We start from the raw sequence: 42,526 nt of genomic DNA on the forward strand, positions 1-42,526 counted from the left end.
GATATCCTGGGGATAGYGGCTGAAAAAGCGGAAGGCGTTGGGGTTGCCCGAAATCGGCGCGGCGGCGCGGAACTTGTGGGTGGTCATCGCCGTCAGCATGGTCAATGTGCCGCCGATGCTGTGGCCGGCGATGAACAGCCGTTCGGGGTCGACGCCCGGCAGATGCGCCAGGCGCTCGGTGGCGGCCAGCACGTCGTCGACCTCGTCGTAGAAGCCGGAGAAATTGCCCATCTGGCCGTTTTCGCCGCGCAGCGACGGCATCATCACGACATAACCGGCATCCATATAGGGCTTCATCAGCTGCCAGTGGCCGATGCCCATGGCATTGCCGCCGTGCAGGAAGAGCACGGCCGGTTTGGCGGCGCGCTCGCGCTTGTATTTGGAAACCCAGGCCGCCAGTTCCAGCTCGCCGTAGCCGGAGCGGTAGAAGATCTTGTCGGCATCGGCAGGCGCATTCAGCGGTTCGTATTTGTCGGGCGCCGGGCCCTTCTGCAACAGCTTGGTGCGGAAATGGTGGCGGACCTTGGCATAGTCGTGCTTGGCGAGACGCGGCTCGTCCGGGACATCAAACGCGGCTGCCATGCGCGGCAGGATGAGTGCACCGGCAAGACCCGCCAGAACGGCACGGCGTTGACGGAAAAAGGAATTTTGTTCAAGCGAGCTCATAACGCACCCATCATTTCCCCGGCACGCAGAATCTGCACCGGAAGATCGTTGCCGCCAATACACATGATGTTGAAAATATTGCCCTGCGTCATTGTTGCGCAGGGCATGCAACCTCATTCCGGCTTGGCGTCGATCATGGCGATCAGCGTGCGCAGCCGGTCGGCCTCGTAGGAGGGCTTGTCGGGGCGAAGGCGGGCGATGCGGGGGAAACGCATGGCGACCCCCGATTTGTGCCGGGTCGAGCGGTTGATGCCCTCGAAGGCCACTTCGACGACGAAGCCAAAATCCTTGTCGGCGCGCACGGCGCGCACCGGGCCGAAGCGCTCAGTGGTATTGTCACGCACGAACTTGTCGAGCACCTCGAGTTCGGCATCGGTGAAGCCGAAATAGGCCTTGCCGACAGGCACCAGCTGTTCGCCGTCCTCGTCATCGGCCCAGACGCCGAAGGTGAAATCAGAATAGTAGCTGGAGCGCTTGCCGTGGCCGCGCTGGGCATACATCAGCACCGCATCGACATTATAGGGGTTGCGCTTCCACTTGAACCAGGGGCCCTTCATGCGGCCGGCCTGGTAGATGCTGTCGCGGCGCTTGATCATCACGCCTTCGATGACCGGATCGGGCGGCGCGGCGCGGAGAGCGTCGAGCTCTTCCCACGACGAGAACGGCACGAGCGGCGAGAGATCGAAACGGTCATGGGGGGCGCGGTCGATGATCTCGGTCAACCGGTCGCGGCGATCGATATAGGTCCGGCCGCGGACATCCTCCTCGTCGTCGAAGAGCAGGTCATAGGTGCGGATGAAGGCGGGATAGTCGCCGAGCATCTTCGTCGTCACCGTCTTGCGGTTCAGGCGCTGCTGCAGGTCGGAGAAGGTCCGGGTCGGGCTGTTGGAGCGGGCGGTGCCGCCAACCAGCAGCTCGCCGTCGACGACGCCGGAAAAACTGATCGCGTCGAGAATATCGGGAAAGGCGCCTGAAATGTCGTCGCCGGAGCGGGAATAGATCTTGCGCCTGTCGCCGGAGCGGGAGAGCTGCACGCGGATGCCGTCCCATTTCCATTCGGCGACATAGTCGGCCGGATCGAGACCGGTCAGATCGCCCTCCTCCACCGCATTGGCGAGCATGACGGAGTGAAAGATTGCCGGTGTGGCCAGCACCGGTTTTTCGCCGCCATTCGCCAGCCATTCAAACAGCGTCTCATAGGGCGGCTGCAGACCGTGCCAGAGGGTTTCGATCTCGGTGACGTCCTTGTCGCCGAGATCGGCCAGCGCCTGCTTGGCAAGGCGGGCGGAAACGCCGATGCGCATGGCGCCGGTCGCCAGCTTGATGAAGGCGAAACGGCCGGACGAATCCAGCCGGTCGAGCAGGTCACGGACGAAGCTGCGCACTTCTGTGCGGCCGAGTGCGTTCATGCCGGTGACGACCTCGCCGAGACGCGGCTGGGCGAGCGCCGAGCGGTCGATATCCCTCTCATTGTCCCAGACGAGCGAGATGGTTTCGGCGAGATCGCCGACATAATCATAGGAATAGCGAAACAGCACCTCGTCCATGCGCTCGAGCACCAGCTCACGCAGCATGGCGGGCTTGACGTTGCGCACCTCCAGCGTGCCGGCGATGGCGGCAAGGCCATAGCCACGGTCAGGATCGGGCGTGTCGCGGAAATAGTCGGTCAGCAGCTTCAGTTTGCCGTTGCGGCTGGGTGTGAGCACCAGGCGGTCGAGGAGGTCGGCGAAGGCTTTCATGGGCGCCTCCCGACTTCGGAGGGGTTTTGACGCGGGATATTGCTCATCTCCTCAATCGCCCTCATCCTCATAACCCACCAGATGCAGCGGTTTCGCCTTGATGCCCTGCAATTGGCACCAGCGCACCAAGGCCTCCTCGCGGCCATGCGTCACCCAGACCTCGGCCGGGTGCAATTCCCGGATCGTTTCGGTCAGCTCCGGCCAGTCGCAATGATCGGAGATGACGAGCGGCAGTTCGACGCCGAGCTGTTTGGCGCGCTGGCGCACCATCATCCAGCCGGAGGCGAAGGCCGGCAGCGGCTCGTTGAAGCGCCGGGCCCAGCGGTCGGCGAAGGCCGATGACGGGCCGATGACGACCGCACCCTTGAAGACTGATTTGTCGCGGCTTTCGATCGTCGCCGGCAGCAGCTCGCCGAGATCGATGCCCTGCTCGATATAATAGTCGCAGAGTTTTTCCATGGCGCCGTGGATATAGATCGGTTCGGCATAACCGGCATCGCGCAGCAGCCGGATGACGCGCTGGGCCTTCCCCAGCGCATAGGCGCCGACGAGATGGGTGCGCTCGGGAAATTGCCGCAGCGACGCCAGCAGCTTGGCTATCTCCTCCATTGGATCGGGATGATGGAAGACCGGCAGGCCGAAGGTCGCCTCGGTGATGAAGACATCGCAGGCAACCGGCACATAGGCGGCGCAGGTCGGATCGGGTCGGCGCTTGTAGTCGCCGGAGACGACGATGCGTGTGCCGTTCTTCTCAATGGCGATCTGGGCGGAGCCGAGCACATGGCCGGCGGGATGAAAGCTTACCTTGACGCCGTTGACCAGCAGTTCCTCGCCGAAGGCTGCGGCCTGCTCGCTGGCGCAAAAGCCGTCGCCGTAACGCAGGCGCATGATGTCGAGCGTCTGGCGGGTGGCAAGCACGTTCACGTGGCCCGGGCGGGCATGATCCGAATGGCCGTGGGTGACGAGCGCCTGCTCGACCGGCCGCACCGGATCGACATAGAAGCCGCCCTCGGGGCAATAGAGCCCCTCCGGGGCGGGATAAAGCAGCGCATCAGGTCTCATGAAACGAGAGATAGCGGGAAATGGACGCGAGGCCAGAGGGCGGGAAGAACGGACTATGGAATGGGGCGCGGCTCAACGACTGCAATGTCATGACCCTATCCCGTCGAGAAAGTTGACCACAGCGACATTAAACTCACCCGGCCGCTGCAGCGGCGCGAAATGACTGACGCCTGTGAGATAGATCATCTCAGCGTTCGGAATGCTGCGAGCAAGATATTCGGCATGGTCGGGCTTGATGAATTCGTCGCGCTCGCCGAGGACGATTGCGACCGGCACCCGGATCAGGCCCAAGTCGGCGGCCTGATAATTCGGCTCCGTCCGCATCATCAGGCTGACCGCCTCGACGAATGGATTAAAATCGTCAGGCGTTGTGGACAATGCGGCATAGTCCTTGGCGTGCCGGCTGAAGCATCGGTCGATGACCGGGCTCGGAACAAATTCCAGCGTGCCGCTCGGATCCATGTTGCAGGCGAAAAAGAAGACCCCCTCGACACGTGACGGCGCCGTCATGGCGAGAATCAGGGCAATGCAGGCGCCGTCGCTCCAGCCGACGACGGCCGCCTTGTCGAGATGCAGCGCGTCCATGACCGCGAGCACGTCAGAGGCCATCAGCTCATAGCTATAGGGACGGGCATCGCGGGTGCTTCTTCCATGGCCACGGCTGTCGATCAGCACGACGCGGCGGCCGCGGCGCAACAGTGCCGGGACCTGATAACCCCAGTTGCCGCTGTGACCAAGGCCGCCATGCAGCAGAATGACAGGGGGACCTGCGCCGTAGGACGCATACCAAATGCGGGCACCGTCGCGCGCGACATGCCCTTCAACTGCTGCCGGCGGCAATGGGGCGCCGCCATGCGTCTCGAAATGGATGAGCTCGTCGTCTTGTGGTTCCATAGCGATGAGGCTCCCGTCCGGCGAATAGACCGATGGCATAGAAAAGCCGGAAAACAGCCCAAGAACAACCAGAATCGCTTTCTAGCCCTTGCGATGCAACCAGGGGGATCAGCATTGGGCAGGAAGTTTTTCTATTGCGCGGCGGCAATCGCGGTCGTCGCAGCGGGCATCTACCTCAACAATACCAGCCTGATAGCCGAACACCGACCGGGAAAACCGGTGCTGCTCGCCCATCGCGGCATCGCCCAGCGCTTCGACGAAACCGATCTCAAGAACGACACCTGCACGGCGAGCCGAATGCTGCCGCCAAAACACGATTATCTCGAAAACACACTTCCGTCGATGCAGGCAGGCTTTGCGGCCGGCGCCGATATCGTCGAGATCGACGTACATCCGACAACGGACGGGCAGTTCACCGTCTTTCACGACTGGACGCTCGACTGCCGCACCGACGGGCATGGCGTCACCCGCGAGCATTCGATGGCTGACATGAAGAGGCTCGACATCGGCTATGGCTATACCGCCGATGGCGGCAAGACCTTTCCCTTTCGCGGCCGTGGCATCGGCATGATGCCGACCCTTGCCGAGGTGCTGTCGACCTTTCCGGATCGGCGCTTCCTCATCAACGTCAAGAGCCGCGATCCTTCCGAGGGCGAAAAGCTCGCCACCGTGCTCAACGGACTTTCCCAGGAAAGACGGGCCGAGATCATCGTCTATGGCGGTGACGAGCCGATCGACGTGCTGCGCCGGATGGCACCCGATATCAAGACCGCCTCGCGCAAGAGCCTGAAGGGCTGCCTGTTCGGCTATATCGGCTATGGCTGGACCGGCCTGCTGCCGGACGAATGCAAACATGCGATGATGCTGGTGCCGATCAATATCGCCCCGTGGCTCTGGGGCTGGCCGGACCGTTTTCTCAACCGGATGGCGGATGCCGGGACCGAGGTCTTCGTGCTCGGTCCCTATCGCGGCAGCGATTTTTCCACCGGCATCGATGACCCCGCGCAACTGGCGCGGCTGCCGCCAAACTATGCGGCGGGCATATGGACGAACGAGATCGAGGCGATCGGCAAGCTTGCGAAATAGAGCTTGAAAGACGCCGCGTCGACCTGATCGATGCGGCGTCTTTCAATGTTTCCTTTTGTGCATGTCGTTCTCCCAAAACCGCTGCACACTTTTGGGCGACATGCAATAGAGCCTTTCCGGGTTAGATTGAAGCATTCTGTTGGCTCAAACGGAGTCGGATGGTCGACCGGCCGGCGCGCGTCGTAGCCCGGCTCTACGGCCAAGCCGGCCGGTCGATCAGCCGGCCCGTTTCAGCCAACCCGAAGGGCCGGGCATCTTTCCGCCAGGATCAAAGGCGATCGGCTCGGACGTACCGGGAGGTATGCCCGTCGCCAATCGCCTCTGCCCTGACGAAAACCTGCTCCGGCAGAATGCTTCAATCTAACCCGGAAAGGCTCTAGAGGCTCCGCGCTCGCAGCAATGCCGGGATTTCCTCCGGGGAGACGGGTTTCGAGAAGCGGTAGCCTTGCGCCTCCTCGCAACGCGCCTGGCGCAGGAAATCCATCTGGGCGTCGGTTTCGACACCCTCGGCGAGAACCGAAAGCTTCAGCGTCTGCGCCAGCGAGATGACGGCCGAGGCGATGGCGACGGCGGTCTTGTCGCCCGGCAGGGCCTCGACCAACGAACGGTCCATCTTCAGGCGGTCGAAGGGGAAAGTCTTCAGTGCAGCGAGGCTGGAATAGCCGGATCCGAAATCGTCGATCGACAGGCGAACGCCCAGCGCCCGCAGCGATTCCATCATGGCGAGCGCGCGTTCGGCATCGTGCATCACCACGCTTTCGGTGACCTCCAGCTCCAGCCAGCGCGACTGCAGGCGGTGGCGCTCGAGCGCTTCGGTGACATGGGTTGCGAAATCCGGATCGGCAAACTGCTTGGCGGAGACGTTGACGGCGATCGTCAGCGGCGGCAGGCCCATATCCTGCCAGTTGCGCGCCTGGCGGCAGGCCTCGTTCAGCACCCAGAGACCGAGGGGGACGATCAGGCCGGTCTCTTCGGCGAGCGGAATGAAATTGACCGGCGGCAGCCTGCCCTTGGCCGGATGGTTCCAGCGAACCAGCGCCTCGAGCCCGGTGATGCGGCCGGTGGCGACATCGACCTGCGGCTGATATTGCAGGAACAGCTGGTCGCCGGCGATCGCCAGGTGCAGTTCCTCGTGCTCGCCGAGCGGCATTCCGAGGGGCGTGCTGCCGCCCTCGTGATGTTGCAATGTGTTGCGGCCGAGTTCCTTGGCGCGGTACATGGCGCGGTCGGCATTGGCGAGAAGCTCTTCGGAGGTTGCGCCATCGAAGGGGAAGGCAGCGACACCGATGCTCGAGGTGACGGTGATCTCGCCGTCCGCGCCGCGGATCGGCCGGTTGATCGCCTTCTGCAGCTCGCGAAGACGGCGCGTGATGCCGGCATCGTGGCTCGACTGGTGGACGAGCACCACGAGGAATTCGTCGCCGCCGAGACGCACCACCATATCTGACGCCCTGACGCTATTGGCCATGCGGGCGGCGATCTCCTTCAGCACCTCGTCGCCGGCGGCGTGGCCGCGGCCATCATTGATGTCCTTGAAATTGTCGAGATCGATATAGGCGACGGTCACCTTGCGGTTGTTGCGCCGGGCCTGGTCGAGGATACTCGCCAGCCGCTCCTTCAGGAAGGCGCGGTTCGGCAGGCCCGTGAGATCGTCATGATGGGCCATGAAATGAATGCGGTCGTCGACACGCTTGCGCTCGATGGCGATGCCGGCGATATGGGTGGCGAGCGCCACCAGCGTCATCTCGTGCTCGGTGGGACGGCGGACTTCCCTGGAATAGAGCGCGAACGTGCCGAGCACATTGTTCTGCGATGTGGCGATCGGCGTCGACCAGCAGGAGCGGAACCCGAACGGGGCAATCAACGCGCGAAAATCCTCCCAGAGCGGATCGCTCATCACGTCCTCGACGATCACGGTCTGACCGCGCCACGCGGCGGTGCCGCAGGAGCCGACCTTCGGACCGATCGTGACACCATCGATGAGGCGGCTGTAGCCGCCGGGCAGATTGGGAGAGGCGCCGTGATAGAGCCTGGTGCCCTCGCTGTCGAGCAGCAGCACCGATCCGTCGATCCCGGTCAGTTGCGCCTCGATCATCAGCACAAGCGCCTCGAGGATCATCGGCAACGGCTCGTTGCGGGCAATCATTTCGAGCAGGCTCGCCTGGCCGCGATGCAGATCCTCCTGGCGCTTGCGTTCGGTGATATCACGGGAAACACCGATCAGGCCGACGATTTCGCCGCGATCGTTGCGCAGCGGGATCTTCGAGGTCAGCCGGCATATCGGTCTTCTACTGCCGGGAAGGACGTAGGATTCCTCCATGTCGATGCGGGCTTCGCCCGTCGTCATGATCTGCTGCTCGATATCGAAATGGTGGAGCGCCGTCTCGAAATCGAACAGGTCAAAATCGCGCTTGCCGGTCATCAGCGCAGCGCTCTCCAGGCCAAGGCTGCTGGCGGTGACGGCATTGGCAAAGACGAAGCGGCTGTCACGATCCTTGACGTAGAGAAAATCCGGAAGCTCGTGGACGATTTCCTTGAGGCGGAGGTTCTCGATACCCTCGGAAAAGTGGTGGGCGGTCGATGCCATCATTGCCTCCGTCGCGGCGACGATGCGCCGCGTTTCGGCCGTCAGGGCATCGGCTGATTCCCATCGCCTGGCACTCGGTTCGTGCATGCCGCCATTCTCCCCGCCGGCCGAAGGCCGTATCCCACACCCGTCATCATAGAATTTCCCTTAAAAGTAGTCCTCATTTCCTTCGGCTTGCTTAAATGAAAGGGTGAACAAGACGACAATATAAGCGGCGATATCCTGCCGTCGCGCTCGCCACGACGGCAATTTCGTCCGCCTTTGCCAAGCTTGTGCCAAAAGAATACATGCCCGCCTGGCACGTTTCCTGCTACGGGCGCGTTATGACAAGTGATCCCCGGATGCCCTCACGCCGCGACATGCTTTTATTCCTCGCGGCCTCGGCGGTTGCGGGAGGGACATCACGCGCCGTCGCCTCGCCGCTGACGGCGGCCGCTCAGCCCGACCTGCGTGGGGCAATCGACGCGGTGGAATATCGCGCCATTCCCGAAAGTGGCGACCGCAAGACCCGCAACCTTGAGCAGATGATCAAACAGGCGGCGCGCGAGAACGTGCCGGTGTTTCTGCCGCCCGGCACCTACCGGGTCTCCAACCTCACCTTGCCCGACAATACGCGCATATCAGGCGTGCCTGGCGCTTCACGGATCGTCTATACCGGCGACGGCCACCTGTTTTCGGCCGAGAACGTGCGGCGGATCGAGCTTTCCAATCTCGTCATCGACGGCGGCAACCGCTGGCTTGGCGACGATGCCGGCGGGCTGTTGCAATTTACCGGCGTCGACGAGGTGCTGATCGACAATTGCGAGATCAGCGGCAGCTGCAAACATAGCCTGCAGCTGGAGCGCTGCGGCGGCAGGATCGAGCGCAGTCACATTTCGGGGGCTGCCCAATCCGGACTTTACGCGGTGGATTCCACCAACCTTTCGGTCACCGGCAATACGATCTCGGATTGCGGCAATGGCGGCATCCTGGTGCATCGCTGGAAGAAGGCGGAGGACGGCACGGTTGTCTCCGGCAACCGCATTTCCAACATCCGCGCCAATGACGGCGGCACCGGCCAAAACGGCAACGGCATCAATATTTTCCGCGCCGACGGGGTGATGGTGGTGAACAACCACATCTCCGACTGCGCCTTTACGGCGATCCGCGCCAATTCGGCCTCGGATATCCAGATCAGCAGCAACCAGTGCCGACGCTCCGGTGAGACGGCGATCTATGTCGAATTCGCCTTCGAAGGCGCCGTCGTTTCCGGCAACATGATCGACGGGGCGGCAAACGGCATCTCGATCGCCAATTTCGACGAGGGCGGCCGGCTGGCGAGCGTTACCGGCAATGTCGTGCGCAACCTGACGCTGCGCGGCCCATACCAGCATGAGGTCGGTTTCGGCATCGGCATCGCGGCGGAGGCCGACACGCTGATTTCAGGCAATGTGATCGAGGGCGCGCCGCGCTGGGGGCTGCAGATCGGCTGGGGTCCCTATCTGCGCAACGTCGTTGTGACAGGCAATGTGGTGCGCAAGGCCCCGGTCGGTTGCGCCGTCTCGGTCGCCGACGGCACCGGGACCGCGGTCATCACCGACAACATCTTCCAGGAGATCACCGAAGGCGCGGTTTTAGGCTTCCAGTGGGAGAAGAAGGTGTCCGGCGAGATGGCAGGCGGCGGCTCGCCCTATGCGCAGCTGACCGTGGAGCGAAACCGCGTCTCCTGAAGGCCATCAAAAGCTTTCATCATCCCATCAGCCACAAGGACTTTTCCCACGCCGATCCGGCATTTACGGTCTCTCGGACACATCGAGGGGATATGGACATGCTGACAATCTACGGAGTCTATCGATCGCGCGCCTCACGCGTCTATTGGATGGCGGAGGAGCTTGGGGTCGAATTCCGCTCGGTGCCAGTGCTGCAGGCAAGGCGGCTCGCAGATCCGCTATCTCAGGATGCGCCGCTCAACACGCATTCGCCGGAATTCATTGCCGTCAACCCGATGGCGCAGATCCCCAGCATTCGGGACGGCGACCTCGTGATGCACGAGTCACTGGCGATCAATCTTTACCTCGCCCGTAAATATGGCGGACCGCTTTCCGGCCAAACCGTCGAGGAAGACGGATTGCTGACGATGTGGACGATCTGGGCGGCTGCGGAGGTCGAACCGCACACGGTGAAGATCGTACTCACCTATGATAACGGGCTTGAAAACAGCGAAGGTGGCCAACAGACGATCGCGGTTTCCTGCCGCCCGCTGCGCAGGCCGCTGGCGGTTCTCGAAGGCCACCTCGCCGGCCGGCAATGGATCGTCGGCGACCGTTTCACCGTTGCCGATCTCAACATCGCCGAGGTGCTGCGCTACGCCCAGAGCGAAGAGGCGCTTTTCCAGGCGCATCCGAATATCAAAGCCTGGATCGAGCGCTGCCAGTCCCGCCCGGCCTATAAGGCGATGCAAGCAACACGCAGCAAGGAGCCGATCTAAAGCGCGGCGCACCGAATTGCGTCCATTGGATACGTCGGCCACGAGGCCTTAAAGTGGATGTCGTCTATGATCGAACGAATTTTAGAGCATCCTCGACGCTGCGTATGAATATCGAGGTGGTGTCGTCCGGCTTCTGACAACGTCCGCGCTGCTTCAAGCGTTGCCAATCGCGGGTCTCAGCCAAGCCACATCGATCAGGGCAGCTGCCAGCGCTTCGGCTTCACCGGCAAAGACACGATCGGAGTGACCACCGATCGGAAACCAGCCGCGCGCGTCCTCGACGTCTCGACGGAATTCCTCGAAGCCGACGGTTCCATCCGGCCGCCGAAATATATCGACGCAGCGGTCCGCGCCCTGATCGTTGATCGAGCGCAGGACTTTGTTCACATGCGCCATGAGCGTTTCTCCCATCCTGGAAACATTCACTGAGGCTGGTGGACGTGGTTCAATCCGTTGAATTACAACAAGATTTTGTTATCGAAGCCGATCGTCTCCAATTCCGGAGGCCACACTCGCCCTGATTAAGGATAGTCCATTGCTTGCCCGCCTGTCACCAGTTGCCGGCAATGATGAAGCCGTCCGGTTCGATGGCAGCGAACGGCCCGGAGTTCTGGCGCTCCGCGAGATTGAAGTCCATCCTGGTCGGGGGAAAAATCACCTCATGAACTCACTGCCTAGGTCTGAGGATTATCGAAAGAGCGCCAGCGTGCCGGCCATTTCCTCACGGATCCAGGCCTTGAAATCCTTGACCTTCTTTGGCTCGCGCGTGCCTTCGGCGGTGACGAAGTAGTGGCCGAAGCCGGTCGGCGCGCGAATGCCGAAGGGGGCGGCGAGCCGGCCTTCGGCGAGCGCAAAGGCGGCAAGGGTCTGCCAGGCCAGCATGACGCCCTGCCCTGCAATCGCCGCATCGAGGCAGAGCGAGGCGTCGTTGAAGACGTGACGGGTCGAAAGCGTGGCACCTGATAGTCCGACCTCGCGCATCCAGACCTCCCAGGTGAACATGGCATGGCCATCGATGATGGCAGGCAGTTCGAGAATATCGGCAGGCTCTTTCAATTTTGCCGCCATCTCGGGCGAACAGACGGGAAAGACCTCCTGCTCCAACAGCAGCTCTGCCTTCACCTCCGGCCATTTGCCGGTGCCGACGCGGATACCGATATCGACGTCGCAGAGGGCCGGATTGACGAGATTGGTGGTTGCATCCAGCCGCAGCTTGATGTCGGGATGGCGCTCGGCGAAGCGATCCAGCCGGCAGACCAGCCAGCGGGCGGCGAAAACCGGCGCCACCGAGATGGTCAGGATGGTATCGTCCTTGCGGCTGGCGATCGACACCGCCGCCGAAAGACGGGCGAACCCCTCGTCGAGCGCCAGAAGCACCGGCCGGCCGGCTTCGGTGGCGATCATGCCCCTGGCGGTGCGCTCGAAGATCACCTGACCAAGCTGGGCTTCGGCCTTGATGACCTGCTGGCTGACGGCGCCGACCGAGACGCCGAGTTCGTCGGCGGCGGCCTGGAGCGAGCCGAGACGACCGACGGCCTCCAGCGCGCGCAGGCCGTTGAGATGGACCATGTTCAAGTTCTTCATATAGCTTTTCTATAGCGGCGCCGCATTAATCTCAATTGAAAAACTGCCTGTTGAGGCCGACATTGCAAGCATAGGCAATCCATTCGAACGCAGGACGTCAGCGGATGGGATGGCTCAGCAGGCGCCAGCCGMCATTGATCATCCTTCTGCGCTACTGAGAAAGCGAGGCATGCCATGTCTTTGTTGAAGTTTTTCTTCACCCCTGTTCGGCAGGTGGCAAGCGCGGAAATTGCCCCAGCCTGGAAGGATGATCCGCTGCGGCATCCCGAGGTCGAGCGCATGTCGATGCGCGAAATCGCCGATCTGCCGCTTGGGATGCAGACCGGCTTTCAGGCAGAGGGCAAGCCGCCGCTGGCGAAATGCGCGTGAAGATATGGTAGGTTCGCCCTGGCAGAAAGGGCGGAGCAATGGCCGACGACGTCGATGCGATCTTCGAACGCCTGAAGCGGCTGGCGGCGGAAGCCGGCCTGCCTGATGTCGAGGAGAGCACCTCGTATGGCAATCCGGCGCTGAAGGTCGGCGGCAAGAGTTTTGTCGCGGTGAAGAATGCCGAGACGATCGTGATCTCGATTTCGCTCGACGACAAGGATCACCTGCTGGAGATGGCGCCTGACGTCTATTTTCAAACCGATCATTATGTCGGCTGGCCGCATCTGCCGGTGCGCGCCGCCGTGATCGGCGACGAGGAACTGCGGTTGCGACTGATCGGCGCCTGGCTGTTCCGGGCGCCGAAGAAGCTTGCCGCAGGTTTTAACGGTCAGGCCCGGTCGTAGGCCAGCGCCCGCTGGACGGCGGGGCGCAGCAGCATGCGGGCGTGGTGGTCGCTCGCCTTTTCGAACCGGGCGGGATCGACGCCGTCCGATGGCAGCCAGTCGGTCATGACGAAGAGATAGGGATCGGCGAGCGAATAGGCCTCACCCATCACCCATGGGCCTTCGAACATCGTCTGCTCGATCAGCGTGAAACAATCGGCCATATTCTCAGGCACCTTGGCCTTCATCGCCTCGATTGCCGCCGGCTCGTCGGCCCAGCGCGAGCCGCGCGGGCGATGGGCATGGTTCACATGCACGGTCGAGCAGATATAACTGTTAAAGGACTGGAGCCTGGCAAATTCGAAGGCATCGTCAAGCGGCGCCAGCTTGGCGGCCGGCGCGCTCTGAGCGATATAAGCCAGGATCGCCGGCGTTTCCGTCAGCACGCCATAATCGGTGACCAGTGCCGGCACCCGGCCCTTCGGGTTGATCTTCAGATAGTCCGGCGAACGCTGCTCGCCATCGCGGAGGCTGATCTTCTTCGTTTCGAAGGCCAGGCCGGATTCTTCCAGGGCAATAAGGCTTGCGAGCGCGCAGGTTCCCGGCGCGTAATACAGTGTCAGCATGGTTCTCGACTCCCTTTCGGCAAGGGTTATAGCGTAGCGGTCGGTGCGCCGGAACTGGGGAGATTGGGTTTTGATCGTCCGTCGAGACAAGGGTGGGTGCGCCGAGTGTGAGGGCATAATAGATGTGTCGTGTGGCCCCCTCATCCGACGGGTCGGTTGAGGGGGTGAGCGATAAAGCTGCGAATGCATTGAGTGTAGCAAAGGGCAAAGCGCGGGCGCAGCAATCCGCTCAGCCGCAGCCCGGCACATCCTCCAGCCTGTGCCAGACCGGAATGCCGCGTTCCCTGGCGATGCGCACGTCGTTGTCAGCTCCCTTGGAATCGCCCGGCAGGCGCAGCACGCCCTCGCAGAGCTGCAGCAGCCGGCCGGCGACCGGGTGGAAGATCTCTTCGTAGAGCGCATCGCCGACCGACCGGCCGCCGGCGGCATGCCAGATCGGCAGCGCCACCCATTCGCCGATCATCGGCACGTGGCCCGCCTCAAACAGCGCGTGCGAGGGTTCTTCCAACCGCTTCAGGTTGGCGGCCATCTTTTCCGGGTCGTCGCCCGTTCCGGACCGATAGGGCCCGGCAATCAAAATCAACATGATCCACTCCTTCGCTCCGCTTCTGCGTGAGCACTCCCGGCCTCATGCACGGGATTTCGTGAAAATGCACGATATTTCTTGAATGTCGAGTCATTTCGTGCAATATCGGGCTATTATGTTTAATTTCGTGCAGAGAGACGATGCTGACAACGCAACGCAAGACCCTCATTCTCGACATCCTGCGCCGTGACGGCCAGGTGATCGCCAAGCGCGTCGCCGAGGATTTCGCCCTTTCGGAAGACACGATCCGGCGGGACCTCAGGGAAATGGCGGCGGAGGGGCTGCTGAAACGGGTGCATGGCGGGGCGATGCCGCTGGCGCCTGACCTGCCTGACTTCACCGCCCGGCGCAGCGTCTCGTCACAGATCAAGGCACGGCTGGGAGCAGCGGCGGCGGCGATGGTCAAGCCCGGTCAGATGATCTTCCTCGATGGCGGCACGACGACGGCGGAGATCGCCCGGCATTTGCCGCGCGACTTGCCGCTGACGGTTGCGACCCACAGCCCGACGATCGCCGCCGAGCTGGAACACCACCCGACGGCCGAGGTGATCCTGACCGGCGGACGGCTCTACAAACATTCGATGGTGGCGACGGGCGCAGCGGCGGCAGCGGCGATCTCGCAGCTCCGCCCCGATCTCTTCTTCCTCGGGGTGACGGCGGCGCATCCCGTGCACGGGCTTTCCACCGGTGATTTCGAGGAAGCGGCGATCAAGCGGCACATCGCCCGGTGCTCGGCCGAAACGCATGTGCTGCTGACCGAGGAGAAGTTCGACCTCGTCTCACCCTGCCCAGTGCTTGGCATTTCCGAGGTGGCGGGGCTGATCGTGCCCATGGAGGTGACCGCCGAACGGCTGAAACCCTATCGCGATCTCAACGGCGCAATCGCCGCAGCATGATGGTGCTGCGGGAGGGCTGCGGTGCTGCAGCATGCGGCAAGAGACTTGCGGCAAGGGCCGCGATGAAGGCCGCCAACACGGCATAGGCCGGCGCCATGCTGCCGGTTCCAATGGTGAGCACCGTCTGCAGATATGGCTGCGCCAACGCGATGACGATGGAAAGTGCCGGCATGTCGAGCAGGGTCCCGGCGATCCGAGAGAGTTCCGGCATGAAGGCTGCGCCAGCAAGCGCGCCGTAAACCGCCGTCAGGCGGAGTGTAAGGCGCAACGGCACCGAGGCTGCAAGCGGCAGCATGTCGCCATCCTCGAGGGCAAACATGAGATAGGCTGCGAAAGCCGCCAGAAACAGGAAGGCGACGGGCAGTGCGGCCAGGGTAGCGGATTGCGTCAGCGCCGCCGCATCCGCCGCCAGGAAGAGCAGGATCGGCGTGGAAGCGACGAACCAGATGGCGACGATCGGCCCCCAGAACCAGATGAGCGAGAGAGCGTGAAGACGGAGCAGCGTCGCCATGAAGAGCACGCCGATCGCGGTCCAGATGCAGGCGGGTTTGAGCACGCCCGATATCAGCCGCAGGGCCGGCTCGCAGGTCCCGGCCATCTCGCCGCAGCCGGACAGCTGGATCGTGAGCCAGGTGATATAATCGAGGCTCAACGTAGCGAACATGAAGATGCCGATGCCCATCAGCATCCACCAGAGATAGCGGCCTGCAAACATGCCCTGCCCTCACGGCTTCCAGGACTGTGCTCACGTCGCTGCGAAAGGGTGCATCCGCGATCGCAGGACGTACCCCTTTATATTAGGCAATTCTTATTTTTCTAATAACTTATGTAAGCAAGCTCGACTCATCCGCCAAGGCGGAAGTGACCCTGACATCGCCGACATGGATGCCGTTCCAATTGCGCATTGGCTTCGTGGCATGGGCGATCAGGGCCGCATGCACCTCGCTCTCCGTCTCGAAGAAGCGGGCGAGGGTTGCCGCCACCATGGCTTCGGCGGCGCGGGTCGTGCCATCCTCGCATTTCAGCGCGATGGCAATGCCCTTTTCCGGGATGGCGGCGCAGAAGACGCCTTCGGCGCCTGTTTTGCAGAAGATACGGCCGGGGGCGATCTGCATCAGTTCCGTGCAGGCGCGGCCGGAGCCCGCGACATAGAAGGGCTCGGCCATGCAGGCCTCGATCAGTCGGCGGGAGGCCTTGGCGCGCAGCGGTTCGAGGCCGGTGCCGGTCGCCATTTTCGCAAAACCGTGGGCAAGGCTCTTGAGCGGCACGGCATAGGTCGGAATCGAGCAGCCGTCGGTGCCGCAGCTCTCGGCGCCGAGCACGGCGCCGGTCAGGCTTTCCATCGCCGCGCGGATCTCGACCTGCAGCGGGTGCTGATAGCCGACATAGCCCTTCGGATCGAGGTCCTGATGACAGCAGGCGCAGATGAAGCCGGCATGTTTTCCCGAGCAATTGTTGTGCAGCGCGTTCGGTGCCTCGAGCGTGCGGGCCTGATGGATCAGGGTCTTCTGATGGAACGACCAGTGGGCGCCGCATTCCAGTGCCTCGGCGTCGCGACCGGCGCGCGACAGCATGGAAGCGGCCAGCGCCACATGCTCGTCCTCGCCACTGTGCGAGGCACAGGCCAGCGCCAATTCCTTGTCGCCGAAGCCGTAGGCATCGGCAGCACCGCTCTCGACCAGCGGCAGCGCCTGCATCGCCTTGCAGGACGAGCGCGGGAAGACCGCGGCCTCGATGTCGCCCAGCGAGAAGACAAGCTTGCCGTCGCCATCGACGACAGCCACCGCGCCACGATGGCGACTTTCGACGAGCAGGCCGCGGGTGACTTCGACGGTGACGGGATTGGTCATGAGCTCTCATCCGGATGCTGGCGGGTTGCGCAGTCCATAACGCGTCACGCGGCGAAAGCCAACGGGGTTGACGTGGCGTCGGGGTTTAGGCGGCTGCGCGGGTGCCTGCTGATAGTGCACCGGCTCTATGGGTGGCTGGACATCACCGCATATTCCGCCGTCCCAGCCCTTGAGTTTAGACGGCTCGAGACGTTATGCCTTGCAACCCAATTCACAATCCGAGGAATTGTTTTGCAATCGGGCATATCTATCACCGAGTCCACGTTGTTGGCACTTTTCACGATTGTCTCTCTGAGCTTGGCGTGTTGGTTGGCACGCCAGCCCGCAAAGACGAGCGTCGGAATCACCCTTGGAGTCCTTCTTGGGCTGGTGTTGATATACACCACCTCAGCGCTCGTCGCTTTTTTGGCAAATGTTCTTCCCTTCGGGCAAATCGACTTCTGGCTCTCGAATTTGGTCGCGAAATTCTGAAATAGGCATTCAGCCCCCTTGCAGGCTTGAACGCGATCACATCGTCCAAACATTCATCACAAAAATTGACGAAGACGATCTAAAACTATCGTTTCTCTGATAGGTCCGATGCAGCTAAGAGTGGCGCATCAGGAACCGCCCCCATGCCATCCACTTTTTCCTTGATCCTTCGCGACAACAGGATCCGTATTCCGACCGTGACACTCGTCGCGCTCGCCTTCACCTATGCTTCGACCGCGCCCTACCAGTCGATCATCGGGATCAATGAACTCGGCTTGAGCAATGGCGCCTATTCGGCGCTGGTGTTCTTCTCGGCAATCGTCAACGTCACGACAAGCCTGACGCTCGGCATCTGGTCGGACAGGCTGAAAGAGCGCCGGCCGCTGGTGCTGGGGCTTTGCGTCGCCGGCATGCTCGGCTTCGGGTCGATCGCGATCTTTCATAGCCCCATGGTCTTCATCTTCTCCACGCTGCTGCTGGTACCGATGAGCAATTCCACCTATTCGCTGCTGTTCGCCAGCCTGCGCGCCAGGACCAATCAGATGGACCGTGGCCAGGGGGCGGCGATCACCGCAACCGTGCGGGCGCTCTTTTCCGGCTCATGGGCGCTGGCGCCGGGGTTGATCGGCCTCTATCTCGTCAGTTCGCCGTCGATGACGCCGGCCTATGGGATCGCGGCATTGGCAAGCTGCACCTGCTTCTGCCTGTATTTCTTCTTCGCACCCCGAAATGGCGCCGCCGGCCCTGCCCCCGATCACGCCGGGTTCTTTGCTTCGCTGAAACGGATTCTTGTGCCGCATGTGCTGTCGCGCGTTATCGTCATGGCGATGCTGTTCGGGCTGCAGCGGCTGAACAGCATGCTCTTGCCGCTGATCATCACCCATGCGGCCGGCGGCACCGTCGTCGAGGTCGGCTTCATGGCAGGTTTGACGGCGCTGCTCGAGATGCCGTTCATGATGATGTGGGGCTTTGCGCAGCGCCACTTCCGGACCGTGCATGTGCTCGCCTTCGGCGCGCTGATCTACTGCGCCTATCTGCTACTGCTTGGTTTTGCTTCCGCGCCCTGGCACATCTATGCACTACTCCTCCTCAATGCCTGCGGGGCGGCAGCGATCCTCAGCGTGCCGATCACCTATCTGCAGGACCTGATCGCGGACCGACCGGGGCTTGGAACCTCGCTGATCTCGCTGAACACTTTCATTGGGACCGGTATCAGCGCCGGCCTCTTCGCTTTCGGCACCGCGATCACCGATTATTCCGGCACCGCCTTTGTCGGCGCGGCCGCGGGTCTCGCATCGATCGGAGTGCTGCTCTATCTCGAAAGCAACTGGCGGCAGGCGCGGCAGCCGGCGTGAACCGCCAGCCGGTTGCCAGCGATATCGGTCAACGCGGCATGATGCGATAGGCGCAGCGGCGGGCGCCGGCGAGGATGTGTTCGCTGCGCTCGATATCGGCGCCGAGGACGGCGCGGAAGGTTTCGAGTTCGGAGCGGCAGAAGCCGGCGCAGGCGGTGGCGGCGGCGCAGATCGGGCAGTGGTTTTCGACCAGCATGAAGTAGCCATCCGCCTCCTGCCAGTGATCGGCCATATAGCCCTCGCGGGTGCGGATGCCGGCAAGGGCCTCGACGCGCGAGGCAAGGTCATGCGCCTCGCTGAGTTCCTGCCGATAGCGCTGCAGCGTCTCGGCCTCGCGGGCGGAGATGACCGTATCGAGGGCTGCGGCCCCGAGCTGTTCGACGAGCGTGCCAAGGAGATTTGCCGTCAGCTCGGCATGGCCATCCGGAAACTGGCGGTTGCCGCTGGCCGTGAGGTGCCAGAGCTGGCGCGGCCGGCCCCTGCCCGCGGCGGCAACGGTGACCGGTTCCACCAGCCCCTCCTCCGCCATCTTCGACAGCTGCTGCCGGGCGGCTTCGCCTGATATGCCGAGCGCATCGCCGATCGCGGCGGCAAGCTGCGGGCCGTCGGTCTTTATCAGGATCAGGATCCGGTTGGCTGGGGACTGGCGCATATTTTCCAAGTCAAGTCTTGTTTTAATCAAATCGGCATGCAATTTTCCAATTTATAACTTGGAAAATAATCCTTCGCCAGTAAAAATCTCGGGGTCCTCCCATGTCGAATATCGACCAGACTGCAGCCGTCCCGAATTCCAGCTCGGTCTTCCGCCTGTTCCTGCCCGAGCACCTGCCGGCAACGCTGATGCTGGCCGGCGGCGTGACGCTTTATGCTGTGGAGAGCTACATCATGGCGACGATCGCGCCTTCGATCGTGCGCGATATCGGCGGGCTCGCGCTGTTTTCCTGGGTTACCAGCCTGTTCGTCGCCGCCGCCGTGCTCGGCTCGATCTTCGTCGCCATGCGGCCGCGCGGCATCGGGCTTCGATCCGTCTATGTGATCGCGGCACTTGTCTTCGGCGTCGGCAGCCTGATTGCCGCAGCCGCACCGTCGATGCCGGTGGTGCTGATCGGACGCGCGGTGCAGGGTCTGGGAACTGGCGCGCTGGCAGCGCTCGGCTATGCCTTCATCCGCTTCGTCTATCCCGAGCCCCTATGGCCGAAGGCCTCGACGCTCTATGCGGCGATCTGGGGCGTGGCGACCGTCATCGGACCGACGCTCGGCGGCTTCTTTTCTTCGGGCCACACCTGGCGCTACGCTTTCATCGTGCTGGTGCCGCTCGGGCTGTTGATGGCATTCCTGGCGCCACGGCTTCTGCCCGAGGTCGAGGACGACCGCGAGCAGGAGAAGACCCCGGTTGCCCAGATCGGACTGCTGCTTGCGGCCGTGCTGATGGTGAGTGCGGCCGGCGCGATCGAGACAACAGGCGCGAAAGCGGCGCTGATTGCGGCCTCGGTCATCGCGGTGGCAACCATGCTTCTCATCGAGCGGAAGAGCCCGAACCGGCTCTTGCCGTCCGGCGCTGTCAGCCTTTCCCAGCCGATTGCACGGGTCTACCTGGCGATGCTCGCCATGACCGTCGTCCTCGTCAGCGACGTCTTCATTCCCTATTTCCTGCAGACCCTGCATGGGGTGGCGCCACTCCTATCGGGATATCTCGTCGCACTCGTCGCCCTCGGCTGGACGTTTGCGGCCTTCCTCAGTGGCTCTTGGACCGGCAGGCCGGCTTACCGGGCAATCGTCATTGGTGCCCTTATCGAGACGGCGGCGACCGCTTCGCTCGCGATTTTCCTCGCGAGCGACAATCCGGAGGGGCATATGCTTTTCATCGTGCCGGCGGCGATCGGCATGTTCATGATGGGCTTCGGCATCGGTCTCGGCTGGGCGCATCTGGTCGCCATGGTCCTGAGGCTCGTTGCCGACAACGAACAGGACAAGGCCTCTTCGGCGATCCCGACGATGAGTTCGCTCGGCGGCGCCTTCGGTGCGGCCTTCTCAGGCGTCATCGCCAATGGCGCCGGCCTCGTCGATCCGGGCGGCATATCAGGCGCGCTTTCGGCGGCGCACTGGCTCTATCTGCTGATGGCGCTGCCGGGTGTTCTCGCCGTCGGCGTGTCGCTGACATTATCGCGCCGCGCGTCTTTTTAAACGCGCAGCATGACCTTGCCGACATGGCTGCCGCCTTCCAGCAACCGGTGGGCTTCGATAACCTCTTCGAAGGCAAAGACCTTGTGGATGACGGGGGCGATGGTGCCGGCTTCCAGCAGCGGCCAGACCTCGGAGAGCAAGTCGTCGCGGATGGCGCGTTTTTCTTCTGCCGTGCGCGGCCGCATGGTGGAGCCGGTGACCGTCAGCCGCTTGACCATGATCGGCGAGAGATTGACCTTTTCGGCGATCGCGCCGCCGAGGAAGGCGATGATCGACAGGCAGCCGTCCTTGGCCAACGAGCCGATGTTGCGCTCGAAATAGGAGGCGCCGATCATGTCGAGGATGATATCGACGCCGTGGCCGGTCTCGGCCTTGATCACCTCGGCGAAATCCTCGGTCCTGTAGTTGATCGCGCGTTTGGCGCCGAGCCTCTCGCAGGCCTCGCATTTCTCCTTCGAACCCGCCGTCGCGTAGACTTCAGCGCCGAAGGCGAGGGCGAGCTGGATCGCCGTCGTGCCGATGCCGCTGGAGCCGCCATGGATCAGCACCGTTTCGCCTTCCGTCAGCCCGGCCATCTGGAAGAGGTTGGCCCAGACGGTGAAGAAGGTCTCAGGCAAAGCGGCCGCCTTTACCGCGTCATAGCCCTTGGGAAAGGGCAGGATCTGGCCTGCCGGCAGCAGGCAATATTCGGCATAGGCGCCACCATTGGCGAGCCCGCAGACCTTGTCGCCGACGCCATAGCCGCTGACGCCGGGGCCGACGGCAACGATTTCGCCTGATAGCTCCAGACCGAGGATCGGGCTCGCATCCTTGGGCGGGGGATAGCTGCCCTGGCGCTGGGCAATATCGGGGCGGTTGACGCCGATCGCCTCGGCGCGCACCAGAACCTGCCCGTCTTGCGGTACGGGAAGCGGTCGCTTGCCGATCGTCATCACCTCGGGCCCGCCGAAGGACGGCAGATCGACGAAACGCATTTCCTGAGGCAATGGCATGACCCGGCTCCTCCCTGGAGCAGTTCAGCTTTTGGTGGAAGTGCGCGGAACCGCTCTGGCTTTTTGTCTAAAACACAGGAAGTAAATCAGCCCCGCAGGCTTGGGAAGACTTGATGTGGCAGAGGCGTCAATTCGCCTCGCCCACTGCATAAGTGCTACAGCGTCCTTTGCGCATCTAAAATGACGCGCGGCGCTGTAGGAGATGGAAGACCAGGCCTCCCTCGCTGTCCTTGGCGGCCGACTTGATGATGGCGATTTCGGCGCTGACGCGGTTGATATCGTCGATGACGAGTCCTTCCGGCAGTTCGATGACACCGATCGAGCAGCGCATCAGCGGGAACAAAGCTTCGGCGCCGGTGCGGTCGTGACCGAGGATGCGGCCGGCGGCGCGATCCTCGTCGGAATAGAGGTCCCGCACGTCGTCATGGAAATCGCTGATCAGCCGCTCGAGGATTTCCGTCAGCTCTTCCTTGGTCCAGCCGACGACGCCGATGAAGAAATCGTCGCCGCCGACATGGCCGAGGAAATGACGTTCGGCGAAGAAATAGCGGCGCATCAGCGCGGCAAACAGCGAGATCGCGTGGTCGCCGAGATGGAAGCCATAGGCATCGTTGAACGGCTTGAAATTGTCGAAGTCGCAATAGCAGAAGTGGCGAAGCGCATCGCCGTCGCGGCCGGACTGACGCATGAAATCGCGGATGGCACGATTGCCCGGCAGGCCGGTCAGCGGGTTCTGGTCCTGCGCGGTCTTCAGCTGTTTCTCGTTGATGACCTTGATCAGCGAGGCGGCGGAGACGACACCGGCATAGCGCATATTGTCGGTCAGGATCAGGCAGTTGCTGCCTTCCATATTGGCGAAGATGGCCATCAGTTGCTCGGCGTCGCTGTCGAGGCCGACGATCGGCGCCATCCCGACGAAATGCGAGATGCTGCGCTCGTACATCTTGTTCTTCAGGAGATCGCGGCCGAAGGGCTGGTAGATATATTCCTTGAGGTGATGCTCGTGGATGATGCCGCGCGGCTCGTCATTGGCGTTCAGGACAGGAAAGAAGGCCTGGCGCGGATTACGCCGGAAGAGTTCGAAGACGCTGTCGATGCTGTCATTCTCATAGACCGTCGGCAGCAGCTCGATCTGCTTGCGGATGAGGATTTCGTCGAGCGACTGGCTGCCCCGCTTGCTCTTGCCGAGCTCCTGCAGGTGCGGGTAGGACGGCGCCAGCTCTGATATATGCGTCGTCGGGCGGGAGATAAACCAGCCCTGGACGAGGTCGACGCCATATTCGCGGCAGGCGATGAATTCGGCCTCGGTCTCGATGCCTTCGGCGATGACGCGCGTGCCGAGCACATGGGCAATGTTGACGATGCTCCTCAAGAGATGGCGCTTGCGGGGGCTGCGGTCGATCTCGGCGACGAAATGGCGGTCGATCTTGAGATAATCGACGGCATAATCGCAGAGCAGCTTTATCTCGCCGTGGCCGACGCCGAAATCGTCGATCGCCAGTTTGAAACCGGCCTTGCGCAGCCTGGAAACGAGGCCGGAAAATTCCGGCACGCTGGTATTGTCGAAACGCTCGGAGAATTCGAAGCAAACGGAAGACGGCGGAATATTCGCCTTGCGCAGATGCTGCAGCAGGCTGACGACCAAGTGTTCTCCATGCGGGATCAGCCGGACATCGAGATTGAGGAACAGCGTCGAGGTGGAGAAATTCGATAGCGTCGCGAATTTGGCGAGCGCGCGGCTGGCGACCATCTGTTCGAGCTGCAGCAGCTGGCCGGCCTGGTGAGCCTCGTCGAGGATTTCGAGGGGCGTATCATAACCGATGCGTTCCTGGCCGCGCATCAGGGATTCGTAGCCGAAAACCGTGCCGGTGCCGGCCTCGACGATCGGCTGGAAGGCATTCTCGACCACGAGCTTGGCAAGGGTGACGATCTGATCGCTGGCGTAGCGGCGCAGAACATCCGGCGCGACGGTGGCAGCCAAGGACATGCTGGTCTTCATTGTGGGCCGATCTCCACTGTGACTTGTTCTTTTTCGTCCGGAACATGCCGCAGAAGGATCAATGAACTCTTTCGCCAGTGTGAAAGTTTTATGAAACGCGCAAGAGCATCCTGCGCGTTCCGCGTTCATTCAATTTTTCCAATGCAATCAAATGCTTGTTCAGGCGGAGCGACGGCGCTCCGCCTCGTGATCGGCGAACATGTCGGCGACGCATCTGCCGCCGGATGGAGCGCCGTCGTCAAGAATATCGTCCCGGAACTCATTGAGCTTGCGGGCGGTATCCCAGAGGCGGAGCGCCTCGCGGACGACCTCACTGCTCGAGGCATAGCCGCCATTGTCGACGGCGGCGCGGATGCCCGCTGCCTGTTGCGGAGAGATGGAAACGGTGACCATCGGCATGAACTTCCTCCCTTTTCTGATCAGGCAGAACCCTGCCTCTGGGGGACGCATGACCATTTTCAGCATTCTCGGCGATCTCGCCGGTGCCTTGGTGCATTCGCACTCAGACCGTTCACTTGACTTAGGACCGGTCTGTAACCCGTTAAGTCTAATCCCCTGTCATAGTCTTGTCAAAAAAGAACGGTCAGCGGCATCAGTTTCGACTGCGGATGCCGAGGCTGAAGGCAATCATTGTCGAGCCCTGGACGATGAGATCGGCGGCGAGGAACAGGCCGAGGATCCACAGGCTGTTCACCGGCCAGCCGAGCGCGATGACGAAACCGGCAAGAGCGGTGATGACGCCACTTGCGACGATCCAACGCCAGCCCTTGGTGGGCTTCATGCGCATGCCGACCCAGGTGCGGAAGACGCCGGCGATGACCAGTGCGAGCGAGAGAAACAGCGTCAACGCCGCCGAGGTCAGGATCGGATTGACGAAAGCGCAGATGCCGGCAAGCACATAGAGCAGGCCGCTCAGTATCCAGAACAGCACATGATCCCAGCCGCGCACCTGGAAGGCATGGACGAGATAGATCACCCCGCCGAACAGCATCAGCATGCCGACATAATAGACCGAAACGACGGTGGCGAGCATCAGATTGCCGAGCGCGATCAGACCGCAGACGAGCAACAACACGCCGAGGCCGGCAAACCAGATCCATTTCGACTGTAGCGAAGATGTCGGCGTTCCCTCGAAGACATCGGTCATGATGCACCTCCTGAGATTCTGAATATGTTGCAGCAATTTGACAGGGAAAGATCCGCGCCCAGTCAAATCGCGAAAGATTTTTATTGATTGATCAGTCAATCAAAAATAACCTGCCGCTGATTTCAAGGAGTGGTTTGTTGCCGAAAGTCGGAATGGAGCCGGTGCGCCGCAAGGCGCTTGTTGATGCAGCGCTGCGGGTGATCGGCGATCACGGCTCGCTTGCCGTCACCATGTCCGATATCGCCCGGCAGGCCGGCGTGTCGCCAGCCCTGGCGCATCATTATTTCGGCAGCAAGGAACAATTGCTGATCGAGACGATCCGCTCGCTTCTCCGACAACTGCGCAGCGATACGGTGGCGGCACTTAAGGCCGCCAGGACGCCGCGGGCGCGGCTTTCCGCCATCATCCGCGTCAGCTTCCACGCCGACCAGTTCGCGCCGGAGACAATTGCCGCCTGGCTTGCCTTTTACGCCGAAGCGCAGCGCTCGGAAGAGACGCGACGCTTTCTTGTGATCTATGCGCGGCGGCTGCGCTCCAATCTGCTGGCCGACCTCAAGGCGCTGTTGCCAACTGACGCCGCAGAACGCATCGCCGAAGGCGCTGCGGCGATGATCGACGGGCTTTATATCAGGCAAAGTCTGAAATCCGCGCCGATCGGCATTGAAGCCTCGATCGCGCTGACGGAAGATTATCTGAATGCGCTTTTGGCCACCGCCTCCCCCTCTCCCCGGAGCGAGAAGGGACGACCACATCGAACCACCCAAGGACAAATGACATGAAAGCCCAGCCGAAAGCCTCGCACTTCATCGACGGCGAATATGTCGAGGATACCGACGGCACCGTCATCGAGAGCCTCTATCCCGCGACCGGCGAGGTGATCGCCCGGCTGCATGCCGCAACGCCCGCGATCGTTGAACGGGCGATCGCGGCGGCCAAGCGCGCCCAGCCGGAATGGGCGGCGATGAGCCCGATGGCGCGCGGGCGCATCCTGAAGCGGGCAGCCGACATCATGCGCGAGAGAAACCGGGCGCTTTCCGAACTCGAGACGCTCGACACCGGCAAGCCGATCCAGGAGACTGTTGTCGCTGACCCGACCTCGGGTGCCGATGCCTTCGAATTCTTCGGCGGCATTGCGCCGGCCGGTCTCAACGGTTCGCAGATCCCGCTCGGCCAGGACTTTGCCTATACCAAGCGGGTGCCGCTCGGCGTCTGCGTCGGCATCGGCGCCTGGAACTATCCGCAGCAGATCGCCTGCTGGAAAGCTGCGCCGGCACTTGTCTGCGGCAATGCCATGGTGTTCAAACCGTCCGAGAACACGCCGCTCGGGGCGCTGAAGATCGCCGAGATCCTGCACGAGGCGGGACTGCCGAAGGGGCTCTTCAATGTGATCCAGGGCGACCGCGACACCGGGCCGCTGCTCGTCAACCATCCCGATGTCGCCAAGGTGTCGCTGACCGGCTCGGTGCCGACCGGCCGCAGGGTGGCGGCGGCGGCCGCCGGCAACCTCAAGCATGTGACGATGGAACTCGGCGGCAAGTCGCCGCTTGTTGTCTTCGACGACGCCGATCTCGATTCGGCGGTCGGGGGCGCGATGCTCGGCAATTTCTATTCGACCGGCCAAGTCTGCTCGAACGGCACACGCGTCTTCGTGCAGAAGGCTGTTAAGGCCGAATTCCTGAAGCGGCTGAAGGTCCGCACCGAGGCGATGCTGATCGGCGATCCGATGGACGAGGCGACGCAGGTGGGCCCGATGGTCTCCTGGGCGCAGCGCGAGAAGGTGATCTCCTACATCGAGAAGGGCAAGGCCGAGGGCGCGACGCTGATTGCCGGCGGCGGCATTCCGAACAACGTCTCCGGCGAAGGTTATTATGTGCAGCCGACGGTGTTTGCCGACGTCACCGACGACATGAGCATCGCCCGCGAGGAGATCTTCGGGCCGGTCATGTCGGTGCTCGATTTCGACGATGAGGACGAGGTGATCGCGCGGGCCAATGCCAGCGAATTCGGCCTTTCCGGCGGCGTCTTCACCGCCGACCTCACCCGCGCCCACCGCGTCGTCGACCGGCTGGAGGCGGGCACGCTCTGGATCAACACCTATAATCTCTGCCCGGTGGAAATCCCCTTCGGCGGCTCGAAACAATCCGGCTTCGGCCGCGAGAATTCGCTGGCCGCGCTGGAGCATTATTCCGAGCTGAAGACGGTTTACGTGGGCATGGGGCCGGTGGTGGCGCCTTATTGAAGAACATCTGGTGCCCCTCACCCTAACCCTCTCCCCGCTCGCGGGGAGAGGGGACGTGGCATACGGGGCGCTTAAGAATGCCGAAACGGTGCGGCATATCCCTTCTCCCCGCGAGCGGGGAGAAGGTGGCGGCAGCCGGATGAGGGGCAGGCTCTAGGAAAGACAAGACTATGCAAGCAGATTTCGTCATCATCGGCTCGGGCTCCGCCGGCTCCGCCCTCGCCTACCGTCTGTCGGAAGACGGCAAGAACAGTGTCATCGTCATCGAGGCGGGCGGCAGCGATTTTGGGCCGTTCATCCAGATGCCGGCAGCGCTTGCCTGGCCGATGAGCATGAAGCGATATAACTGGGGTTATCTGTCCGAGCCGGAGGCGAACCTCAATAACCGGCGCATCACCGCGCCGCGCGGCAAGGTGATCGGCGGCTCCTCGTCGATCAACGGAATGGTCTATGTGCGCGGTCATGCCGAGGACTTCAACCGCTGGGAGGAGCTCGGCGCCAGCGGCTGGGCCTATGCCGACGTGCTTCCCTATTACAAGCGGATGGAGCATTCGCATGGCGGCGAAGAAGGCTGGCGCGGCACCAATGGGCCGCTGCATGTCCAGCGTGGCGGCTTCACCAATCCGCTCTTCCGCGCCTTCGTCGAGGCCGGCAAACAGGCGGGCTTCGAGACGACGGAGGATTATAACGGCAGCAAGCAGGAAGGCTTCGGGCTGATGGAACAGACCATCTTCGGCGGCCGCCGCTGGTCTGCCGCCAATGCCTATCTGAAGCCGGCGCTGAAGCGGCAAAATGTCGGGATCGTCTATGGCTTCGCCCGCAAGATCGTGATCGAGGACGGACGTGCCACAGGCGTCGAGATCGAACGCAACGGCAAAGTGGAGGTGGTGAAGGCGAACCGCGAAGTGATCGTCTCGGCCTCCTCCTTCAACTCGCCGAAGCTCTTGATGCTCTCCGGCATCGGCCCCGGCCAACATCTGAACGACATGGGCATTACGGTGAAGGCCGACCGGCCGGGCGTCGGCGCCAATCTGCAGGACCATATGGAATTCTACTTCCAGCAGGTGAGCACCAAGCCGGTGTCGCTCTATTCCTGGCTGCCGTGGTTCTGGCAGGGCGTGGCCGGCGCACAATGGCTGCTCTCGCGCGGCGGGCTCGGCGCCTCCAACCAGTTCGAGGCCTGCGCCTTCCTGCGCTCGGCGCCGGGGCTGAAGCAGCCCGACATCCAATACCATTTCCTGCCGGTGGCGATCAGCTATGACGGCAAGGCGGCGGCGAAGAGCCACGGCTTCCAGGTTCATGTCGGCTACAACCTGTCGAAATCGCGCGGCAGCGTGACGCTGCGTTCGGCCGATCCCAAGGCCGATCCGGTCCTGCGCTTCAACTATATGAGCCATGCCGAGGATTGGGAGAAGTTCCGCCACTGCGTGCGCCTCACCCGCGAGATCTTCGGCCAGAGCGCCTTCAACGACTATCGCGGACCGGAGATCCAGCCGGGCGAAGGCGTGCAAAGCGACGAGGAGATCGACGCCTTCCTGCGCGAACATCTGGAAAGCGCCTATCACCCTTGCGGCACCTGCCGGATGGGCGCCAAGGACGATCCGATGGCGGTGGTCGACCCGCAAACGCGGGTGATCGGCGTCGATGGCCTGCGTGTCGCCGACAGCTCGATCTTCCCGCACGTCACCTACGGCAACCTGAACGGACCGTCGATCATGACCGGAGAGAAGGCGGCCGACCATATCCTCGGCAAACAGCCGCTGGCGCGCTCGAACCAGGAACCCTGGGTCAACCCGCGCGCGGCGGTGAGCGACAGATAGTCAGTGGTAGTCTTCTTCGCGGTGGTGACGGACGGCGAGGACAATGACGCTCGTTTCGCTCATCACTTTGAAAAGAATGACATATCCGGCGGAACCGAATGGTACGACGAGCTCGCGCAGCAAGGGATCATCCGCAGAGGCGCGTCTGGCCATTAGCGGGAAATCCTGAAGTATCATCAGAGCTTTTGGGATGGCGTTGATGGCACGTTCCGCCAAATCCGGATCACGTTCGATCAGGAAATCGGCGAGCCGATCCAGATCTTCATAGAAGGTCTGGGTATACTTTAGCTCGAAGGTCACTTCTGCTGCGCGGCTTTACGGGCTTTCGCCTTTTCAAGCTTTTTGCGCATCAACTCCTGAATGTCGTCCGTTGTATAAAACACACCGGTCCGCTCTGCGTCCGCCAAGCCGGCCAGACCCCGCGCGATGAACTCCGCTTGGGTCTTTCTATAATCGATCTGGCGGCGAAGAGAGTCCTCTATCAGCGACGACAAGCTCTCGCCTTCTTTGAGAACGCTTTCGGCGGCAGCGCGCAATTCAGGATCCACGCGAAGGGACGGGAGAGATGCCGTTTTCATGACGTTCCTCATGCGTTGCAATTGCAACGCAATGTGATGGATCATCGTGTTATATTCAACTCCCCTCCACCTGACGCAATTCATATGCGCCACGGTTGAGAAAATCGGGAGCGACCCCATCAGAGAAATCCGATCCAGCGTCCCGCCACAAGTGCGGCGATCCATGTCGCCGCCGACAGAGCCGCCGAAACTCTTATGGCAGGGCGAAGAATGCCGACCGTGGTTGCCGTTCGCCAACCCTGTCCAGCGTGCACCACCAGCACGTTGAGTATTCCGAAGGCAATCAGCCCGAGCTTGGCGAGGAAGGCGGGATTGGCGGCATATTCGACCGCCCGGACGCTGAAGAGACAGAAGCCGGTTAGAATAGCCGCGGCAAGGCCGACGCCGGCGGAGCGGGAGAGAAACGGGGCAACGACTTCAACAGGCAGCTTGCGGAAGAAGCCGGCGAGCTTGAGATCAAGCGGCAGGATGGCGCCGATGAGAAGACCGATCGCCAGGATATGGGCTGCGTTGACGAACATGTAGAGTGTTGCGGAGCGCCGGAGCGCGGCCGCAGGTGCCGTGGCTGACAGCCATTCGAGAATGTCGATCACAGCCCGGTTCGCCCAGAGGTCAGTTCGTCTTGATGCGATCGGGATAGATATCGTAGCGCTTCTCGCCGATGGTGAGGCGCACCGCCTTCATCCGCTTCTCCTTTGGATCCTGCGAACGGTTTCCAAGGGCCACCACCTGGTCGCCGGGCTTGGCGACACCTTCGACGAAGCCGGAGCGTTCCGTCTGGCGCGGATTGCCGAGCTCGACGAGCCAGACGCCGTCATTGGCGGTCGCGACGTTAAGGGTCGGATGCGGCCCGCCCATGGAGATTTTCTCGATGGTGCCGCGAAGCTCGATCTGATCCGCCTCTGCCCAGGACCAGCCGTGATGGGCCATTGCGCCGGTGGCGAAAGCCACAGAAAGCATGGCCGCAGCCACTAGAGTATTTCCGTTTTTCTTCGCACCACGGCAATGCTCTATCTCTTTGTTTTCACGCAATTCCGGACGCAAAACCGCTGAGCACTTTTGCTGGAATTGCTCTAGCCGCTGTGCTGAAATTATAGACATGATGTCCTCCCTACCCGTATTGACGGGCAGGTGGAGCATAAGAGCCGGAAGAAGAGGGATTTCACCAAATCTTGAAGAAAGATGCGGGCGTCAGTTCACCCTGATGCTCAGGCCAGCAGACGGGTGACTTCGGCGCTGTGCGCTGGGGCGACGGCATCGGCGATGGTCGTCGAGAACAGCACCTTGCGGGTGGCGTCCGCCACCTTGGCGAAGACGTGGCGGATCTGGCAGTTCTGTTCGCCGTCGCAATCGTCGCACCGGCGGTAGGCGGTGATCGAGAGGCATGGAAGCGGGGCGATCGGGCCGTCGATGATGCGCAGGATCTCGCCGAAGGTGATGGTGTGGGCGGGCTTGAGGAGGAGATAACCGCCCTGCTTGCCGCGGCGGCTGGCGACGACGCCGTGATGTTTCAGGTCGAGCAGGATCTGTTCGAGGAACTTCTTCGGGATCTTCTGCTGCGCCGCGATATCGGAAATCATCACCGGTTCGTCGGCATCGGCATCAGCCAAGACCGTGAGCGCCCGCAGCGCATATTTCGCCTTTTGCGTAATCATTTTTGACCATCGACACACACAGGCAGTGCGAATTTCCGCACTGCTACGGAAGTACTTTCACCTCTATGGCACAACCAGCATGAACGGAATTTGAACGCGCCGGAGAAAGCCTTGAGAGACAAGCGTTTTGGCCTTGTTTTTTGCTCTCGGCCAAGCTCTCTTAATCTATGCCAAAACTGCGCCTTCTGCACCATTTTCGGCATCACTTCAGATTTCGGATTGACAGGCTGCGTGTAACTCTACTATTTCTATAGACATTCGAGCTGCCGATGTGGATTTTCATCCGCAGGCGGCTGCTTTTCTGCATCGCGGCAGCTTCGGAGAGATATTTGCTCTTCCGGCCGCAGCTTTCGAAATCCCTTTTTCTGTCCGATCCCTGTGTGAACTGCGATACTCCGGTCAACAAAGGACAGGATTCTCATGACTGCTATCAATCCGATTGCGGAAGACGGGCCGATTGYGGAAGAAGGACCGATTGCGGAAGCCAAGGCGCTGAATGACAGACTGGCAGGCATCGACCTTGCCGGACGTCTGTCGTTGGTCTCAGGCCTCGGCGGCCGCGTGGTGTTCACAACGTCACTCGGCATCGAGGACCAGGTGATCACCGCCGAGATCGGCACGCACCGCCTGCCGATCGATGTCGCCACGCTGCAGACCGGCCGGCTGTTTGCCGAAACGCTGGCACTGATCGAAGAGACCGAAAGCCAGTACGACATTCGCATTCATCGTTACGAGCCCGAGAAGGCCGATATCGACGCCTATGCGGCGCAATACGGCCTCAACGGTTTCTACGAGAGTGTCGAAGCCCGGCATGCCTGTTGCGGCGTGCGCAAGCTGAAGCCGCTTGCACGGGCGCTCGAAGGTGCTGCGATCTGGATCACCGGCCTGCGCCGCGGCCAATCGGCCAATCGCGCCGAAACGCCCTTTGCCGAATACGACGCCGAGCGCCACCTGCTGAAGGTCAATCCGCTCGCCGACTGGGACCTGGAGGCGATCAAGGCCTTCGTTTCCGCAAATGGCGTGCCGGTCAATCCGCTGCACCAGCGCGGTTATCCTTCGATCGGCTGCGAGCCCTGCACCCGGGCGATCAAGCCCGGTGAGCCGGAACGCGCCGGCCGCTGGTGGTGGGAGCAGGACGAAACGCGCGAATGCGGCCTGCACGTCGCCGAAGAGGCCGCAGCGATCGCCGCACAGTAAATCACCTCACGGCTTTCCCAATCGGGGCGCGGCGACCACCGCAGCCTTGGGAAAGCCAACATTCCCGGGGAAAGCCACCGTTCCCGGGGAAAGCCAACATCAAGGAATTGTTTTGCGGCGAGCCGTAAACGACCGATAGCCTGGAGTAAAACATGCCCGATAGCCGTCCGGATACGGAACTCAGCAATCCGCAGAGCGCCAAGGCGCCGCTCGACCCGCATCTGAAAGCGCTGGAAAACGAATCCATTCACATCTTCCGCGAGGTTGCGGCCGAATTCGAGCGTCCCGTCATGCTCTATTCGATCGGCAAGGACTCCTCGGTGTTGCTGCATCTGGCGCGCAAGGCCTTCTATCCCGGCCGCGTGCCCTTCCCGCTGCTGCATGTGAATACCGGCTGGAAGTTTTCCGAGATGATCGCCTTCCGCGACGAGACCGCGAAGAAGTATGATCTCGATCTGATCGAGCACATCAATCCGCGCGGCAAGGCCGAAAACATCACGCCGTTTACGCATGGATCGGCTGCTTTCACCGACATCATGAAGACCGAAGGCCTGCGTCAAGCGCTCGATGCCGGCCAGTTCGATGCCGCTTTCGGCGGCGCGCGGCGCGACGAGGAAGCCAGCCGCGCCAAGGAGCGCATCTATTCCTTCCGCACGCCGGATCATCGCTGGGATCCGCGCAACCAGCGGCCCGAACTCTGGAACATCTACAACGGCATGATCCGCAAGGGCGAGAGCGTGCGCGCCTTCCCGCTGTCGAACTGGACTGAGGTCGACATCTGGCGCTACATCCAGGCCGAAGACATTCCGCTGGTGCCGCTTTACTACGCCAAGAAGCGGCCCTTCGTGGAGCGCGACGGCATGATGATCCTCGCCGAGGACCCACGTCTGGAACTGCTGCCCGGTGAGGTCCGCCAGGAAGGCATGATCCGTTTCCGCACCCTCGGCGACTTCCCGCTGACCGGCGCCATCCGCTCACAGGCCACCACCCTCGAAGAGGTGATTGCCGAACTCGAAATTGCAACGGTGTCCGAACGCCAGGGCCGCGCCATCGATCGCGACCAGTCCGGCTCCATGGAAAAGAAGAAGCGTGAAGGATATTTCTGAGATGACCGCAGCCCAAACCGCCGTCTCGGCCGCCACCGTCGTCAGCCTGCCTGCCGCCGAGCAGCAGAAAGCTCTGCGCGACTCGCGCCCGCTGCGCCTGATTACCTGCGGCAGCGTCGATGACGGCAAGTCGACCTTGATCGGCCGCCTGCTCTGGGACACCAAGGCCGTCAAGGAAGACCAGGCCGCCACCCTGCAGCGCGATTCCACCGGCAAGCAGAACGATCTCGGCCTGCCCGACTTCGCATTGCTGCTCGACGGCCTGCAGGCCGAGCGCGAACAGGGCATCACCATCGATGTCGCCTATCGCTATTTCTCGACCGACAAGCGCTCCTTCATCGTCGCCGACACGCCTGGCCACGAGCAATATACCCGCAACATGGCGACCGGTGCCTCGACCGCCGATCTCGCCATCCTGCTGGTCGATGCGCGCTTCGGCATTCTCGAGCAGACGCGCCGTCACGCGACGATCGCCTCGCTGCTCGGGATCAAGCAGTTCGTGCTTGCGGTCAACAAGATCGACCTCACGGGCTACGACCGCGCCGGCTTCGACAAGATCAGCCATGACTTCCGGGAATTTGCCCTGTCGCTCGGAGTCAAGCAGATCACCGCCATTCCGATGTCGGCGCTGAAGGGCGAAAACGTCGTCTATTCCGGCCAGGCCGCCATGCCCTGGTACAGCGGCCCAACGCTCGTGGAGACACTGGAGCTTGCCACCGTGCGCTCGTCGCAGACGGTCGGTTTCCGCCTTTCGGTCCAGCGCGTCTCGCGTCCCGGCGAAAGCTTCCGCGGTTATCAGGGCACGGTTGCCGGCGGCTCGGTCAAGCCGGGCGACAGCGTCATGATCCTGCCGTCGGGCATGGTCGCCAATGTCTCCAAGATCGTCACCTTCGATCTCGTCCGCAATGCGGCCGTTGCCGGCGACGCGATCACGCTGGTGCTCGACCGCCAGGTGGACGTTGCGCGCGGCGACATGATCGTCTCGATCGACGCCCAGCCGCAGGTCGGCCTTGCCTTCGACGCGCAGATCGTCGCGCTGCAGCCTGAGGGTATCGAGCCCGGTAAGCGCTACTGGCTGAAGAGCGGCAGCCGCCGCCAGCGCGTGCAGGTGCAGCCGCTCAGCCAGCTGGAACTGAAGACCGGCACCTGGAACGCCGCCCAGCGGCTCTACATGAATGCCATCGGCAAAGTCCGGCTCGTCTTCGACGAAGCGGCGATCTTCGACCCCTATGAGCAGAACCGGCTTTCCGGCTCCTTCATCCTGATCGATCCGGAGACCAACAACACGGTTGCCGGCGGCATGGTCACCGGCAAGCGCACCGAACTCGGCGGCCTCCACAATGGCGAAGCCCGCGTCATCCTCTCGCTTCCGGCCGATCTTGCCGAGCAGATCATGGCAAGCGAACTCTTCGCTAGCCGCAGCCATGAGGCCGAGGTGCGGCGCATGACGGCAGCCGAAGCGGCCGACCTCTGGTCGAGCGCTGCAAGCGATATCTGATCAGGGATAAGGGGCCAGCAAGTCTGGCCCCTCACCGAGGCCGAATCCGCTGCCTGCAGGGCCGGCGGATTCCCTGTCGAGCGGCAAAGAACCGATCAGAACCTGAGACTTTGCGATAGGGGCTTTCCGCTACGCGGCCCCACGCTGCTTGAACGCGAAATTGGCAGGTCCCCCCGCTCAATTTTCTGTGTCCGCCTCTACGGCCGCCAAAAAAACCAGAGTTTGCAGAAACCGGACTTTTTCAATTCACGATTCGCTGTTTAACGCTTGCCCGCAGGCCAATGTGGGGCCATTCTTAGATCGGATCCTGGCGGTGCGGTAAGACGAGAGGTCAGGCCTTGCAACGCTCAATCTCGACCTCGAAGCACGTGGCGCCTTTTCTCGACTGATCCCCGAGCGAGGAGGTTGTCCATGTCCACGCACTTTGTCGACCATCCGCTACAACCGGGCGACCGGGTCCCGAACGTTGTGTTTGATGCGATCTCTCGCGAGGGGAAGATCGCCCTTGATGATTTTCGCGGCCGCAGCCCGTTGTTGATAGGTTTGTTTCGAGGCCTGCATTGTCCGTTCTGCCGGCGCCATGTCGCGGCAATGGCATATCTCAACCCGATGCTGCGTGAGAAAGGCGTCCAATCCCTGGCGGTGGTCAACACCCCGGTCGAACGCGCGCGGCTCTATTTCCGTTACCATCCGATACCCGATCTTCTTGCTGCTTCCGACCCGGTACGGGCTTCGCACCAAGCCTTCGGCTTACGCGAGGTCGGGATCGACACTGTCATGGCGATACGGATCGATCTTCCGGGCGAGTTGCCCGAGCCTATGGGCGTGATGGCAATGGACGAATTTATCAACGAGAAGGAAGGATATCAGATTACGGAAGCCGATCAGCAGATGATGGCTGCCGACCACGGGCAGCTTGTCGGTCAGTTCCTCATCGACCGGGAGGGCATCGTACGCTGGAGCTTCACTGAAGTTCTGGAGGCTGGGCTGCAGACATTCAAGGCACCGAACTCCGAGGAATTGATGTCGGTAGCTTCCCAAGTCGTACATTAACAACGAAAACTCGCTGGACGACCCGCCACAAGTCGGCCTTGCCGGTGCGGCGCACGACGGCCGCCGAAGCGGCCGACCTCTGATCGAGCGCTGCAAGCGATATCTGACAAGGGATAAAGGATAAGGGGGCCAGCAAGACTGGCCCCTCACCGAAATGCGGGATCACCAAACCCGCTGGCTACAGGACTGGTCAGAACCTGAGACTTTGCGATCAGGGCTCCACATCCGCTCCGGCCCGAAGCGGTCAGATGGCTTTCCTCTAGACTTCGGCATTTCCGCGATCTAGATTTGAGCTTCTGTTAGCCTGAAATTATATCAGGTCTCAGCCCGTTCGCGTCGCCCACCCTAACCATTTGCGGTTCGGGCCCGCATTTCACCCCTCCATTCAACGTAATTTCACCGTGCAAGCGGGAGGAGTTTCCATGGCCAATGCCCAATGCGCCTGCGGCGCTCTGAGACTGATACTCAGCGAGCCGCCACAATTGACAGTTCTCTGCCACTGTTTGGCCTGCCAGCGCAGAACCGGTGCGCCATTCAGCGCAAATGCTTTCTACTCGATGGGTTGTGTCGAAATATCCGGAACGTCTACAGAATTCATTCGTACCGCCGAGAGCGGTCGCAAGGTCCGAATGCATTTTTGCCCAACGTGCGGCTCGACCGTCTATTGGAAGGCCGATGCTGCGCCGTCCTGGATCGGGGTGGCAGTCGGTTCCCTTTCCGACCCGACCTTCGCGCCACCCGCCATATCAGTCTACGAACAATCGAAACATCATTGGGTGCAGCTTGACGAAACGGTAGAGCACTTTCAGAGCCATCCAATCCGCCAATTGGAATGAATCGACGCGGGCTTTCGGCCTGAAGCGGACTTTGGATCATCGGCAGCGGAAGCTCTTTCGCTGCCTGCTAGACAACCCTTTCGCGCAGACCATTGATCGCTGACAACACCGTTGCTTCCGGACTGAACACACTACTTCCCGAGAGCGTTTTTCAGCGCATCGACGACGACGCGGACGGAGGGGACGTCTTTGATATCAGAATGGACAACCAGCCAGATCTCTCTTGTCAAAGCATATTCGTTCTCAATGCGCTGGAGACCGCTGGACTCCAGGACAGCGAAATCGGGGAGCATGACGACACCTGCGCCAAGGCTTGCGGTTGCGGCCTGAAACTCCAGAACGGACGACCTCACGGCGATCGGCCGGCCGGCCGCCAGTTCGATCAGCCGCAATTGTTGCGGCGAGGCGTTCATGGTTTCGTCGTAACCGATGAAGGTCCAGTCCGGCGGTGGAACCGTTTCGAGATAGGTCTTTGATGCGTAGAGATGGAAGCTTGTCTCGCCGAGCTTGACGATGGCGTAATCGCCGTCCTCGGGACGCGACATTCGCACGGCGATATCCGCCTCTCGTCTGTTCAGGGACGCGAGGCGCTTTTCTCCGACAAGCGTGATCTGAACACCGGGATGGTCTCGCCTGACGGCCGCGATCGGCTTTGCCAGGAGCACGCTTGAGAGAGCGGGAGGCGCGCTGATCCTCACATGGCCACGCAATTCCGTGGCGCTGCTGCGACCAAGCTGCTCGATTGCCGCAGTCTGCGCGGCGACGAGAGCTGCATGCCTGGCAACCTGCTCTCCGTCCGCGGTTAACATGATGCGCCGTCCGCGGCGGTCGACCAGCTTGCGTCCCAGGCTGGCTTCAAGCGACGAGACCCGCCGACTGATCGTCGCGTGTTCGACGCCGAGCTGCTTTGCGGCACCAAGCAATGTTCCGGACTGCGCGAGCGCCAGGAAATGCCGAAGGTCGTCCCAGTCGATCTTTGTGAATTCTCTCCCAATCATTGTGTAGTAATAGGGAATTTTCACACATCACACCATCGCTTAATTTGTGCCCATGAAGGAGCACGAGATGACCGACCAAATCATATGGCTGAACGCCCCTGGTGACATCACCCAGTTCCATGTCGAGCATCACCATTGTGAGCCTCCCGGTGATGGCGAGATAAAAATCCGTCATCAGGCGATCGGAACCAACTTTCTCGATGTCTATCATCGAAAGGGCATCTACCCCATGCCCTCCTACCCCGCGGTGATCGGTGCCGAGGCGGCGGGCGTCGTCGAGGATGTCGGTCCTGGCGTCTCCCTGTTCCAAAAAGGTGACCGCGTTGCCTATGCCGGGCCTCCGGTTGGAGCCTATCGCTCCACGAGGAATATTGCCGCTGAAAGGGCGATCAAGCTTCCGGATGCCGTTTCAGCAAAGACGGCAGCGAGTTCGCTGCTCAAAGGCATGACCGCCTACATGCTGTTGAAAAAGACCTATAATGTGCGTGCAGGCACTCAGGTTCTGATCCATGCGGCCGCCGGTGGGCTTGGCAGCATCCTCGTGCGTTGGGCCAGGTCGCTCGATGCCACCGTGATCGGGACGGTCGGCTCTTCCGAAAAGGCCGCACTCGCCGCATCTTATGGCGCCGATCACCTCATTGTTGGACGAGGCGCCGATATCGTCACGGACGTGAAGCGGCTCACGAACGGGCTTGGCGTCGACGTCGCCTATGACGGGATAGGCGGCGACACGCTTCTCAAAAGCATTCGTTCTGTCCGCCCATTCGGCATGGCTGTCACCATCGGTCAGGCCGCCGGTGCTATTCCACCGGTGCCTGTCGAGGAACTTCGACCGGGCAAGGCGCTCTGCCATCCGAGCATCATGGCCTGGTGCGCTGACGTCGGACAATATCGCGAGGCTGCTCTCGCTGCAGTCGGGGCGATGGAAGCGGGGATCGTTTCGCAGATCGGTGCCGAATATCGTTTGGCCGATGTTGCCAAGGCGCACGAAGAGATGGAATCCGGACGCTCGGCCGGCAGTATCCTGCTGATCCCTTGATCGGTCAGCGTCCGTTATTTCGGTTTGCGCAGATGGAGAGATCCTGTCGGAATAGGAACCACACTGGCAAGTCGTTGGCCTACCACGGTACCGATTGTGGCAACCCCGGACGTATTCCTGGATGCAGGCTCGATTTGGCGAAGAAACAGTCCGCTATCATCTGCAAGAGATCCGATGGTAATCATCGGCTCATCGTCGACGAAAAGTATCAATCCAATGCCGGATCCGACCTTATCCTCCACCCTGCACGGCAGGGCTCTCAGTACGGTCTCCGCGTTTGTCGAAAACAGGGATTTCACAAGCCCGCCAAGGGCTTCGACCTTATTGACGAACGGCCGCACGACAAGCGTGACCGCGTCTTCTTCAGATAAAGAGAGTTTGACTGAAAACTGAGCCGGCGCCGAACCGGTTGGCAGGCAAGCACTATAAAGCTGGAAAATCGCGGCGCGGGCGAAATTCAAGCGTGTATCATGGGATTCGGCTTCGACGATTGATTGAAGAAAGCGTGAAGAGTTCACTGCCGCAATCCCTATTTCGAATCGGGGTAGCCCGATGAGGTTTCATTATACGATACCGCTTCTGCGTGCGAGCCGTCCGCATTATTCATATTAACGAATGCTGACCTTCGAAAATCTCCGGCTTGTCCCCGATATCCTGGATAGACCGCGAATATTTGGCGAAGCTGGAAAGCCAGTTTAGATCGCAACAAAATATGAAAGCATTTAGGTCAATACTCTGGCGTGTCGAGATCGCTATCACTCGTCTATCGGTATGCGACGATTGTGGAGGGTGGAAAGCCCCCGGAGCATGATGCCGAAAAGTGCCCGCAGTATTCGGAAGACATCATGCTCCATAAAAACCGGATTCAGATTTCAGGCCGACCGGCCTAAATCATCCTGCTCCAGGGGAAAGAACGCGCAACCGTTCCGGTCCGCAGGAGCGCTTCCGATCTTCGTGTCACGCATATTGTCTTCTTGAAATCGGTTTCCGCCTTCGAGCGAGCCCTGATTATTGAAACTTGAGGGCGGCGGCGCGCAGAGCCTGCCAAGCAGGGCCTCCATCGTTATGAATGTCGAATTTGTCGTAGTCGTCCTGGGGATAGAGGCCTGAGTCCTGTGTGCTGACAAGCCGCCAAACCACCCAGCCTCCGCAATCCGACGTGGCGATCGTGTTCAGCCAAGTTTGATAGGCATTTGCCTGATCGGGATCGGATCGCGGAACTCCAAATTCCTCCAGGATCACCGGTTTCCCGATATTTCGTCCGATCTCGCAGTATTCGCGAATGCGAGCATCGAAATCGGAATGGCTGATTTTGACGTAGGATGGGTAGCCATGCCATGTGCCGAAATCGACGCTCGGAATGTTCATATCCGACAGCTTCTGATCCATGTTCCCATGGCCCGTCGTTACGAGCTGTTTCGGTGCCAGGGTTTTGACATAGGCTGACATTTCCGACACCCAGTCGTGAAGGAGCGGTTTGGGATGAATGTCAGGTTCGTTGGCCAGGTCCCAGGCAAATATGGTGGGGTCATCGGAATAGCGGACACCAGTAATCGTGTTGACGCGCGACAAAACATGCCGAATCCATTCCTTGTAATCGCGTCGGGTTCGCGGATCAGCGGCAAAAAAGGTGTATTTGTCCGAACTCCCGTACCAGGCGTTCATCTGTTGGGCACCGCCCGTATAGGCCCAGAAATCGACGAATGCGAGAATCAGCTTAAGTCTGCGCTTCGCCGCTTCCGCGATGAGGTAATCGACCTTTTGCAGGCCGTCAGGTCCATCGTTGGGAACCATCCGTTTGGTTGTCGGATCCCAACTCATCATATAGATGCCCTTGGTACCCAGATTGCTGGAATCGGACGTGCTTTTTGAGTTCCAGATCGTCGGCACCCGGCCGTCCAGCGACCCTATTACCGGTTGGAGGAAGGTGCGCACCACATTGGCACCCATTGCCGTGGCATCGTCCAACACGCGGGTGACTTCGCCTGGCGAGCCAAATGTCAGATAATGGTTGTTTACGCCGGCCACGCGAAATGGTTTGCCGTCCAGCAGGAAGCCCTCCCCTTTCGTCGTGACGAAAGATTGCTGCCCAGATGACTGCGCGGCAGTAGAACCGACCTGAGCAGACCAAAAAAGCACCAGCGCCGCAGCGCCGACAGCGAAATTCCGGAAGCGTTGAATAGGCCTCATGCGAAGAACTCCCTTTCAAGCCCGTGACGCAATTCCGATTTGGTCGGTCTGGTCGAGGGAATTGCCATATTTCGAGACACCGGCAGCCGCTGATGGCGCGGTGGTGGATGGCGTCGCAATGCGCCGCGCAGCCCAATACAATGCCGGGCACAGAAGGAGGCCTTCCAGCGAAACAGCAATGACCCAGAAGTTGGCTGTGCCTGCAATCCCGAATTGCGCACCGGCGGCAGCGGCCACGATCTCCAGCACCGCACCGCCGATCAGAACGAGCGTGGCAAAACCCAGGCGCCGCCGGACACGTTGAACCGCGAGATAATGATACTTGGACGCCATTCCGAAAGCGGCAAAGCCAAGAAACTGGAGACTATTTCCTGCAATCACAGCATAGGCCGGATTGAATATCCAGAGCATGAAGCGCGACAGGAACAGGAACGCCAAGGCGGTCGCCGCGCAAACCAGCATCGACAAGCCGAGCGACAGGCGCAGGCGCGCGGGAAACAGCTCCGGCTCCCGCACAGCGATGGCAAACAACACCGAAGCGAGTGACGCAGGGACTAGAAGCGCGACGTTCAGCACCGTCCATGCGGCATAGAAGGCGGCGTTGATCTCAGCGGACAGCATCACCGTGACGACGAAGGGCAGCAGCAGCGCCGGCGCCTGAACAGCCATGCTGAGCGCATGATGACCTAAAACCTGTCCGAGCGCCGGGCGGAAGGCGTGGATGTCCGGCCGGTGGAAAACGCGCCCACCGGTATAAACAAGTAGCCCGGCCACGACGACCAGTGAGACAAGCTGCCCGGTAAACCAGGTGGTGAAGATCGCCAATTCGCTGCTTGCGCGGCCAAGTGTCAGGCCGAGAGCGATCAGTAGAAGAAGCTTGCTGGCGGCGAAGACGACGTTTCGGGCCAGTTGAAGGCCGCTGCGCAGAAGGCCGACCAGGGCCTGGTCGAGCACGAGGGTCACGGCCGTCAGAGCGCAAGCAGCAACGAAGAAGAGATCGGTCGCGGAGGAGCCGACGATCGAGCCAAGCTGCGTCGATGTCCAGGCTGCGATAGCAAGATAGATCAGCCCCACCACGATAGAGGCGCTGAACGAGGCAAGGAGCGCGCCCGTCAAAAAAGGGCCTGCTCTTTTCTGGCGGCCTATCTCGCCCATCAGGAAGGGTCCGAGACCGACTTCCCCGAGATTCGCGAGGAGGTTCATCAACGATATGGCGGCGGCGGCGAGCCCAACAGCCTCGGCCGAGAAGGAACGCGCCGCGAACCACCAGTAGACGAAGCCGAGAATGGCCGTCATCAACGTTCCRAGCCCCAACATGCCTGCATTGAGGAGCAGGACCGCCTGATTCATCAGGAGGCTGCGGACCATGGCAAT

At 61.5% G+C, this 42,526-nt stretch carries 42 protein-coding genes; 17 read left to right on the plus strand and 25 right to left on the minus strand.

Features of this window, described 5'->3' with window-relative positions; all coding sequences use genetic code 11:
* From AC1D1Z_RS16895 to AC1D1Z_RS16910, 4 genes are all read right to left on the minus strand, one after another.
* The coding region (locus AC1D1Z_RS16895; protein ID WP_477851310.1) for an alpha/beta hydrolase family protein at positions 1–666 on the minus strand (666 nt) is incomplete at its 3' end.
* Between the two features lie 113 nt (positions 667–779).
* A complete protein-coding gene (locus tag AC1D1Z_RS16900; RefSeq protein WP_047619575.1) occupies positions 780–2,405 on the minus strand; it encodes a cisplatin damage response ATP-dependent DNA ligase in 1,626 nt (541 codons plus the stop codon).
* Positions 2,406–2,456: 51 nt separating this feature from the next.
* A complete protein-coding gene (locus AC1D1Z_RS16905; protein ID WP_130715983.1) occupies positions 2,457–3,467 on the minus strand; it encodes a ligase-associated DNA damage response exonuclease in 1,011 nt (336 codons plus the stop codon).
* Positions 3,468–3,554: 87 nt separating this feature from the next.
* Positions 3,555–4,361 (minus strand): alpha/beta fold hydrolase, encoded by an 807-nt coding sequence (locus AC1D1Z_RS16910; RefSeq protein WP_018241178.1) that lies wholly within the window; start codon positions 4,359–4,361, stop codon positions 3,555–3,557.
* 114 nt (positions 4,362–4,475) lie between these two features.
* Here AC1D1Z_RS16910 and AC1D1Z_RS16915 point away from each other — a divergent pair, with 114 nt between their 5' ends.
* The gene (locus AC1D1Z_RS16915) at positions 4,476–5,447 is read left to right on the plus strand and encodes a glycerophosphodiester phosphodiesterase family protein (protein ID WP_439007371.1); all 972 of its coding nucleotides are present in this window, start codon (positions 4,476–4,478) and stop codon (positions 5,445–5,447) included.
* A gap of 376 nt (positions 5,448–5,823) precedes the next feature.
* On the opposite strand, the gene AC1D1Z_RS16920 is transcribed toward AC1D1Z_RS16915, so the two are convergent.
* Positions 5,824–8,121 carry a sensor domain-containing protein gene (locus AC1D1Z_RS16920; protein ID WP_018241176.1) on the minus strand — a complete coding sequence of 766 codons (2,298 nt, stop codon included), beginning with the start codon at positions 8,119–8,121 and terminating at the stop codon, positions 5,824–5,826.
* Positions 8,122–8,375: 254 nt separating this feature from the next.
* Here AC1D1Z_RS16920 and AC1D1Z_RS16925 point away from each other — a divergent pair, with 254 nt between their 5' ends.
* Both AC1D1Z_RS16925 and AC1D1Z_RS16930 read left to right on the plus strand, forming a co-directional pair.
* The gene (locus tag AC1D1Z_RS16925; protein WP_439007519.1) at positions 8,376–9,743 is read left to right on the plus strand and encodes a TIGR03808 family TAT-translocated repetitive protein; all 1,368 of its coding nucleotides are present in this window, start codon (positions 8,376–8,378) and stop codon (positions 9,741–9,743) included.
* Positions 9,744–9,841: 98 nt separating this feature from the next.
* A complete protein-coding gene (locus AC1D1Z_RS16930; protein WP_439007370.1) occupies positions 9,842–10,501 on the plus strand; it encodes a glutathione S-transferase family protein in 660 nt (219 codons plus the stop codon).
* A 153-nt stretch (positions 10,502–10,654) separates the two neighbouring features.
* Here the strand turns inward: AC1D1Z_RS16930 and AC1D1Z_RS16935 are convergent, their stop codons facing one another.
* Both AC1D1Z_RS16935 and AC1D1Z_RS16940 read right to left on the minus strand, forming a co-directional pair.
* Entirely contained in the window at positions 10,655–10,897 is a 243-nt protein-coding gene (locus tag AC1D1Z_RS16935) for a hypothetical protein (RefSeq protein ID WP_028734128.1), read from the minus strand.
* A gap of 291 nt (positions 10,898–11,188) precedes the next feature.
* Positions 11,189–12,085, minus strand: a complete 897-nt coding sequence (locus AC1D1Z_RS16940; RefSeq protein WP_439007369.1) for a LysR substrate-binding domain-containing protein — start codon at positions 12,083–12,085, stop codon at positions 11,189–11,191.
* A 174-nt stretch (positions 12,086–12,259) separates the two neighbouring features.
* On the opposite strand from AC1D1Z_RS16940, the gene AC1D1Z_RS16945 reads away from it, so the two are divergent.
* A complete protein-coding gene (locus AC1D1Z_RS16945; RefSeq protein WP_112906287.1) occupies positions 12,260–12,454 on the plus strand; it encodes a hypothetical protein in 195 nt (64 codons plus the stop codon).
* A gap of 38 nt (positions 12,455–12,492) precedes the next feature.
* Positions 12,493–12,858 carry an MmcQ/YjbR family DNA-binding protein gene (locus AC1D1Z_RS16950; protein ID WP_018241170.1) on the plus strand — a complete coding sequence of 122 codons (366 nt, stop codon included), beginning with the start codon at positions 12,493–12,495 and terminating at the stop codon, positions 12,856–12,858.
* On the opposite strand, the gene AC1D1Z_RS16955 is transcribed toward AC1D1Z_RS16950, so the two are convergent.
* Complete coding sequence (locus AC1D1Z_RS16955) at positions 12,843–13,463, minus strand: glutathione S-transferase family protein (protein WP_028734131.1); 621 nt, start codon at positions 13,461–13,463, stop codon at positions 12,843–12,845. The two genes, AC1D1Z_RS16950 and AC1D1Z_RS16955, sit on opposite strands and share 16 nt — an antisense overlap.
* A gap of 229 nt (positions 13,464–13,692) precedes the next feature.
* A complete protein-coding gene (locus tag AC1D1Z_RS16960; RefSeq protein WP_088680780.1) occupies positions 13,693–14,049 on the minus strand; it encodes a DUF4406 domain-containing protein in 357 nt (118 codons plus the stop codon).
* A 140-nt stretch (positions 14,050–14,189) separates the two neighbouring features.
* Between AC1D1Z_RS16960 and AC1D1Z_RS16965 the strand changes: the two genes are divergently transcribed.
* Positions 14,190–14,945 carry a DeoR/GlpR family DNA-binding transcription regulator gene (locus tag AC1D1Z_RS16965; RefSeq protein ID WP_439007368.1) on the plus strand — a complete coding sequence of 252 codons (756 nt, stop codon included), beginning with the start codon at positions 14,190–14,192 and terminating at the stop codon, positions 14,943–14,945.
* Here the strand turns inward: AC1D1Z_RS16965 and AC1D1Z_RS16970 are convergent.
* Together AC1D1Z_RS16970 and AC1D1Z_RS16975 are read right to left on the minus strand one after the other, a co-directional pair.
* Positions 14,920–15,660: a hypothetical protein gene (locus tag AC1D1Z_RS16970; protein ID WP_018241166.1), complete on the minus strand. Its 741-nt coding sequence runs from the start codon at positions 15,658–15,660 to the stop codon at positions 14,920–14,922. The two genes, AC1D1Z_RS16965 and AC1D1Z_RS16970, sit on opposite strands and share 26 nt — an antisense overlap.
* 109 nt (positions 15,661–15,769) lie before the next feature.
* Positions 15,770–16,795: an asparaginase gene (locus AC1D1Z_RS16975; RefSeq protein WP_439007367.1), complete on the minus strand. Its 1,026-nt coding sequence runs from the start codon at positions 16,793–16,795 to the stop codon at positions 15,770–15,772.
* 614 nt (positions 16,796–17,409) lie between these two features.
* On the opposite strand from AC1D1Z_RS16975, the gene AC1D1Z_RS16980 reads away from it, so the two are divergent.
* Entirely contained in the window at positions 17,410–18,621 is a 1,212-nt protein-coding gene (locus AC1D1Z_RS16980; RefSeq protein ID WP_439007366.1) for an MFS transporter, read from the plus strand.
* A 28-nt stretch (positions 18,622–18,649) separates the two neighbouring features.
* Here AC1D1Z_RS16980 and AC1D1Z_RS16985 read toward each other — a convergent pair whose 3' ends face one another.
* Complete coding sequence (locus AC1D1Z_RS16985) at positions 18,650–19,273, minus strand: helix-turn-helix transcriptional regulator (RefSeq protein WP_439007365.1); 624 nt, start codon at positions 19,271–19,273, stop codon at positions 18,650–18,652.
* 101 nt (positions 19,274–19,374) lie between these two features.
* Between AC1D1Z_RS16985 and AC1D1Z_RS16990 the strand changes: the two genes are divergently transcribed.
* Positions 19,375–20,805: an MFS transporter gene (locus AC1D1Z_RS16990; RefSeq protein WP_439007364.1), complete on the plus strand. Its 1,431-nt coding sequence runs from the start codon at positions 19,375–19,377 to the stop codon at positions 20,803–20,805.
* Here AC1D1Z_RS16990 and AC1D1Z_RS16995 read toward each other — a convergent pair.
* The 4 genes from AC1D1Z_RS16995 to AC1D1Z_RS17010 all read right to left on the minus strand — a co-directional run bounded on the left by AC1D1Z_RS16995 (position 20,802) and on the right by AC1D1Z_RS17010 (position 24,943).
* Positions 20,802–21,797: an NAD(P)H-quinone oxidoreductase gene (locus tag AC1D1Z_RS16995; protein WP_439007363.1), complete on the minus strand. Its 996-nt coding sequence runs from the start codon at positions 21,795–21,797 to the stop codon at positions 20,802–20,804. The two genes, AC1D1Z_RS16990 and AC1D1Z_RS16995, sit on opposite strands and share 4 nt — an antisense overlap.
* A 175-nt stretch (positions 21,798–21,972) precedes the next feature.
* Positions 21,973–23,796 carry a bifunctional diguanylate cyclase/phosphodiesterase gene (locus tag AC1D1Z_RS17000; RefSeq protein ID WP_439007362.1) on the minus strand — a complete coding sequence of 608 codons (1,824 nt, stop codon included), beginning with the start codon at positions 23,794–23,796 and terminating at the stop codon, positions 21,973–21,975.
* A 159-nt stretch (positions 23,797–23,955) separates the two neighbouring features.
* Positions 23,956–24,195, minus strand: coding sequence for a ribbon-helix-helix domain-containing protein (locus AC1D1Z_RS17005; RefSeq protein ID WP_018241158.1), 240 nt, complete (start codon positions 24,193–24,195; stop codon positions 23,956–23,958).
* Between the two features lie 193 nt (positions 24,196–24,388).
* Positions 24,389–24,943 carry an HdeD family acid-resistance protein gene (locus AC1D1Z_RS17010; protein WP_018449469.1) on the minus strand — a complete coding sequence of 185 codons (555 nt, stop codon included), beginning with the start codon at positions 24,941–24,943 and terminating at the stop codon, positions 24,389–24,391.
* Between the two features lie 152 nt (positions 24,944–25,095).
* Here AC1D1Z_RS17010 and betI point away from each other — a divergent pair, with 152 nt between their 5' ends.
* The 3 genes from betI (at position 25,096) to betA (ending at position 29,002) form a co-directional block, all read left to right on the plus strand.
* Positions 25,096–25,722, plus strand: coding sequence for a transcriptional regulator BetI (gene betI, locus AC1D1Z_RS17015; RefSeq protein WP_210068065.1), 627 nt, complete (start codon positions 25,096–25,098; stop codon positions 25,720–25,722).
* A complete protein-coding gene (gene betB, locus AC1D1Z_RS17020) occupies positions 25,719–27,182 on the plus strand; it encodes a betaine-aldehyde dehydrogenase (RefSeq protein WP_018241156.1) in 1,464 nt (487 codons plus the stop codon). The genes betI and betB overlap by 4 nt, the downstream gene beginning before the upstream one ends.
* Before the next feature lie 170 nt (positions 27,183–27,352).
* Positions 27,353–29,002, plus strand: a complete 1,650-nt coding sequence (betA, locus tag AC1D1Z_RS17025) for a choline dehydrogenase (RefSeq protein WP_439007361.1) — start codon at positions 27,353–27,355, stop codon at positions 29,000–29,002.
* Here the strand turns inward: betA and AC1D1Z_RS17030 are convergent, their stop codons facing one another.
* The 5 genes from AC1D1Z_RS17030 to AC1D1Z_RS17050 all read right to left on the minus strand — a co-directional run bounded on the left by AC1D1Z_RS17030 (position 29,003) and on the right by AC1D1Z_RS17050 (position 31,235).
* Positions 29,003–29,302, minus strand: coding sequence for a type II toxin-antitoxin system RelE/ParE family toxin (locus tag AC1D1Z_RS17030; RefSeq protein ID WP_439007360.1), 300 nt, complete (start codon positions 29,300–29,302; stop codon positions 29,003–29,005).
* On the minus strand, positions 29,299–29,580 hold the full coding sequence (locus AC1D1Z_RS17035) for a YlcI/YnfO family protein (protein WP_003546405.1): 282 nt from the start codon (positions 29,578–29,580) through the stop codon (positions 29,299–29,301). Before AC1D1Z_RS17035 ends, AC1D1Z_RS17030 begins: the two co-directional genes overlap by 4 nt.
* A 119-nt stretch (positions 29,581–29,699) precedes the next feature.
* Positions 29,700–30,173 carry a DUF6644 family protein gene (locus tag AC1D1Z_RS17040; protein ID WP_439007359.1) on the minus strand — a complete coding sequence of 158 codons (474 nt, stop codon included), beginning with the start codon at positions 30,171–30,173 and terminating at the stop codon, positions 29,700–29,702.
* Between the two features lie 19 nt (positions 30,174–30,192).
* Positions 30,193–30,540 (minus strand): DUF6152 family protein, encoded by a 348-nt coding sequence (locus AC1D1Z_RS17045; protein ID WP_050565096.1) that lies wholly within the window; start codon positions 30,538–30,540, stop codon positions 30,193–30,195.
* 248 nt (positions 30,541–30,788) lie between these two features.
* The gene (locus AC1D1Z_RS17050) at positions 30,789–31,235 is read right to left on the minus strand and encodes an RrF2 family transcriptional regulator (RefSeq protein ID WP_018241150.1); all 447 of its coding nucleotides are present in this window, start codon (positions 31,233–31,235) and stop codon (positions 30,789–30,791) included.
* 420 nt (positions 31,236–31,655) lie between these two features.
* Between AC1D1Z_RS17050 and AC1D1Z_RS17055 the strand changes: the two genes are divergently transcribed.
* The 5 genes from AC1D1Z_RS17055 (at position 31,656) to AC1D1Z_RS17075 (ending at position 36,925) form a co-directional block, all read left to right on the plus strand.
* The gene (locus tag AC1D1Z_RS17055; RefSeq protein WP_477851323.1) at positions 31,656–32,432 is read left to right on the plus strand and encodes a phosphoadenylyl-sulfate reductase; all 777 of its coding nucleotides are present in this window, start codon (positions 31,656–31,658) and stop codon (positions 32,430–32,432) included.
* A 152-nt stretch (positions 32,433–32,584) separates the two neighbouring features.
* Positions 32,585–33,538 (plus strand): sulfate adenylyltransferase subunit CysD, encoded by a 954-nt coding sequence (gene cysD / locus AC1D1Z_RS17060; protein ID WP_003546395.1) that lies wholly within the window; start codon positions 32,585–32,587, stop codon positions 33,536–33,538.
* 1 nt (position 33,539) lies between these two features.
* Positions 33,540–35,036, plus strand: coding sequence for a sulfate adenylyltransferase subunit CysN (gene cysN, locus AC1D1Z_RS17065; protein WP_028734142.1), 1,497 nt, complete (start codon positions 33,540–33,542; stop codon positions 35,034–35,036).
* Positions 35,037–35,447: 411 nt separating this feature from the next.
* The gene (locus AC1D1Z_RS17070) at positions 35,448–36,089 is read left to right on the plus strand and encodes a peroxiredoxin-like family protein (protein ID WP_222283888.1); all 642 of its coding nucleotides are present in this window, start codon (positions 35,448–35,450) and stop codon (positions 36,087–36,089) included.
* A gap of 422 nt (positions 36,090–36,511) precedes the next feature.
* The gene (locus AC1D1Z_RS17075; RefSeq protein ID WP_222283887.1) at positions 36,512–36,925 is read left to right on the plus strand and encodes a GFA family protein; all 414 of its coding nucleotides are present in this window, start codon (positions 36,512–36,514) and stop codon (positions 36,923–36,925) included.
* 131 nt (positions 36,926–37,056) lie between these two features.
* On the opposite strand, the gene AC1D1Z_RS17080 is transcribed toward AC1D1Z_RS17075, so the two are convergent.
* Positions 37,057–37,923 carry a LysR family transcriptional regulator gene (locus AC1D1Z_RS17080; RefSeq protein WP_334545146.1) on the minus strand — a complete coding sequence of 289 codons (867 nt, stop codon included), beginning with the start codon at positions 37,921–37,923 and terminating at the stop codon, positions 37,057–37,059.
* A gap of 67 nt (positions 37,924–37,990) precedes the next feature.
* Between AC1D1Z_RS17080 and AC1D1Z_RS17085 the strand changes: the two genes are divergently transcribed.
* Positions 37,991–38,962 carry a quinone oxidoreductase family protein gene (locus AC1D1Z_RS17085; protein WP_222283885.1) on the plus strand — a complete coding sequence of 324 codons (972 nt, stop codon included), beginning with the start codon at positions 37,991–37,993 and terminating at the stop codon, positions 38,960–38,962.
* Between the two features lie 14 nt (positions 38,963–38,976).
* Here the strand turns inward: AC1D1Z_RS17085 and AC1D1Z_RS17090 are convergent, their stop codons facing one another.
* The 3 genes from AC1D1Z_RS17090 to AC1D1Z_RS17100 all read right to left on the minus strand — a co-directional run.
* Positions 38,977–39,480, minus strand: coding sequence for a hypothetical protein (locus AC1D1Z_RS17090; protein WP_020572948.1), 504 nt, complete (start codon positions 39,478–39,480; stop codon positions 38,977–38,979).
* A 490-nt stretch (positions 39,481–39,970) separates the two neighbouring features.
* A complete protein-coding gene (locus AC1D1Z_RS17095) occupies positions 39,971–41,152 on the minus strand; it encodes a glycoside hydrolase 5 family protein (protein WP_222283884.1) in 1,182 nt (393 codons plus the stop codon).
* Between the two features lie 15 nt (positions 41,153–41,167).
* The coding region (locus tag AC1D1Z_RS17100; RefSeq protein ID WP_477851328.1) for a polysaccharide biosynthesis protein at positions 41,168–42,526 on the minus strand (1,359 nt) is incomplete at its 5' end.

This window comes from Rhizobium sp. P1_E1 (assembly GCF_056406015.1).

Excerpts from the sequence above, each read along its gene's own strand:
- AC1D1Z_RS16900 (WP_047619575.1), bottom strand. The coding sequence starts at position 2,405 with ATGAAAGCCTTCGCCGACCTCCTCGACCGCCTGGTGCTCACACCCAGC.
- AC1D1Z_RS16905 (WP_130715983.1), bottom strand. The coding sequence starts at position 3,467 with ATGAGACCTGATGCGCTGCTTTATCCCGCCCCGGAGGGGCTCTATTGC.
- AC1D1Z_RS16910 (WP_018241178.1), bottom strand. The coding sequence starts at position 4,361 with ATGGAACCACAAGACGACGAGCTCATCCATTTCGAGACGCATGGCGGC.
- AC1D1Z_RS16920 (WP_018241176.1), bottom strand. The coding sequence starts at position 8,121 with ATGCACGAACCGAGTGCCAGGCGATGGGAATCAGCCGATGCCCTGACG.
- AC1D1Z_RS16925 (WP_439007519.1), top strand. The coding sequence starts at position 8,376 with ATGCCCTCACGCCGCGACATGCTTTTATTCCTCGCGGCCTCGGCGGTT.
- AC1D1Z_RS16930 (WP_439007370.1), top strand. The coding sequence starts at position 9,842 with ATGCTGACAATCTACGGAGTCTATCGATCGCGCGCCTCACGCGTCTAT.
- AC1D1Z_RS16935 (WP_028734128.1), bottom strand. The coding sequence starts at position 10,897 with ATGGCGCATGTGAACAAAGTCCTGCGCTCGATCAACGATCAGGGCGCG.
- AC1D1Z_RS16940 (WP_439007369.1), bottom strand. The coding sequence starts at position 12,085 with ATGAAGAACTTGAACATGGTCCATCTCAACGGCCTGCGCGCGCTGGAG.
- AC1D1Z_RS16945 (WP_112906287.1), top strand. The coding sequence starts at position 12,260 with ATGTCTTTGTTGAAGTTTTTCTTCACCCCTGTTCGGCAGGTGGCAAGC.
- AC1D1Z_RS16950 (WP_018241170.1), top strand. The coding sequence starts at position 12,493 with ATGGCCGACGACGTCGATGCGATCTTCGAACGCCTGAAGCGGCTGGCG.
- AC1D1Z_RS16955 (WP_028734131.1), bottom strand. The coding sequence starts at position 13,463 with ATGCTGACACTGTATTACGCGCCGGGAACCTGCGCGCTCGCAAGCCTT.
- AC1D1Z_RS16960 (WP_088680780.1), bottom strand. The coding sequence starts at position 14,049 with ATGTTGATTTTGATTGCCGGGCCCTATCGGTCCGGAACGGGCGACGAC.
- AC1D1Z_RS16965 (WP_439007368.1), top strand. The coding sequence starts at position 14,190 with ATGCTGACAACGCAACGCAAGACCCTCATTCTCGACATCCTGCGCCGT.
- AC1D1Z_RS16970 (WP_018241166.1), bottom strand. The coding sequence starts at position 15,660 with ATGTTTGCAGGCCGCTATCTCTGGTGGATGCTGATGGGCATCGGCATC.
- AC1D1Z_RS16975 (WP_439007367.1), bottom strand. The coding sequence starts at position 16,795 with ATGACCAATCCCGTCACCGTCGAAGTCACCCGCGGCCTGCTCGTCGAA.
- AC1D1Z_RS16980 (WP_439007366.1), top strand. The coding sequence starts at position 17,410 with ATGCCATCCACTTTTTCCTTGATCCTTCGCGACAACAGGATCCGTATT.
- AC1D1Z_RS16985 (WP_439007365.1), bottom strand. The coding sequence starts at position 19,273 with ATGCGCCAGTCCCCAGCCAACCGGATCCTGATCCTGATAAAGACCGAC.
- AC1D1Z_RS16990 (WP_439007364.1), top strand. The coding sequence starts at position 19,375 with ATGTCGAATATCGACCAGACTGCAGCCGTCCCGAATTCCAGCTCGGTC.
- AC1D1Z_RS16995 (WP_439007363.1), bottom strand. The coding sequence starts at position 21,797 with ATGCCATTGCCTCAGGAAATGCGTTTCGTCGATCTGCCGTCCTTCGGC.
- AC1D1Z_RS17000 (WP_439007362.1), bottom strand. The coding sequence starts at position 23,796 with ATGAAGACCAGCATGTCCTTGGCTGCCACCGTCGCGCCGGATGTTCTG.
- AC1D1Z_RS17005 (WP_018241158.1), bottom strand. The coding sequence starts at position 24,195 with ATGCCGATGGTCACCGTTTCCATCTCTCCGCAACAGGCAGCGGGCATC.
- AC1D1Z_RS17010 (WP_018449469.1), bottom strand. The coding sequence starts at position 24,943 with ATGACCGATGTCTTCGAGGGAACGCCGACATCTTCGCTACAGTCGAAA.
- betI (WP_210068065.1), top strand. The coding sequence starts at position 25,096 with ATGGAGCCGGTGCGCCGCAAGGCGCTTGTTGATGCAGCGCTGCGGGTG.
- betB (WP_018241156.1), top strand. The coding sequence starts at position 25,719 with ATGAAAGCCCAGCCGAAAGCCTCGCACTTCATCGACGGCGAATATGTC.
- betA (WP_439007361.1), top strand. The coding sequence starts at position 27,353 with ATGCAAGCAGATTTCGTCATCATCGGCTCGGGCTCCGCCGGCTCCGCC.
- AC1D1Z_RS17035 (WP_003546405.1), bottom strand. The coding sequence starts at position 29,580 with ATGAAAACGGCATCTCTCCCGTCCCTTCGCGTGGATCCTGAATTGCGC.
- AC1D1Z_RS17045 (WP_050565096.1), bottom strand. The coding sequence starts at position 30,540 with ATGCTTTCTGTGGCTTTCGCCACCGGCGCAATGGCCCATCACGGCTGG.
- AC1D1Z_RS17050 (WP_018241150.1), bottom strand. The coding sequence starts at position 31,235 with ATGATTACGCAAAAGGCGAAATATGCGCTGCGGGCGCTCACGGTCTTG.
- cysD (WP_003546395.1), top strand. The coding sequence starts at position 32,585 with ATGCCCGATAGCCGTCCGGATACGGAACTCAGCAATCCGCAGAGCGCC.
- cysN (WP_028734142.1), top strand. The coding sequence starts at position 33,540 with ATGACCGCAGCCCAAACCGCCGTCTCGGCCGCCACCGTCGTCAGCCTG.
- AC1D1Z_RS17070 (WP_222283888.1), top strand. The coding sequence starts at position 35,448 with ATGTCCACGCACTTTGTCGACCATCCGCTACAACCGGGCGACCGGGTC.
- AC1D1Z_RS17075 (WP_222283887.1), top strand. The coding sequence starts at position 36,512 with ATGGCCAATGCCCAATGCGCCTGCGGCGCTCTGAGACTGATACTCAGC.
- AC1D1Z_RS17080 (WP_334545146.1), bottom strand. The coding sequence starts at position 37,923 with ATGATTGGGAGAGAATTCACAAAGATCGACTGGGACGACCTTCGGCAT.
- AC1D1Z_RS17085 (WP_222283885.1), top strand. The coding sequence starts at position 37,991 with ATGACCGACCAAATCATATGGCTGAACGCCCCTGGTGACATCACCCAG.
- AC1D1Z_RS17095 (WP_222283884.1), bottom strand. The coding sequence starts at position 41,152 with ATGAGGCCTATTCAACGCTTCCGGAATTTCGCTGTCGGCGCTGCGGCG.